The following is a 57,671-nucleotide window of genomic DNA, read 5'->3' on the forward strand; positions in this document are numbered from 1 at the left end:
AACGAGTTGAGTGCGCCATACTGGATCTTTAATACCATATGAGTACTTCTGAACCAATATAAAGTCACCAACCAATAGCGTTGGCATCATCGAACCTGATGGTATCTGAAACGGCTCAAAAATAAATGAACGAAAAATTGTAATTGCGGCGATCATCGGGAAGATTGATTTTGCCGTTTCAGTAATACTTGGTTCTGGCGCAATTAATGCGGCAGTTTCTTCGTCTAGCTTACCGCCCGACGCATTTTGAGCAAGGGCGATGCGTTGTTGACGCTTTGGTGCAAACATAAAATGGTCAATTAACCAGATTAGCCCTGAGCCAAGCGTTAACAACACTAAAAAAATCGAAAAATAACCCGCCATGCATTAATTCCTTTATTAACTTCTATTATTTACCAACTTTAAGGATAGCTAAGAACGCATCTTGCGGCACTTCGACGTTACCTAGTTGCTTCATTCGCTTTTTACCTTCTTTTTGCTTCTGTAGAAGCTTTTTCTTACGGCTTACGTCACCACCGTAACACTTTGCAATTACGTTTTTACGTAACTGTTTAACAGTCGTACGCGCAATAACATGCTGACCAATTGCCGCTTGAATTGCAATATCAAACTGTTGACGTGGAATCAGATCTTTCAGTGCCTCAGCTAATAGGCGACCACGTGATTGTGCGATATCACGGTGTACGATTATGGCTAATGCATCGACACGTTCACCATTAATTAGTACGTCCACACGTACCATGTCTGACGCTTGGAAGTGCTTAAAGTTATAATCAAGTGACGCAAAACCACGGCTTGTTGATTTTAACTTATCGAAGAAGTCCATGACTACTTCAGCCATTGGTAATTCGTACGTTACCGCCACTTGCTTACCATGGTAGTTCATTTTAGTTTGTACGCCGCGCTTTTCAACACAAAGCGTAATTACGTTACCTAAAAATTCTTGTGGAACTAATATGTTAGCTTCAACAATTGGCTCACGGATCTCAAGAATATTATTTACCGGAGGAAGATCCGATGGGTTATCAATCTGCTTAACGCCGTCTTTAGTTTCTACTTCGTAGATTACCGTAGGTGCCGTGGTAATAAGATCAATATCGTATTCACGTTCAAGGCGCTCTTGGATGATTTCCATGTGTAGCATACCTAAGAAGCCACAACGGAAACCAAAACCTAACGCTGTTGAGTTCTCTGGTTCAAAGAACAACGACGCATCGTTCAAGCTCAGTTTATCAAGCGCATCACGGAATGATTCATAGTCATCAGATGAAATTGGGAACATACCCGCATAAACCTGTGGTTTAATACGCTGGAAGCCTGGTAAGCGCTCTGGAGCAGAATTACGTTGTAAAGTAATGGTATCACCTACTGGTGCACCGTGGATTTCTTTAATACCCGCAATTACAAAGCCTACTTCACCGGTTTTTAAGATGCCCGTGTTAGTTTGCTTTGGTGTGAAAATACCCACTTTATCAGCAATGTGAACTTGGTCATTCGACATGATCTTAATTTTATCGCCTGCGCGCAGCTCACCGTGCTTAATACGTACTAATGATACAACGCCTTGGTATGGGTCAAACCATGAATCGATAATTAATGCTTGTAGAGGCTTGTCTTTGTCACCTTCTGGTGGCGGAATATCTTTAACGATAACCTCTAACACTTCTTCAATACCAATACCAGTTTTCGCACTACATTGCACAGCATCTAGGGCATCGATACCAATGATGTCTTCGATTTCTTCAGCAACGCGAAGTGGATCAGCTTGCGGTAAGTCGATTTTGTTTAGAACTGGAATAACTTCTAAGTCCATTTCGATTGCTGTGTAACAGTTAGCTAAGGTTTGTGCTTCTACACCTTGACCCGCATCAACAACTAAAAGTGCACCTTCACAGGCTGCAAGTGAACGCGATACTTCGTATGTGAAATCAACGTGTCCTGGCGTGTCGATAAAGTTTAACTGGTATGTTTCGCCATCTTTCGCTTTATAATTTAGCGTTACACTTTGCGCTTTGATGGTAATACCACGCTCACGCTCAATGTCCATTGAGTCTAACACCTGCTGCTGCATTTCACGGTCTGTTAAACCACCACAAACTTGGATAAGACGGTCAGAGAGAGTCGATTTACCATGGTCAATATGGGCGATGATCGAAAAATTACGGATATGCTTCATAAACTGGATTCTAAACTTCTATATAAAATGGACTAAGTGTATAAAGCGACAATTTTACATTTAATTGGCTTTAATCACCATCTATTTGAGTGAAAGGAATAGTAATTGGGTGAATTTTTATTACTTTTATATCATGTTTTAGGCTCTTAACCCTTGATTTAGCTATTGCATAGCCAATTAAGCCCCCCAACAAGGCCGCTAAAATTTGCCACCCTTCAGCAAGCGAAAATACTGCAAAAGCAGCTAAAGCGAACCCTAAACTAAGTAATAGTGGCAACATATACACAGCCATTGCATGTTTTACTAAATGACTATCATCCAATGCTAAGGTCACTTTTTGCCCTACTTTTAGCTCATTATCGAATGTATATGGGAATGTTTTTTTAGCGGTACCAAATAACTTGGCAAAGACTTGTGAGCCACAACGGCCATTGCACCCTGCACAGGCTTGTTTTTGCTCTGCTTCTAAATTTGCTGTCGTGCCTTTTACAGACACGACAGTGAGTGTTTGTTCAATCATGGTTTAAAGAGGTCGCGCTACCGACTCTGCAATGGCTTTGGCTGTCATAGCGGGAATATTACCAACAACTGACACATCAAAGCTACCACTGTTATGAACATAAACTGTAGTAGCACCCGATGAAAGCGCACCACTGGGGCGTTTACCTGGTAATGGTCTTTGAACAAATACAGAGACTTCAACAAAGCCATCTGAATACAAGTAATAATCTGTTAGCTCATTGTTTAAATCAAGCTTATGGCGATCAGATTTTAACAGTTTAAATCCATCAGGTAACCAGCCTATCTTCCAATTATTAACCGCCGTACCTGTGCTTTCATTGTCAATTTCACTCACTGGTAAGGGAGTTGGAAAGTCACGGTTTTGCATCTCAAGCAATAAGGGAGCTGGCTGCTCCGTCACACTGATATGAGTAAGCTGTAATTGTTCCAACATTTCGCCTTTGTGGTTAACGTAAGCAGATTTAAGTAATAATGATGACTCAGTATCAAGCCAAATCCAGTAATTAAACTTAAATTCGTCCTTTGATTCTATTCGAACCAATTGCGCTGAACGCCCAGCTATACGGCCTTTTCCGCCAAGAACGAAATCATAATGAGCACTTAAACGCTCAATATCTTTAAACAAAACCTCTGGAATAGGTCCTGCAATTGAGTCAGTTTTGACAGAGTAAGGCTCTGAGTGGGGCTCAAAATAAGTAACTTGATCGTTCACACGAGCCATCTCAAGACCAGCACCATTCAATAAACTTAAATGCTCAAGCTCAATATCACCTTGTTTTGCGTGTAACCAGCGATAAGGCTCCATTGCTTGACCTTTAACGACCACAAAGGATGCATCAAAGTTACGGGTATGAACGGCTTTAGCCATATCTAATAATAATGCTTTGGCGGGGTTTTCGTCGCTGGCAAAAGCGGATGCACTTATTACCAGCGATAAAATAAAAGTAATAACTTTCATTAAATTAGTGATTTTCCTCTTCGGCTTTGGCCTCAGTTTGCGACTTTTCTAATGAATAAGCAACACGTGCTTGTCTATGGTGCTCTAGAACAAGTGCACCAATTCGCTGCTGCTGTAACTCACGCAAACCTTGCTGTGCATTTTCAAGCGCTGGCTGTTCAGATGAGTAGCTCACCGGTGATGCCACGCCAGTCAATGGGGTTGTTTGTAGCAATGGAATGTCACTTTCAGGTGACTCACTGTTTTGCGGCAATGTTTGTACGCCCACTATCGCGAACATTGCAACGCTTGCTGCGATAGCAACTTGTGCAAATGGACGGCGCCAGTTAAATGCGACAACATTGTCAGTACCTGTTGCTGCCACGATTTCTTCGCTTTTTGGTGCATTTGTTTTATTCGCGAAATCGGCATAGACAGGTTCGTGTTCAAGTGCATCTGCAACGGCGTCGGCAATATCAAAGTTAAAAGCGCTGTTATTTGCCTCAGCACGCATTGCATCACCGATCATCGCATAACGACCAAATGTCGCGACATCGTCTTTTGTTATCGCTTCATCGGTTAGTTGCTGTTCGCCGTCAAGTAACGCGGATAGCTGCTCGTTATCCAACTTGTTAACGTCTGCTTTTGTCATACTAAGACTCACCTATTAATGGATTTAATTTATTATCAATCGCTTCGCGGGCACGGAATATACGTGAACGTACAGTTCCCACGGGGCAATCCATAACCACGGCTATTTCTTCATAGCTCATCCCTTCTATCTCTCGAAGGGTAATCGCAGTTTTCAGATCTTCAGGCAAACTATCAATTGTATTAAAAATTACAGCACGTACTTCGTCACTGAGTAACAGATTCTCTGGCGATGCGTTAGAACGCATTGCATCTGCACTGTCATAAAACTCAGCTTCTTCTGCATCAACATCGTTCGCTGGGGGCTTTCGGCCCTGAGCAACTAAGTAATTTTTAGCACAATTTACGGCGATACGGTATAACCAAGTATAAAAGGCGCTGTCCCCTCTAAAGTTAGGTAACGCACGATAAGCTTTAATAAAAGCTTCTTGAGCGACATCAGCAACATCACCTTGATTCGACACATAACGTGAGATCAAGCCTGCGATTTTATTCTGATATTTTCTAACTAATAGGTTGAAGGCGTTTTTATCTCCTTGCTGGACCCTTTTAACTAGCGCTAAATCCAAATCCTGCTCGCTCATTCGAGCCGGTACTCCTCTGTTTGATTCTTGCTTGCTATTCATATACTCGCCATTGTTTACACAAACTCTGACTGCACGATGAATATAAAAGTTCAGTTTAAAATGTTTTTTTTATAAGATAGCATGCAAATATATTGAGTTATACCGTTCTTATTTGCGTAAAACTTCAAAAATAGCTTTAAAATCAACAGCTATTCTACATTTGTGCAAAACAGTTGATAGTACACTGTTTATATGACAAAAAATCTAATAAGATTGGTATAACATTTAAAATAACTAATAGTGCTACAGCAAATATGGTACATATACATATATCATATCAAAATATTTTTGCTCAAACTTTTGCACTATCAGCTGAGCATTGTAACCGCTAAGACCACAGACATGAACCAAAATAAACATCACATTACTGATGTCGCTATCATTGGCAGCGGCGCCGCAGGCCTTTCCCTTGCCTTATCACTCGCTAATCACTGTAAAGTAACCGTATTAAGTAAAGGGGCACTTACAGAAGGCTCTACATTGTATGCACAAGGCGGTATTGCGGCGGTTTTTGATAAGAAAAATGACAGCATTGAATCTCATGTTGAGGATACACTTGATGCAGGTGGTGGCCTGTGTGACCGTGATGCGGTTCACTACACTGCAAGCAATGCTAAAAAGTGTTTAAAGTGGCTTATTGAGCAAGGTGTGCCTTTTGACATGGAATTTGACTCAAAGGGCAAAGAACGTTTTCACCTAACACGTGAAGGCGGCCATAGTCATCGCCGCATTCTGCACGCTGCTGATGCAACGGGTCGTGCTGTACAAACAACACTTATCAGCCAAGTACAAGCACACCCTAACATCACGTTATTAGAAAACTACAATGCGATTGATTTGATCAGCGATAAAAGCCTTGGCAAAAAAGGAAAGCATATCCATGGCTTATATGTCTGGAATTGTGAAGATAAAAAAGTAGAAACGATTGCTGCTAAGTTCGTCGCGCTTGCAACTGGCGGTGCAAGCAAGGTGTACTTATATACCTCTAACCCAGATGTATCGAGTGGTGATGGTATTGCGATGGCGTGGCGCTCTGGTTGTCGAGTGGCGAATATGGAATTTAACCAATTCCACCCGACGAGTTTATATCACCCAGAGCTGCAAAACTTTTTGATCACAGAAGCAATGCGCGGTGAAGGTGCGTATTTAAAACGCCCTGATGGCACACGCTTTATGAAAGATTTTGACGAGCGCGAAGAGCTTGCGCCTCGTGATATTGTCGCTCGCGCTATCGACTTTGAAATGAAACGCCTTGGTGCAAACTGTGTCTATTTAGATATCAGCCACAAAGATAAAGATTTTATTATTGAGCACTTCCCAACTATCTACGCAAAGTGCTTAAGTGTTGGCCTTGATATAACGAAAGAAGCGATTCCAGTCGTCCCTGCCGCGCATTATACGTGCGGTGGTGTCATGACTGACTTTAATGGTCGAACAGATCTCGATAATTTATATGCCGTGGGTGAAGTCGCTTATACAGGTCTTCACGGTGCAAACCGAATGGCGAGTAACTCATTACTTGAGTGTATTGTGTTTGCCCATGCTGCGGCAAAAGACATTTTAAGCAAAATTGACACCTCACCTGCGCCAGAACCATTACCTTTATGGGATGAAAGTCGTGTCACTAACTCAGATGAAGAAATCGTTATAACCCACAACTGGCATGAGCTAAGGTTATTTATGTGGGATTACGTGGGCATTGTGCGCTCAACCAAGCGCTTAGAACGCGCACTGCATCGCGTTGAATTACTGCAGCAAGAAATCCATGATTACTATGCAAACTTTAGGGTTACAAATAACTTACTAGAACTTCGTAACTTGGTACAAGTTGCGGAGCTGATTATTCGTAGTGCCCTTGAGCGTAAAGAAAGCCGCGGGCTTCATTATACAATCGACTACCCAAATCAAACTGAAAACCCCACACCGACTATATTAACACCTAAGCTGGTTGCTGCACTGCAATAACCGCTCGTCGCAAACGAGAAAAACTTAGCTCATCAACACTGGCTGACGAGATAATCAGCCAGTGTGATTGATAAAAGCCAATTAATCTTATAACTACATGATTTGCAAATACATAGCTCTTGGGACTTATTTTACCTTGCAGTTGTAATTGTTCATTAAAAAAACCTAACTGCGATTGCTGCAAAATAATAACTCCCTCACTGGGCTGTGCTTGTTTTACTTTTTTAAAACAAACAACACCAATCACAAGGCAAGCAAAACAGGCTAAAAGCTCTGATAAGATATGACTATAAGAAAAGTATAATAATAGGGCTAGAAAACAAAAGAAGACCACAAAAGGTTTGTGGTCTGGGAAGTTATTTTTGACGGTAAACCTATACACGAACTCGGTCTAAAATAAGCGTCACCATGCTCTTGAGCTCTGCATCTTTACATTCTTCGTGACCCATAAACCATGCAAATAAATCAGGATCATCGCACTCAAGTAGGCGTTGAAATACAGCTTGCTGCTCTGTAGATAGTGAGTCAAACGCTTGTTCAACGAATGGCATGAATAAAACATCAAGTTCGAGCATACCACGGCGGCACGCCCAACGAATGCGTTCTTTACTGTGAATTTCAGTCATTTTAAACCTCGTACTTATTTGTCTGCAGTTTAACAAATTGCAATCGAATAAACAGCTATTTAAATTGCCACCCTAACTAAGTTATCATTAGGGTTCACTTATATCGTAAAGAAGGTTTTTATGTCGACTGTTTACGCATGCCCATTATCTCATACGCTTATTAGCCTTTCAGGTAAAGATAAGCTGTCATACCTTCACGGGCAAGTTACTCAAGATATCAATAAGCTAAGTAACGATAACTTCTTATGGGCAGGACACTGTAATGCCAAAGGTAAACTTTGGGGTGTGTTCAAGCTATTTACATACCAAGATAGCTACTACCTAGTTGGCTCTAAACCTGAGGTAGCACAATCTTTGGTCGAATTAAAAAAGTATGCTGTATTCTCTCAAGTTGAGATTGAGCAATCTGATAAGCCGCTTATTGGCTTAACTGGTGAAGATCTTACCTCAACCCTCGCGTTGTTGAATATCCATTTTAATGATACTCAGACTGCTGTTGATTTTGCAGGAGGCAAAGCGCTAAAGCTTGCAGAAAACCGCGTATTATTGATGGTAAATAATGACTTTAGCTTACCTGACGATATCACCGCACTTGATAATGACAACATGTGGCAAGAAGCAGCAATCACTGCCGCTGAACCCTCTTTAAATGAAGATGCTATTGGCGAATATGTACCGCAAATGGTTAATTTACAGGCTATAGGCGGTATTAGCTTCAGAAAAGGCTGTTATACAGGGCAAGAAACCGTCGCCCGTATGAAGTATCTCGGAAAAAATAAACGCGCCATGTATATCGTCGCAGGTAAAGCCGATGGTTTACTCGATGAACTAGAGCTTGAAACACAAATGGGCGAAAACTGGCGCCGTGCAGGCAAGCTTATCAGCCAATGTTATAATCAACAAACGCACACTCTTGTGGGCCTTGTAGTCTTACCAAATGACAATGAAACAGGCCACGTATTACGTGCAAAACACCTCCCTCAGGTTGAGCTATCAATTCAAGCTCTACCTTACTCTCTCGAAGATGAATAAATAGGAATGACTATGATCGTAGCAGCAAACAAAGTGGTAAAAATGCATTATTCAGTATTGGATAATAACAAAAATACCATCGACAATTCTTTCGATGGTGAACCACTGGTGTTTATCGTGGGCACAGGATTTTTAATCCCTGGTCTTGAAAACGCGCTACTCGGTAAAGAAGCCGGTGATACATTCAGTGTGACTGTAGAGCCAGAACAAGGCTATGGTGAGCGTCACGACGACCTAATGCAAGCAGTGCCGAAGTCGATGTTCGAAGGCATGGAAATTGAAGTAGGTATGCAATTTAGAGCAACAACTGATGCAGGCGATCAATCAGTCATGATCATTGAAATCCAAGATGAAGACGTGATTGTCGATGGTAATCATCCTCTTTCAGGTATTACGCTTCACTTTGATGTTGAAGTACTCGAAGTACGCGATGCCACAGAAGAGGAGCTTGCACACGGTCATGTGCATGGCGAAGGTGGTTGTGGTCACAGCCACTAAACCTGACTATAAAAAAAGCGCCATTGGCGCTTTTTTTATATCTGCTGTGTGCTTATTCGACTACTTCTTCTGTATCCACAGAAGCGTCTGTCACAGGTTCTGCAACATGTTCTTTAAGCGCAGCCAGTAAACCTTCTTGGTCGTTGGTTCCTAAACGGTAGTGTGTACCATCTTTCATTGCCAGTTCGACTGCACTGAACCCTGAAACACTATAAACCCACCCATCATGCGTAATGCGCAGACCTACACCATGCCGAAATGAGTTACTTACCGCTCGAACAGACTCAATCTCATCAAAGCTAACGGTTTTACCAAACACACCTGGCCCAAATGCCCAACTTACCGTTTTATCACTTACTTTTATTGTTAAGCCATGGAACAAAAAGCCCACCAGCACTAGAATTGCGCTAAACACCATAAGAGGTATATCGGCGCCAATTAAATTCCAAGCTAAGGCAATAAAAGCGCCTATCCAGCCTAAAACAATAAAGATAAATAGTGCATATTGCTTATGTTGATACATAAAGAATTCTCTAATTAAAAGCTATAAACAAAGGTTGCACTGAGCTCTGAATCATACTTAAGCTTGTCTTCCTCTGGTTTTGAGTTATAACGGTACATATAGGTAAATTTAAGCGATACATCACCCATGATTTTGCTGATCAGCGAGGTTTCTGATTTTAGTCGCGAGTTTAACCCAGACATAGATTGCTCATAACTTACATCTTGGTTAAAACGTGTGCGTGCAGATACCGTGCGCTCCCACTGCAGAGCTAAGCGCAATAAGTAGCCGGTTTTAGTTTCATCCTCTTCGGTTGCCATATCTTCATCGGCAACTGAGCGGTAAAGGCCGGGCCCAACATCTATATCAACCTTGTTCTTGCTACCTTGGTATATGCGATTACCATAACCTGTAGCCACAGTGCTTTTAAACTCTAAGCCACTAAACTCATCTTCTTCATAATCAGCATAAATAAAGAAAGATTCATTTTTAACGTTTAGCTTGTAGTTACCCTGCCCTGATATAAAGATTCGATCAGCTGAAACTTCATCATCACCAGTTTCGTCATTACGGTCTCGTTTATATAGGGTGTCTATTTTGAATTGGTTACGCCATTTTTCAAAATCCTGATACAGGTTACCTTTATATTTAAAGCTGGTTGAATGTGTATTACCACTACTAATCATAAAGCCAAATTCCATATCCCCATAAAGCATCTCGCCCTTATGGATTTTATGGATTTCTTCTTCAGATAGCTGACCATACTCATGAAAATCTTCAAATGGATCAACAGCGGCAACCTGCCAGCTAGTCAGCATAAAAGCGACTAAAAGCACACGTTTTAGTGTATAAAAGCAACTCGGGATTAAATCAAACATCGGCGGAAAATTTATTCGCTATCTTTCCAAAGAATATGACAAAAAGGCGCATCTTTATCTCGGCTAATTAAAATTTTGGCAAACAGAATATCTTGATTATCAAACTCAAGTCCTACTAAGACTTGCACAAACAGCTCAGGTTCAATCTCTAATGCAACAAAATCTTGCCATTGATTATCCGGTTCACCTTCTTCAATAAAACCGAGCTCTTCGCGGTGTTCATTAAAGTCAGCAATATCTTGCTCGCTTAAGTTGTCAGGTGCTAATTCTAAAAATATATCATACGCCTGATGTGTTACTTCTTCTTCACTGTATAAGCGTGGACCAGCCATGACCAAAACCCTCTGATATTTGAATTAAGCTATGATAACAAACCTCTTTTGAGTTTTACCAAAAAAAAAGCCAGGTTACCCTGACTTTTTTATTTTTCGCTGAAGGCTATGAAGATGCTTGCCCTTTTATTTTTTCACGCATCCCCTGCACAAGGGTATAAAATAATGGCACCAACAATGTACCAAATATCGTAGCAGCTAACATACCGAACAGCACAGTTACACCCAGTGATATTCGACTTCCAGCGCCTGCACCGCTTGCAAATACTAAAGGTAATACGCCAAGCACAAACGAGAGGGCTGTCATTAGCACCGCTCTAAAACGCATTTTCGCCGCATTTAATGCTGCTTCGAGAATTCCTTTACCCGCTGAGCGTTCTTCCATAGCAAACTCAACGATCAGAATAGCAGTTTTAGTTGATAGGCCAATTAACAACACAAGGCCCACTTGTGCATAGATATTGTTTTCCATACCAATTACATATAACGCAAGCATTGCACCAAATAACGCCAGTGGTACGGCCGCAATGACCGAAAATGGAATCGTCCAACTTTCATATTGTGCGACTAAGAATAAATAAACAAAAACAACCGCTAAACCAAATAGAATCGGTGCAACATTACCTGCTTCTATTTCTTGTTTAGATTGCCCAGCCCATTCATAAACATAACCCGTGGGCAGCTGCTCAGCTAATTCTTGCATGACTTTTATCGCATCACCACTTGAGTAACCCGCTGCGGGCTGCCCGCTAATACTCGCACTGCGGTATAAATTAAAGTGCGTTAAGCTGGTTGGGCCAAGGATTGGCTCAAGCTTAGCAAGCGTGGTAAGCGGCACCATTGCACCTTCATCATTACGCACATAGTAATATTGTAAGTCGGCAGGGTTTTGACGAAAACGACTCTCCGCCTGCATGATCACTCTGTATGTGCGACTAAATTGATTAAAGTCATTAATATACAATGATCCTAATTGTGCCTGTAAAGTTAAGAAAATATCACTAAGTGCCACCCCTTGGGCCTTGGCCTTATTGCGGTCAATCTCTAAAAAGTATTGCGGCACATTTGCTCTAAATGTGCTGTAAACATTAGAAAGCTCTGGACGCTGATTTGCCTCATAAATAAGTCCATTTAATACCTGAGCAAGCTCAGCGGGCTCACGCCCTTCACTATCTTGCAACCTAAACTCAAAACCTGCACTGGTACCTAACCCTGGGATTGATGGTGGATTAAATGCCATAATCTGCGCATCTGGCATCGCCCAAAACTGCCCCATTAAACGTGTTAGTACCGCACGCAAACCAAGTTCAGAGCTAGTTCGCTCCTCCCAGTCTTTTAACACCACAATCCCTAATGCATTATTTGAACCTGCACCACCTAGTAACGAAAACCCAGACACGGCTATAAAATCAGTCGCTGCGGGTTCATTTTTTACAATATCCCCTAATTTATGCATCACCTCTTGAGTACGATTACTTGCTGCTGCGTCTGGCAACTGCACATCAACGAACAAAAAGCCTTGATCTTCTGCTGGTACAAAGCCTGTAGGAACCGTTTTTACAAGCCACCCTGCGGCAGCAAAAATCACCACAGCGAAAAGTGCCATTCGCGCAGAACGCTTTAAGATAAAATTAATTACTTTGCTATATCCGCTGGTTGAGCGTGTGATCACATTTTCGAAAGGAGCCAACCATTTTATTGGTTTCATGGCTTTTTCATTTAATAGCAAAGCACACAGCGCAGGACTTAAAGTAAGTGCATTAACAGATGAAATAAGTACAGCGAATGAAATCGTTACGGAGAATTGTTTATAAAGCTCTCCGGTGATCCCTGGCATAAATCCAACAGGCACAAATACCGCTAATAACACGAGGGTGGTTGCAACAATGGGGCCTGATACCTGCTCCATTGCTTTGGTAACGGCTTCTTTTATAGGTAGTTTTTCTTCTTTTAGGATCCGCTCAACATTTTCGATAACGATAATAGCATCATCAACCACAATCCCGATTGCCAGCACCAAACCAAAAAGCGTAATTAGGTTGATGGAATAACCCATCATCATCATAAATGCGAAGGTACCCACCAAAGACACCGGAATCGCAACGGTAGGAATCAGTGTTGCGCGCCAATTTTGTAAAAACAAAAACACCACTAAAATAACCAAACCAACGGCTTGTACAAGTGTTATTACCACTTCTTCAATTGAACGGTTAATAAATTCAGTTGTATCATAGGGAATTGAGTACTCAATACCATCAGGTAACTGCTTTGCTAGCTCCTCCATACGCGCTTTAACATCGGTAGCAACTTGTGTCGCATTCGCCTCAGTTAGCTGATAAATAACAATAAACGCAGTATCTTGCTGGTTTAATTTGGCGGTCGTACTGTAGCTCGCGGCTCCCATTTCAATGCGCGCGATATCATTTAAACGCACAAAATTACCATCTTTATTTGCGCGAATAATAGTTTGACCAAACTCTTCTGGTGTCTTTAAACGCCCCTTCGCCTGAATTGAGTATTCAAATTGCTGGCTAGGCCCTGTTGGTGCCGCACCCAACTTACCGGCCGCCACTATGGTGTTTTGCTCTTGTAACGCAGCTTGTACTTCCGCCACCGTTAACTCTAAAGAAGCCATTCTATCGGGACGCAGCCATAATCGCATCGAGTACGTCTGCTCCCCCATAACCTCTGCTGAGGCCACACCATTGATACGCCCTAAAGGCTCAGTTAAATAATTTGTCGCGTAGTTACTTAGAAAAATAGCATCAATATTATCTTTGCTTGAATAAAGGTTAATACCTAAAAGCATTGAGCTTGATTTTTTCTTAACCGACACCCCTTGACGCTTCACTTCTTCAGGCAAACCTGACTCAGCCAGTGCGACACGATTTTGCACATTAACCTGTGCTATGTCCGTATCAGTGCCGACTTTAAAGTAAACGGTTATATTCGCAGTACCGTTATTAGATGAAGTTGACTCGATATACATCATATCTTCAACCCCATTGACCTGTTCTTCAATAGGTCTAATAACGGACTCTTCGACTATTTGCGCACTCGCACCAGGATAACTGGCTGTAATTTGTACTTGTGGCGGGGTGATTTGCGGGTACATATTAACCGGCAATAAAGCCATCGATATTAAGCCCGCAATCGTAATAACAATAGATATAACCAGTGCAAACTTAGGGCGAGATATAAATGTTTTGCTAATCATCTCATACTCCTAAGAGTTTGCTTTATTAGAAATAGTGCCTGTTGTGGCATCTACTTTCTTTTCCACAGCCTTAACTTCTGCACCTTGCCGTACTTTTTGCAGGCCTTCAATAACCACCTTTTCCCCAGCTTCAAGACCTGATTCAACCACCCACATGGCATTGATACGGCGGCCAAGTTCAACAATACGCATGGCGACTTTATTATCATCACCAACAACCAGTACAAATTTACCCTGTTGATTTTCTTGCACGGCGACTTGTGGGATCAGTGCAAGTTCTTTTTTATTGGTACTCTCTACGATTAAAGTGACAAATAACCCTGGCATCACAATACCATCGGGATTATCAAACGAGGCTCTAAGTTCAACCGTACCAGTATTACGGTTAATTTTAGTATCAGCAAAATCTAATACACCCTTTGCAGGAAAGGTCGAATTATTCGGTAAGCGTAGTGTTAAATCTATTGGTACATCTCGCGGGTCGCGACCTGACGGTGTCTGGTGCTGTTGACGATAACTAATGTAATCTGCCTCTTCTACCTGAAAACTCACATAGATAGGGTTAACATCTGTCAGCTCTGCAAGTTCATTTGATGATGGCCCAACAATATTGCCAACATCATAATTTACTTTACCAATGCGCCCACTGAATGGCGCTTTAATTTCGGTATAGCTTAAATTTAACTTCGCTTTCTCAAGCTCTGCTTCTGCCGCTTTAACCGCCGCAGTTGCTTGCTCAAAATTGGTCGTTAATTTGTCGAGGTCAGATTGAGAAATAAACCCTTGTGACGCAACATCTTTGCCGCGCTTTAAATCTCGCTCAGCTGCACTGGCCGCTGCGATACGGCTTTTTAAATCAGCTTCAACTTCAGTGACCGTTGAACGATACTCTGAAGGGTCAATACGAAGTAATAACTGATCTTTTTCAACAGACGAACCTTCGTCAAAGTGACGCTCAATAAGCTCACCTTCAACTCGCGCTCTAATTTTAACCTCTTGAAATGCCTCTGTTCGTGCTACAAATTCGCGGTAGTTACCGACCTCTTGTGTATTCACATTGTATACAGAGACAGCAGGGGGTGGTGTTGCTTGCTGCTGAGACTTGTCATCTGAACAACCTGTAAGTACGACACTTAATGCCAATGCATATACTGTTGTTGTTATAGATTCAGTTGATAGCTTTTGCATGCGTTGTGTATTGCGCATCAGCATATTTTTACTCCTTGTAGCGCGACTTAAAGCTAAGTCTAGTCGTGTCATGGGATTTTGCGAAAATTTGAAGCAGTATCTTATTAATCGCAAAACCGAACTAGCTGTAAACCAGCATCTTTGTTTTAAAAATATACATCAATTTGTAACCAAATATATGACGAAGTTACTCTTTTTTAATAAATCACCTAATTCTTTGTCACACATCAGCATTTCTTTACATACATGTGATTAGTTCGTAAGCTCTAGCAAACAGGTCAGAGGAGTTACCATGATAAAACTAGAAATCAAACAACAGGTCGCTTGGGTTAGCCTTGCCCGTGCCGAGAAACAAAATGCACTCAGTTTTGCTATGTTTGTGGAGCTTTCAAACGTGATCAAAAAAATTAAAAACGATCGCAGTTTGCGTGCTGTGGTGATCTCTGGCGAAGGCGAGCACTTTTGCTCTGGGCTTGATGTTGCTGCGGTGATGAAAAAGCCGAGTAATATCATCAAACTATTATTCAAGTGGTTACCAGGAAACCAAAACCTCGCGCAAAAAGTGGTGTTAGGTTGGCAAGACTTAAGTATTCCGGTGATAGCTAAAATTACCGGGCATTGCTTTGGCGGCGGTATGCAAATCGCGCTCGGGGCTGATTACCGTATTGTCGATAAAAACGCAAAGTTAGCAATTATGGAGGCTCGCTGGGGTTTGTGTCCTGATATGGGGGCTAACGTTGTACTTGCAGGCTTAATGAAGCGTGACCAGGCACTTTGGCTTGCAAGCCATGCAGGGCCTGTTTCGGCTGAAGACGCTAAAGAATATGGCTTGGTTACGCAACTGACTGATGATGTCGATAAACAAACCGATGCTGTACTTGAAACATTGATGGCCCGCTCACCCGATACACTCGCTGCAATTAAACGCATTACTCAGCAAAGCTATCGCTCACAGCAACGTAAAATTCTTGCTAAAGAAACCTGGAGCCAAATTCGCTTACTAATGAATCCGAATACCAAAAAGGCGATTGCGAAAGCCAAAGGCGCTGAAGATGTTCAATTTAATAATGCTAAATCATGGTAAGCTAAAGTCGCATAGTACAGCTGACAAGGGTATGATGTAGTTGTACTTTATTCGCAATTATCCTGACTCATGAAATACCTAATCAGTAGCGCCATTATTCTTGCTTGTTTAGCCGTTGCTAAGTATTTAACGGCTTTGTTTGAAAGCAGTTTTCCAGCTCCATTACTCGGTATGGTCTTGTTACTCGTATTACTTTTAACAGGTATAGTAAAAGAGCACCATTTAAAGCCGACAGCCAGCCCTTTACTCAATTATATGCCATTGTTTTTTATTCCTGCGGGAGTCGGGATTATTGAACACTTAGGTTTAATCGCTGAGCACTGGCCTTTATTACTGACTATCTTTATTGTTGTGCCACTGACAAGCGTTGTATTGATTGGCTCTGCTATCGCTTACTTTAAGGGGCGTGAAAATGACAGCTAGCTTTTGGTGGTTAAGCGTTCCATTAGTTATTGCTCTTTTCCTAGCGCTGCGTTTTTTAAACGCTAAAACACACCATGCTATTGCAAAAGCACTTACCAACCCAGTTTGTTGGGCAATTGTGCTAATTGCAGCGTGTTTAATGATACTCAAACTCCCCTACGCTCCATTCGCTGAGCACACTAAAGTGCTAAGTTGGTTACTTGAACCGGCGATTGTAGCTTTAGCTCTACCGCTTTATCAGCAGTTTATACATGTTAAAAAGAATCTACTATTAATTCTGATAAGTTGCAGTTTAGGGGTAATCAATGCCACGCTGGTTGCATCGATTATTTGCACTTTGTTTTCCGCGCCCGCAGAACTTAGTGCATCCTTGGCTAGTTTGTCAGTAACCACACCTATCACTTTACTGGTTACCGATGCACTTGGCGGTATTCCTTCTTTAGCAGCGGCTATGGTGATTTTTATTGGTGTACTTGGGGCAATTTTCGGTAATTTAATTTTCTCGCTAATAAATATACATAATGCACAAGCTAAAGGTGTCGCAATTGGCACTGCTTGTCATGCTATTGGCACTGCTTCTCTTATAACAGAGCAACCGAAGGCAGGCGCTTTTGCATCTGTAGCTATGGCATTGAGTGCGCTATTAAGCGCTTTAATCGTCCCCTTACTCTACCCCGCCATTCAACATCTGATATAGTAATAACCAGCAGTAAACCTTGTTAGGAAAAGCCATGATTGACGCAGAATTACAACAAGTGGAAAAATACTATAACCTGATCACCGAATATTTAGTGACATACAGCATGCAAATAGTGGGTGCGATCTTAATTTTGGTATTTGGCTTGTGGATTTCACAAAAAGTATCAAATATGGTGGCAGCCTTAATGCAGCGCCATAATATAGATATCACCCTCACAAACTTTATCAGCAATGTTATAAAAGTCTTGCTGATCATCATGTTCCTCATTATTGCGCTGGGTAAAATAGGCATCAGTGTTACTCCTTTTGTGGCTGCTATAGGTGCCGCCTCATTAGGTGCGGGTTTAGCACTGCAAGGCATGCTTTCAAATTATGGTGCAGGGCTTGCGATTATTGCAACGCGGCCTTTTGTGGTAGGTGATACAATTGAAGTAAAAGGGGTGAGCGGGCAAGTTAAAACAATTGAGCTCGGCTACACTATTTTGATTAACGAAGAAAAAGTCGAAATCACCATTCCTAACAAACATATTGTTGGCGAAATTCTGCATAACTCGTTTAGCTATTCACTCGTAAAAGGCGAAATTGATATAGCTTATGATGCAAATGCTGACTTGGCTATTGAGCTGATCGAGACCGTTTTAAACGATCATGAGCTGGTTGCCGATACACCACACTCACAAGTCGGTATTGAGCGCTTTGCCGAAAGCGGTGTCACCTTGAGCTATCGTTTTTGGGTGCCAACCACCAAAATTATTGAGACCAAATTAGCGATAAATCGTAATGTATTTAAGGCAATCCAAGGGGCGGATATCGAAATACCTTTCCCACAACGGATTGTTACTCTCAATCAAACTAATGATAAAGGCGCTTAAGGCGCCTTTTTTGCAGCTTGTCGACAGAGATTGTGTTTGTTCAAAAGATTGTAGTACAATTTAAATGATAACAATTACTATCATCAATTAACGTCGGGCTATTTTTACCATGAGTAAACGTCTTTGGTTCCAACTGCATGGTTGGTTTTCGCTCCCAGTATGGGTGCTATTTTGCTTTATCTGTGTCACAGGCACTGTATCTGTAATAAGCCATGAACTTACTTGGCTTACTAACAGTGAAGCACGTGCAAACAACCCAAATGATTTACCAGCACTAGGTGTTGATCAAGTTATTAATAGCGTAGAAAAAGCTTACCCAACCGCCGATGTAATGAGTGTACTCACTTATGAGCCTTACCTTGTTAATGCTGTTATTTTCACAGATACCGACAAACCTTACGCTGTGGCTTACGTCAATCAATACACAGGCGAAGTACAAGCGGTTAATGACACTATCTCATTCATCGAATTTATGCGTACCCTACACGGCTGGCTATTCTTTCCTTGGCAAGAAGGCTACAGCATAGGTTACTACTTAGTCAGCGCCATGGCGTTTGTCATTTTAGGTGCACTAGTAACAGGCTTAGTGATTTATAAAAACTTTTGGCGTGCATTCAGTCAACCTAAGCTGCGTTTTAATCAAGGTAAAAAAACCTTTCTTAAAGATTTACATACCCTAAGTGGTGTGTGGTCAATTTGGTTTATGGCAGTAATGGCACTCACAGGCCTGTGGTATTTAGTACAAGCCATCATGTGGCATAACGAAATAGACATAGAAGAGCACGCGCCGCTAGTGGCGGTTTCAACTTTACCTGCGGACAAACAAACACCGCCTACCGATTTAAAAGCGGCACTGGCTATTACCAAAGAGAAATACCCAGATTTCAAACCTAGCTATGTGATGCTACCAGAGCATAACCGCGGTATGTTTAATATTATGGGCAGTGGCGATACTATCTTCTACGATAACTACGCTTACTCAACCTCAGTCAATCCTTGGACGGGTGAAATTGCAGCAAGTAAAAGTCCTGAAACAATGTCGGGGCTTCAAACCCTTTCGCATATTACTGATCCACTTCATTACGGTAATATTGGCGGCCTATGGACAAAGACTATTTGGTTTATCTTTGGTTTGATTTTAAGTGGTATGTCAATCACTGGTTTTATGATGTATGCCGCTAAATTAGTTAATAATAAACCTGTAAAAGCGCGCCAAGCTGCGCCAGTAAATAACGTTCAGGAGGCAAACTAATGGCTCGTTTACAAGCGACTTGGTGGCAACGTAAAAAGTATATTTTACATACTGTGGTACTGGCTTTGCCTGTGTGGTTTATTTATCAATCACTGAACCCTCAGTTTCCTGCTCTTTGGCAAGAGCAACAAGCGGGCGAATTTAAAATCGCGCCAATGCCACTGAATGAAGATGCCCCGTACTCACACCACAATGAGTATGTTAAAGATTTCTTTATCGCCTTTAATCAAGGTGACATAAGCAATGTTCGTCAGGCGTATTTAAATATTGGCCAAGCGCCTCTACCACTAACGGAGTTTACTAAAGATGAAGAAGGCATAATGCATGGCACCAGCCACGGTCAGCATGCCCACGCGATAGCTCCTAAAACCATCTCAGCAGATGATAAACTATGGATCACCATCCAAACTTGGCAAGGCAAACTGCATACCCTCAAATGGGATATTCCCAGCCAGTTTATTACTCAATAATATCTGAAAGGCCACTCACCGAGTGGCTTTTTTGTATCTCTGAAAAAACCTTTATCTCCTCCAAAATAATTAAAAGTAAAATTTTTGTTAATTATTTTCATTAAACACCTTTACAAAAGTAATAATATAATAAAGTATTATAAATAGTTTTCATTAACATCAATGCATTCAATTGATGTTGGTCAGAACTCATCCAAGGAGCTAAACACACAAGGAAAGCTCAATAACAATGATTTGGAGACACAATGATACTTTCAAGAAAAGCGCTTGCAGCGCTCAGCTTTGCAACAACACTCATACTTCCCTGTGCCTACGCGATTGATAATGGCGTATACACGATTAAATCAAAGTACAGCGCTAAGTTTGTAGAAGTAGCTAGCGCGCAAACCAATGATGGTGCAAATGTCAGCCAGTGGGCTGACACAAATCACGACACGCAGCGCTGGTTAATTACCAACATAGGTGGTAGCAACTATTCGGTTATTAACTTAAACAGTGGTAAAGCCCTCGAAGTGTTTGATTTTTCAACGGCCGATGGCGGTAATGTGGTGCAGTATGAATATGCAAACATTGCTAGCCAACACTGGCAAATTAATGACGAAGGCAGCGGTTATGTTAGCTTTATTAACTTAAACAGTGGTAAGGCTCTCGACTTATATGGATTCGATGGTAACGATGGCGCGAACATTAGTCAGTGGAGCTACAACGGCAGCGATGCGCAGCAATGGCAACTCACCAAACTTGCCAATGTTGAATCCACTCCCTTTGATCCATCGACCACCAATGGTGCTGCTGATCATTGGCCACTCACTGGCAATTTAGTTACCCACGATCCAACTATTGGCTACGAGAATGGCACTTGGTGGATATTTCAAACAGGCCCAGGTATTTACGGTAAATATTCAAGCAATGGCGTGGATTGGAATGATGCGCTGCCAATTTTTTCAAATGGTTTAAGTTGGTGGAGTAACTATGTGCCTGATCATGACGGAATTGATGTCTGGGCGCCTGAATTAAAAAGCTACAATGGCCGCAGCTGGCTTTATTATTCGATTTCGACCTTTGGTTCACGTGTCAGTGCTATTGGCCTTACCTCAGCAAACAGTGTTGCCACAGGTAATTGGCGTGATGATGGCTTAGTGATTAACACCACCAATAGCAATAATTACAACGCCATTGACCCAGATCTTGTGGTAGCAAAAGATGGTGCACCTTGGCTTGCATTTGGCTCATGGAATTCGGGTATTAAACTAACGCGTATTAACCCAATGACAATGAAACCATTTGGTCAAATCTACTCATTAGCAAGTCGCTCAGGTGGTATTGAAGCGCCGACCATAGTGTATCGCCAAGGCTACTACTATTTGTTTGTTTCAATTGGCAAATGCTGTGATGGCACAAATAGCACATACCGTATTGCTTACGGGCGCTCTACCGACATTCGAGGTCCGTATCTAGATAAAAATGGCACCGACATGTTAGCCAGCGGCGGTAGCATTCTTGATGCGGGTAATAGCCAATGGGTAGGGCCTGGTGGACAAGATATTTTAAATACCGATGTAATTGTTCGTCATGCTTATGATGCAGGTGATAATGGCACACCCAAATTGCTCATCAGCACCCTTAATTGGGATGCGAATGGCTGGCCTAAATACTAGTTCTCCCCACTAAGCGCGTGCAAACGCGCTTTTTAAAATCGTTCTAAAATACTGCGAATAAACTCAGAATTTAATATCTGTGTCACCACGCCACCGCACCACACATACGCACGATGCAAAGGGTAGCCTTTTAAAATCCAACGTTTACGCACATGATTAAAGTCATGCAAATAATCAGCCTTCGCCTGTGGTAATGAGTCACCTGCCAGTTTTTGCCACGCTTTATAAACCCCACTCATATCAGCACCACGCATAAAACGCTGTAACCAACGCGGAAAGCGTGAAAAACGAATCGCCGACTGAAAATCAATAATATAAGGCTTACCCTCTTTTGAACAAATCACATTACCCAGATTACGTAAATCAAGGTGTACCACGCCACGACGGTGCATTTTCGCTACCATACGTTCGAAGTCTTTGAAAAAACGAGCTGGCAAATGTGCTTGCTGTTGGGCAAGCTGCTTAAGTGGTGTGCCCTCAATAAAGTCATAAGCAATAGCAATTGGCGATAAACGGCAAAAATTATCTACTACTCCGTCTACATCTTGCAGGCGTGCGAGTCCCTTGTACTCTTGATTAATAAAAAGCGGCGCAATGGTTTTTCTTACCCACCAAGGACTATGCTGAAAGTCTTTGATAATGAAATCAAACTGCGAGTCTTTGTAACGATAAACTATGGCATTAGCGAACCGACCGGTATGAACAATAGACAAGCTTTCATGGCTAAATTGATGAGTAGGGAATTGAGCCTGAAGCTGCGCGAGCAAAGATGATTCGAACATAGCAACCTGTCACTTGTTAAAATTAAATGCCTAGGCAACTATATTATCAAAATGCGTCAGCGGCGACAATGTACCGCTTAGAGAAATTTATGCTTTTAAATTATGAATTGCTCTAAACAACAAGCTAGCAAGTTGATTTTGCTCTAGTTCAGAGAAGCCAGCGAGCGCTTTTCGATATATCTCATTAACTGCGGGTAAAATTTCAGGGTAAAGCTGTTGGCCTTTCTCTGTAAGACATAAAAGAGTTGAACGCCTATCTTCAACTGACTGTTTTTTAGCGACCAACCCTTTATCTTCTAGGCGAGTGATTAAACGACTCATGGCCCCACGGTCGTACACCATGTGCTCACATAGCTCAGCTAAAGTGTTTACTTTACCTCGTGCAAGTAATACCACCACAATATATTGAGCTGATGTTAGCTCTTTATCTTCAAGAGCGTTATCAAGATGCGTAACTAAGTTGGAGCGTAAATAAGACACTAAACGCCCTAAGTCTTGGACTGGGTCTAAATCTTCAGCGCGGCACTGTCCAATTGATGCAGATTCTTTCATATTTCCTCAACAAAGATTAATAGCTATTCATTGACAGTTAATACCTAAAATAATTCAATCTTAGTCATAATTGGTGTAGCGTGAGTCAGGTATTTAAACTTCGGGGGTAGTATGCTTAGTAAACAGCACATTATAAAGTATTTAGGTCTTTTTGTACTCTTGTTACTGTGCTGGTTAGAGCAGTTCCAACATTATATAATGAGTTTTATCGATAGCGCTTTAGTGCAGTCAACCGTGGTGTATGCCTCGTCTCGTACAGTTAACGCCGCTATTTCGTTATTACAATCTGCCGAAGTGGGCATTGGTATTGCGAGTATTCAGCCAGCACAACTACTTGATCCTGTTAATGATCTGGCTGAGTACATGTCAGATGCTATGCGCCTTGCAATAGGTTCACTATTTTTACAGCGAATTTTATACACGATCTCATCTGGTGTGATTTTTAATAGCGTATTTACTATTTCAGTCATTGCTTACCTTTTTTGTGAATGGCGCAATATCTATCCAAATCTCCGCCACAAACTTCTGGCAAGCCTTATTTTAATTCGCTTTCTCGTTCCCGCTATCGTCTTAAGCACAGGACTTATCAGCCAAGTTTTTTTAGATGAACAAATTAACTCACAAAGCCAACTGGTCAGTGAAAAAGTTGATACTGTCAGCGCTAATGCTACACAAACTTCTGCATTATCAGCACAACTCAAAGCTAAAGTTGATAGTCAAAAGCAAGCCGTGTTCGATAAACTCGATGTCTTGAATCAACAACAGATAACAAACCACCAGCAAGCGACTGAGTTAAAACTGCAACTGGCAGAACTGGATTCCCAGATTGACACTATTCAGTCAACACGCAGCCTTTCTGAGCGTTTAACGTTTACTGAACTTGAACAAGCTAAGCCGCTGCTCGCCAAAAAACAGCAAATAACAACTAAGCTACACGCTTTATCCGCTCAACAAGGGACACTTAATCAAGAAAAAGATGCGCTAAACCACCAACTCGTGGAAATAAATGAGCAACTCAACACAAATGATGCGAGTAAAGTGAGTAAAATTATCGACACCGTTACCACAGGGATAGGAAATATGGTTGCAGCCGTTGAAGATCTTTTTATCGACTTTCTTAACCTATTATCATTACTCATTCTCAAGTTATTGTTAATGCCACTCATCTTTTTGTATTTATTCAATAAAGCGTTTAAAGCAATTTGGCATCGCCATTTCATTGATGTATTAATTGAAACAAAAAATCGCGCTATTAATTGATTGTTTTTCGAGCTATGTTGATACTCACAATTATAAAGGAGCTAACAATGAGTAACCAACATAGTCGTCACATTCCTCAAGAAGCATTTGATTGGTACGATGAATACGCCCATGGCTTGATAGACCGCCGTACCTTTATGAAAAAACTAGGCGGCCTAGTTGCACTAGGTTATTCAATGGCTGTTCTCAGTAGTGCCTTGTTGCCAAACTATGCATTAGCTGAACAAGTCTCCTTTAATGATCCTGATATCAAAGCCAGTTATAAAACCTTCAATTCATTCAAAGGTCACGGTGAAGGTAAAGGCTATTTAGTTGAGCCCGCCAACTTATCTGACAAGCATCCTATCGTATTAGTGATCCATGAGAATAGAGGTTTAAACCCTTACATTAAAGATGTTGCACGCCGCCTTGCTAAAGCGGGTTTTATTGCCTTTGCCCCAGATGCATTGCACCCACTTGGCGGTTATCCAGGTAATGACGATGAAGGGCGTGCTATGCAGCGCTCAATGGACAGAGAAAAAATCCAACAAGATTTCGTGGCCGCCGCGAAGTACTTAAAAGAACATCCAAACAGTAATGGCAAACTAGGTGCGGTAGGCTTTTGCTTTGGCGGTTATATGGTTAACTACCTCGCTGCTGTTGAGAGCAAACTCATTAATGCTGGTGTCCCCTATTACGGCACCCCTGCTGTTAAAGAGCTTAGAGAAAACATAAAAGCACCATTACTTGTCCACTTAGCTGAATTCGATAAACGCGTGAATGATACTTGGCCAGAATATGAAAGTGACTTAAAAGCCCACCAAGTACCTTATACTATGCACATGTACGAAAAAGCGAATCATGGTTTTCATAATGACTCCACATCGCGTTACGATGAAAAACAAGCTGAGCTTTCATGGCAACGTACACTTGCATTCTTTAACGAGCAATTGATTTAATCGAGGCAATTTCATACACTCTCGGAAAAATTTGTAGGCTAGTAAAAAGATGGAATCGCAAATCAGTTACCGCTTTGACTCACAGCAAACCGCTAATCGGTTTTTAAACAAGCTTAAACACTGGTCAGTGGCTAAAGTCACCGCAAGTCTCTGCCAAGGTGGTTTCGGTGTAAAAATACGCTACGAAGTCGATAATAGCGGCTTTGACTACACCCTTGCTGAGCTTGATGATTTAGCGATGCAGCATGAAGGCGAAGAAATCTAGTTATCAAGTAGAAAAACGGCTAACCAAGGTTAGCCGTTTCGTTACTAAAGCTTTACTTATAAATCAAAGCTACGCGAGATAGACGCAACAATGCGCTCGTCTGCGGTATCCCAATCAAGGCTGGTATTTTCACCGGCAAGCTCAAAGTCAAAACCAGCAAAGCTTGTTTGATAAGCTATACGATAGTGGTTATATGACTTATCACTGCCATCCCATGTGTACTTATCACCATCAAGTGAATTTGAAATATCAAAGCTTGCACGGATTGCGTGATTTGGTGCAATTTCAAAGGTATGCGCAAGCATAGAAATTACATGCCCTGCGCCAGAACCAAAGTAATCCCAGCTATACCAAAAGTTAAGCTCAGTTTGTCCTAAGCTACTGGCATAACCAAATTTAGTATAAACCTCAGGGTAGTTACCATCGCTTGAATGACCTTCACCATGATATGAATAGTAGGCAATACCATAATCAACGCTCAATGCTTGATTAATCTGCGCGTAGTTACCAAAATACGCATCCCATTCGATATCTGTCCCCTCACCAAAATCCACATTTGAGGCCCACGTCCCCACATACATACCCGAGTCTGCAAACGCATAGTCTAGACTACCTTGAATAGCAGGATCATTTTGCGTTTGGCTCACGCCATTAAAAGTGTAATCTGATGCTAGTGTCACTGTAGTTGATAAATCAGCCATCGCTGATGTCGATAATAATGCCAATGGCAACGCTGTTGCGAGTAGTGTTTGTCTTGTTGTCATGTTGATTTCCCCTTAGCTAACTGTTTCTATTTTTGTGTAATCTAATTTGTTGTCTTTTGGTGAACCCTCGATATTTTTCACCGTTTTTAACTTGCTGTAGCCAATAAACACAGCGCAGCCAAAAAATAACGCAATCACTAACGCACCAACCCATTGGATTTGTAAAAAGTCGAACTTAAACAACAGGGTCAACAATGAAAGCGCCACCACATTTAAGGCAATATAATTAAACTTACCAAAACGTTTCACCGTTAAGTTTAGGTTATCTGTGTATAAACGGATCAAAGAATCAAGTGAGTTGATCACAAATACCACACCGACAAACACCATAGCGATGTTTTTCAGGCCTGCTGTAGCAATACCCGCTTCATGATATTGATATAAAACGCTAAACCAAATTGCGATTGGAATAGATGGGAAAATCAGCATGGCTGCCAGAACTTGGTAAGTCTTTAGGCCACCCACAAAACGCGAGGTAAATTGACCAATCATGATACTCCAAGCAAACCACCAAAATAGATAAAAGGCATGGTAATCATTCAGCGGTAATACAAATTCATCAATATTACCAAAATAACCACCAATCAACGCAAGGTTATCAACAAACGCTGATGTTTGTGCATCTGAGCCAGCAAAGGCACCAAACCACATAAAGGCAATTAAGGCGATAAACAACCAAGTAGTAGAAATACTTAAAAAGCGTACATACTTAATGTCAGTGCTCGAATACACAGCAAAGCAAATTGCTGCAAACACCATTAAGTAAAATGTCGGAATAATTGACTCACCATCACCAAGCGACGGTAAATACCAAGGTAAATTCGACAGCAGTAAAAATGCAGTAAATGCGCATGTACCAATAATAACGATGTTATTAATTAGTTTTACCCAAGCAATTTCGAAGAACTTTACTTTGGGTTCTATTACACAGAAATAAAAGCACGTAAGGAAATAAAATCCCCAGATCAAGAAGCCCCAAAAACCAAACTCAATGGCTAATGGATTGGCAAACGCATACTCTGGGCTTGCTTTTATGTCTGCATAACCTGCAAACTCTGTCAGTGGAAACATAATCAAGCCAACATCTAGGCCCGATGTAAATAAAATTGCAATGAACGTAAACGTTCTAACTGGTGTGACGCCAACACACCTTACCGTACCCCATTTAAATAAAATAACCGCAATTGCTAACAGGGTAAAAATGATGCCAGCACTAAGCCAAAAGGTCATAGTTACCCCCCCAAAATAAGTAATAATACTTCATTGTTTCTCCAGTTTTATTCCTCGCATTAACGCATCACAAACAACTCGTGATGCGCGCCACTGCAAGCCCCACAGCCGAAACTGCGGGTGGCCTTATTAGATCTCCGAACTACGCTGCGTTGATTGCCATTGTTTTTCCATAGCAACATCTGCAGTTGATGCCGATAACACAGGCTTACCTAAAATGTGGTCAGCCGCTTTTTCTGCCACCATAATGGTTGGCGCATTTAAATTACCGTTTGGAACGGTTGGGAAGATAGATGAATCCACAACCCGTAAACCTTCGATACCGTGTACTTGAGTTTGCGAGTTAACCACGGCCATCTCGTCTTCACCCATCTTGCACGAACAGGACGGATGGTAAGCACTCTCAACCGCTTGACGAACAAAAGCATCGATTTGTGCATCGCTTTGAACATCTTTACCTGGTTGAATTTCACCATCGCGATACTCATCAAACGCACTTTGTTCGATAATCTCACGAGTTAGACGTACGCAAGCTCTAAAGCCTTCAATGTCATCTTGATGCTGTAAGTAGTTAAATTGGATCTTTGGTGCGACCTGTGGATCCGCCGACTTAATCGTTACTGCACCACGGCTTTTTGGTTTGTTATGCCCAACATGCACTTGGAAACCATGCCCATCGAAGGCACTTTTACCGTCATAACGAATTGCAGCTGGTAAAAAGTGATACTGAATATCTGGCCATTCAACGCCCGGTTTTGAGCGAATGAATGCACATGATTCAAAGTGATTCGTTGCCCCTAAACCTGAGCGGTTTAATAACCAACGCGCACCTATGAGCCCTTTTGAAACAAGACCTAATTTGCCGTTTAAAGTAATTGGTTGCTTACACTTATATTGGAAGTAAAACTCCAAGTGATCTTGTAAGTTTTGGCCAACACCTGGTAAGTGATGTTTAACCTCAACACCCGCTTCACTCAGGATGTCTTTATCACCAATACCTGATAATTGCAGAATATGCGGTGAGCCAATTGGGCCCGCACTTAAAATAACGTCTTTTGCTGCAAATGCTTGCTGCTTAGAGCCAGATACTGAAAACTCAACACCAACGGCTTTTTTGCCTTCTAACAATACTTTTTCAGCTAAAGCACCAGTGACTAGCGTTAAGTTTTTACGTGACTTAACTGGGTCTAAATACTCACGGCTGGCAGAGCTTCTTACGCCATCTTTAACTGTCATATGCATTGGCCCAAAGCCTTCTTGCTGGGCTGCATTGTAGTCATCAGTCTGCGCATAACCTGCTTGCTGGCCCGCTTTGATAAAGGCTTTATAAAGCGGGTTAGCCATTTCATTACCGTTATTAACCCCTAATGGGCCATTTTCGCCACGGTAACTGTTACCACCTAAGTAGAATGATTCAGCACGTTTAAAATACGGTAAGCAAGCTTGGTAATCCCAGCCCTTAGCACCGTGTTGCTGCCACTCATCAAAATCTTTGGCATGGCCACGAACATACACCATGCCGTTAATCGATGACGAGCCACCTAACACCTTACCTCGTGGGCAGTGCATCTGGCGGTTATCTAAATACGGCTCTGGCTCAGTATGAAATTGCCATGCATATTTGTCGGTATTCATTGGGATTGATAGCGCGGTAGGCATCTTTATAAAAATGCTTTTATCGCTACCACCCGTTTCAAGTAGTAACACCTTATTAGAAGGGTCTGCTGATAGTCGGTTTGCCAACACGCAGCCTGCTGAGCCAGCACCGACTATGATGTAATCATAGTTCTGTGTACTCATTAAAATGGACTCTCTATATTGCTCATACCCACATAAATCGATTTAGTTTGGGTATAGTGATCCAAGGTTTCGATACCATTTTCACGGCCGATACCTGATTGCTTATAACCGCCTACTGGCATTTCTGCAGGTGAATTACCATAGCTGTTTATCCAACAAATACCGGCTTGTAATTGGTGGATCACGCGGTGTGCGCGCTGAATATCTTTAGTGAACACACCTGCGGCTAAGCCTAGGTGGGTATCGTTTGCACGCTGAATAACGTCATCTTCATCATCAAACACCAACACGCTCATTACTGGGCCAAAGATCTCTTCTTTCACTATGGTCATGTCGTCTTTACAGTCGACAAAAACAGTCGGTTCAACAAAGTAGCCACTAGGTGCTGATGCAGGTGACAGAGCCTTACCGCCGGTTAATAAGGTTGCACCTTCTTGAATACCTTTATCGATATAGCCAAGTACAAGCTCTTGGTGCTTTTTAGAGATAAGCGCCCCTAAATTCACCTCAGGATCCATTGGATCGCCAGCAATAATATTTTGCTCAGTGCGTGTTTTCAGCTCATCAATAAACTGCTGATAAACATTTTTGTGCACATAAATGCGCGTACAGTTAGTGCAGATTTCGCCTTGCGTATAAAAATTACCTAGCATTGCCGCACTAACAGCTTGTGATACATCAGCATCATCAAAAACTAATAACGGTGACTTACCGCCAAGCTCCATGGTCACATCTTTCAGTGAACCAGCAGCACTTGCCATTACTTTTTTGCCTGTGCCCACTTCACCAGTGAACGACACTTTTTCAATATTTGGGTTTGCTGTTAACCATTGCCCTACTTCAGCAGCACCTTGCACAACGTTGAATACGCCAGCAGGTACACCCGCTTCGATGAAAATCTCTGCAAGTTTAATTGCACCAAGTGGTGTTTCTTCAGAAGGTTTGAAAATAACCGCATTACCCGCAGCCAGTGCAGGGCCTGATTTCCAACACGCAATTTGCAGTGGGTAGTTCCATGCACCAATACCGGCACAAATACCTAAAGGCTCTTTACGTGTGTAGTAAAAATCATTGCCAACCATTTGCTGCTGACCCACTTGCGCAGGAGCAAGACCAGCAAAATATTCGATAACATCAGCACCTGTTTCAACATCGACACACTCAGCTTCTTGCCAAGGCTTACCCGTATCAAGTACTTCTACTTTTGCCAGTTCATCGTTACGTTCGCGTAAGATTGCCACGGCTTTTAATAAAATACGGCTACGCTCAATTGGCGTCATTGCAGACCATGCTGCAAACCCTTGTTTTGCGCTTTCGATTGCCGCGTTTTGAATAAACTCATCAGCGATTTCAACGTGATAAATCACTTCATCCGTTGCAGGATTCTTAACTGCAAAGGTATCGCCAGTTTGATTCTTTAGAAAATGGCCATTAATAAAATTTTCGTAAACAGGTGTGGTCATTTTAGGCTCCATACTGTTTTATCAGTGAACGAATGTAGTCTTTAGCTAATTGCTCACAATGTTCGAATTGATCTTGGTCTGACTTACTTAATACGGCTCTTAGCCATAAACCATCGATCATGGCTGCACTTAACTCAGCAGCTAAGTTGGCATCGCTATCGCTCATTAACTGTTTGAATGAACTTAATAAGTTACTAAATAAACGTTTACTATTTACGTTTTGTAAGCGATGCAACTGGGCGTCGTGCATTGAATGCGCCCAAAAGCTCAACCAGGTTTTGGTGTTATTGCTTTGCTGCTGAATGCGCGAAAAGTTTGCTTCAACGATAAACATTAATCGTTGCTCTGGGCTGGTCTGCGGCGTTACTTGATTCATCAGAGCTTGCTTTAAACTCGTCAATAAATAACGCACAGTGGCTTCAATTAAGCCCTGCTTACCACCAAAATAATGACTGATAATGCCAGACGACAAGCCTGCCTTTTTACTAATGCTATTTATGGTGGTGCCTTGCAAACCAAGCTCTGCAACCGACTCTATTGTGGCGTCAATTAACTGCTGACGACGAACAGGTTCCATTCCAACTTTCGGCATAACTTTTTATTGATTGAACGTTCAATTAAAATAAAGATTAAGGTAATCATCTTGGCAATTCAAGGTTGACAAATTGTAAACAACAACAAAACGGCATCACTCACTTCAGCTAAGCGATTGTTATTAGGCTTATTATTCGGGATATAAAAAAGTTCTAAATTTTTTCAAAATTAAGATTAAAAAGCATGAATTATGGCTAAATCATGTTAATAACGAGATTTTTATTCTTTTTCGCAGACACTATGAGATAGCACTTTGTATGTTGCTAAATTAGGCTAATTTGGTAAGTGTAGTTGCTGTGCCAGAGGTATGCACAATGCACTCAAAAAAGTACTCCATCGATGCGCTTTCGCTGTTATTAAACGAAAGCGCAACGACAAAGTACATGGGTAGATTAAAAACTTATGTTCTGGCCTCATTCATTACGGCCATGGTCCTGCTCGATTGCGATGCGTTTAACTGGTCTTTAAAGAACCACGGCGCAAATAAAGTAATAACAAACAGCGTGACTAAGCCACTAATGAGCAGCGATAAACCAACTAAGGCACCTAGGTCGATAAGGGCTTGATGCTGTGAAAATAATAACGCGATAAAGCCAATACTAAACACTAAGACATTTGCAATAATTGCGCGACCACTTACTCTCATTGCATTTACTAGTGCATGGTTAATTGTAAAACCATTCTTAATTTCATGCTGAATTCTTAATATATAGTGCACTGAATAATCAACAATCCCCAGTACTAAGAATGAAATAATGGCAGTACCAATATTTAGCTCAATATTTAACAGCGTCATAAGCGCAAAGTAGATCATCACTGTTGATAATAACGGTAGTGTTCCAGCTAAACCAAGACGTATCGATCTAAACCAAGCCATCATCACAAGTAAAACAGTTAATAATGCTATCGATGCACTGACCGTTTGACTCTTAACCAAGGCATCTAACACCGCGGTCCAAATAATAGGGGAGCCCGCGTGGGTAATGGTGACACCCTCTGGTTTATTTGCTTCGATCCACGGTAAGGTATGATCTAAAAATGCTTGATAATCATTAGCCACCGTGGTCCCTAGCGTATAGAGTAATACTGTTTTAGAGAAATCTTCACTTAATACATTCGTTACATCTGAACCACCACTATTTTCAAACATAAGAATAGACTGCCTAATAATGTCGCTCCCTGAAATGCTGATCTCATAGGGCTCTTGTGTGTCTTCATCAATCTCAATAAAGCGTTCAACATCTTCTGGTAGACGGTTATATTCAGGGTTAAAATCATTAAGCGTGTAGTTTATTCGTCTCACATAACGTGCCAGAGAATAACTATAGTTTACTGTTTCATGCTGATGGATATGCTGCTCTAAACGGTCAATGAAGTGACTGATTTCAACTGTTAAAGCGCCATTATCTTTGCCGGTATCTACTTCGATCCAACCTGGGCTCGTGCCTGCTATATGATTATTTATAAAATCATCTGAGATACGAAAATCACTTTGTTTTGGAAAATAACCAGAACCCATGTCGTCAACTCGAACCTTTGACGCTAAAAAGCCAGACCCAATAAATAAGCCAATGAAAATGACTGTAAACATTTTTCTATTTGCCATGACAGGCGTCAGTGCAGCGACTAATAATCGACTTATAAAGTACTTTTTACTAACGTCACTACTACTTTGCGCGTGCTGCTGTTTAAAAATGTCTTTTTTCGGAAAAAGAGCCAGTAATGCAGGGATTAATAAGAGTGAAATAATTAAGGCTACAAACATACCGAATGAAATGAATAACCCAAAGTTTCTGAGGCTCTCGATACTTGATGAGGTTGACACAATAAACGTTAAACACGTTGTAATTGTCGTTAAAACAACAGGAGAAGCCATGAGTATCATTGCACTGCGAATTGCAACTAAGCGTGATTTAACAATCTTTTTCTGATGATAATACTCAGCCATGACATGAATGGCATCCGATAAACAAATCGTGATTAGAAAAACAGGTAAAATAGCCGTAATTACATCCAATGGAGCGTTTACCACAGCCATCATACCCATGGTCCATATGGTACACATCACAACATTAATTAACGGGATAATAACCCCTAAAATAGTTCTGAAAAATACAGCTAAAATAACGGTTATCAACAGTAGAACAATGGGTAGCAAGGTCGCAAAATCATGGTCTATTACCTGCTTTTGAGCTGCAAAAAAGACTGGCACACCACTAATATAAATATCGTCTTTTAACTCTGGGTGAGCAATTTGATAATCTGCAACCAGTTGCTTGAATGCCTCATAGGCACGTACTTGCCCTGTTGCATCGTCTTCTAAAATACTTAACTCAACAACAATAAGCGCGACTTTGCCATCTGGAGAGATTGGGCCATATTCGATTAACTCATTATCTATGACTGCATTTTTTACGAACTCGATATCTTGATTTCGCTTATTCACCGTTTCTTGTGCGAACATAGTGCCGTATTCGTCTAAAAATACATTTTCAGTCGACGACAATCCTGCCATTTCTCTTACAGGGTCTACTCGCTCGACAAACACACTTAAGTTGCGTTGCTGTTTAGTTGTTAACTGCCACTCAACTGCGCGATTAAGCAATTCACGCGCAATCAAACCATCACTTGGGGTCATACCATCTGCAAGAATTTCATCAATACTTGCCACTAACTCGCTATTTTCAGGATGATCAGCTTTAAGATCTTGAAGCATTTGAGCATCTGTTTCATCAACATAGTTCATTCGCTCTGCGGCACGAGATAAGTCAAAAATAGCGTTAATTGATGCCTGATTAAACACAGTATCTTCGTTATGCAAAGCGATCATGACAGAGTCATATGTTCCGGTAAACTCATCGCGCAAATCAAAAATAGTACTGCGTGCAGGGTGATCTTTAGGTAAAAAGTAAGGGTTGTTATCCTCACTGAGATTAGCCGAAGCGATAAAAAAATAAACGGTAATAAGCGACAATATCGCCAGTATCGATTTTGGATATTTAAAAACAAAATCTAGGTATTTCTCTAACATTTCAGTGTCCTATTATAACTCAGAGATTTTAGTTAACTCTGCGACATCGCTGTCTTTTATGCCTCTTTTAAGCTTTGATTTTCTAAAAATTGCATCATCAACACCTTGGTTATAAAGGGTTTCATGAAATAGAAAAGTGCTCTTTTTATTCTCTACAAAGTTGCTCATCGTAGATGCCGTGATGGTCCATATGTCTTGTACTTTCTCAACCTTATCGATATCTAACTGCTTAAAAAGAATACCTTTTGCGTCATAGTACTGCTGTTTAAGAATTAACTTTCTTTGTTTATCAACCCACGTAACCAGTTTGTAATAACCTGACTTATTAATCACATCCTGAGACTTCGGCTCTCGCTCGATGACATAGGTTTCAACACCATCTAGCATGTCAGTTTTTATAACTTTTGAGTCAAAATCTGTTACGCGTAGCTTATCGAGGTCGTAATAAGAATATTCACTGCCCATAAATGCACCGCGTTTATCAGTAGCAGATATACGCCTTACTTTTCTAAATGCAGGCAAGTACATCCACTGCTCGTCTTCTTGAGCTGTTCCTTCTTCGAAGCTACGCATCAAAAAGCTAATATCTCTCACATCCGCAGGAGCTTTTATGGCGAGCACCATTACTTCGTCTTTTTCGATATCCTTTTGCAACATGTAAAACTGACGCTGATTAAGCACGCTATCTTCACTTAGAGTGCGAAGCGTCACTGTTGATAAATAGTCTTTGCCATCATTACGATCACGCACTTGTTGTAAGATTTTATCTGCATCCTCAGCATACGTTGCTGCACTAAATACAATACTCATTGAGGCTAAAAAGCATGTTAGTTTCATTTTCTCTCCTTAAAAATAATAAGTTGCAGCTAACCAAATACGATCACGCTGCTGCTGGGCACCTAAGTAGTTTTCTTGATCACCTTCAATAAGATCGAGATTTAGCTTTAAAACCCACTGTTGATTAGGTTTATAAGTTAACTTAAGTTGAGATAGGGCTCCGCCACCCTGATTGTCGAGGTAACTGACTGCTGCGCGAATATAGAGCTGATTGGCAAAGAAACCTCTCTCTGCGGAAGCAGTGTAAATGGGTGCAGATTTTGGAATAAGATAAGAGGGCTGCCATCCATTGAGGATGCGGTCAGTAAACTGTACCGTAGTCGTCCAGTCTTTATAGCGGTAATCAAGCCCTATTAAGGCTTCTAGCTTGTTAACGTTTTTAAAAGATAAGTCACTGTCATTCACTGTGTAATTATCAAAATAAGCAAACTCAGTCCGCAGCACAAATGCATCTATGGGTTTGCTTAAACTCGTACCAAGCATAGAGAACTTTTCATATGAATAAAGCGTGCGCTCGCTTGGCGACAAAGTGACGACAGGATCATCTTGATACCCGTGAAAAGCATAAAGGCTAACATCTGTGGCTAACGCGAATGTACTGTAACGTAAGCCTAATTCATATTTACCCCACTGTGTCTGCTCACTATTGGGGTAATAATTATTACCGAACTCGGCTCTGGATGCAGGATACTCATTACTCAGCTGTTGAAGCGTGGTGATAACGTTTAGCGTGTCACCATTTTCATACTCATAATCAAGCTTGAACATTGGCACAGCTAAACGATAATCATCTATATCGAAAAAGATAAAGTCTTTATAATCTAACGGGTTAATAACATCGACAACTCGTAAGTCATCCGCTTCACCCCATACAACTTTCTGATAACCAAACGACCAAAAGCGATTACTTATTTCACCGGAAATATACGCTTCTTCGATAATTGCTCGCGATTCATATTGGTCTTGAGCTTCAATACTGAAGCGATCATTGTTGTTATACACAAAGTCATGCTCGACTCTTCCGTCAAAAGTGAAATCTATATTTTCTGTGCTAAATTCCAGCTTTGTTGCTAACTCGACTCTTTGCTCAGTTGCATAATGTTCTGAGACGTTATAGCCAAAGCTGGTGGTTAAATTAGGTTGAATATATAAGTTTGCATAACTACTCGCGCTAGCACTGCCCATTACGATTAATGCTAACCACCGCATGAACTGCCTCCATCAATAATCAGAGATTGCGCAGTGATCATGCGCGCCTGCTGCGAACATAAAAAGTAAGTACTGTCGGCAATATCGCTACTTTGCACATAGGCACGCATCGGTATACGTTTTTTTGCTTTTCGCATTACCTGGTCTAAGGTCGAGCCAACCATATCAGCCTGCTTTTGCAGCTCACTTCTTAAAAGCGGTGTATCAACATAGCAAGGTAAAATAGCGTTGACACGAATACCATGCCTTGCCCAGTCCATTGCCAAACCTTTCATCATCCCTAACTGCGCATGCTTTGAACTGCAATAAGCTGTGTTTCGAAGGTTGCCCATTTTTCCTAGGATTGAAGAGATGAATAAAACCGCGCTTCCCTTTGCTAGCTTATTTTCACATTGAGCAATAATTGACTGACAACTAGTGACATTGACATCCATTACACGGGCAAAAATATCCCGTTCAGAAATTTCGTTCTCATCGGCAATACCATGGCTCAATACAATGGCTTCTAACTGACTCAGAGGTTGCAGCGCATCAGTTAGCTGCGAGTAATAGTCTTGGCTTGTTAAATCGGCAATGATTGCAATAAAAATAATGTCTTTATCACGGTATTTATGTCGCATTTCATGTAACTTCACTTCATCTTTATCAAGTGCAATAACATAGCGACATCCCTGTTCTATAAACTTATCTACACACGCTGCGCCAATACCGTTAGCAGCTCCTGTTACAAGTACTGAATTAATTACGTTTTCCATTTCTTACCTTAACAACATCCCGCCATTAACATTAAATACTTCCCCCGAAATAAACTCAGCCTGTTGGCTTGCCAAATAGGCAACCAACGCACTGATATCTCGGGGCTTCCCAAGTCGCTTACTTAACAGTTTCGACTTTGCTTGCTGCTCATTTCCTTTTAGTAAATCAGACACCATATCTGTTTCAATGATGCCAGGAGCAATACAGTTGACCCGTATATTTTTTCGGGCAACTTCCACCGCTAGGGCTCGTGTAAAGCCCTCAATACCCGCTTTACTTGCAGCGTAATTTGTTTGCCCTGGGTTGGGTTTAGTTGCTGAAATCGATGACATGTTAATAATGCAACCTTGCTTTTGTGGCAGCATTATCTTGAGCGCCGCTTGCGCACATAAAATAGGCGCAATAAGGTTCACGTGAATAACCTGTTCAAGCTCTTCTTGGCTCATCATTGCAAGGAGATTATCTTTCGTAATACCGGCATTATTCACAAGTAAATCCAAACCAAACTGTGCTGTGCTTAAGCTATCAAAAAAGCTGTTTATGCTTTTAGCATCAAACAAATTTAACGGTTGGCAAAAGACCTTAGCGCCCAAAGCAACAAGCTCTTCATGTAAATTACTCGCGTGAATTTCATCCCGAAAGCCAAATGCAATGTCATACCCTTGCGCTGCTAGATGTAGGGCTATGTCACGACCAATGCCACGAGTTGCTCCTGTAACACAGGCTACAGGGCGCGCTTTAAAATTATCTAAGTGCTGAGTCATTACATTGACCCCTCATTTTTACTTCCGGCTAGGGTAAATCCGTGACGTGAAGCCATCGCTAAAATTTCATCGACTTGCGATTTGCATAAATCACCATAAGAGTAATGTTGCTGGACACCTTCTAAACCTAGAATCACAGACTCAGCCATACATGCATATATTTGCCCTTGGCTAAGATAAGCACGTGCTCTGCCATCAAGAGACTCTCCATTTGGCGTACCAACAATTCCACCGCGAATACAGGTTATATCTGGGCGTAGCGCCAAATCATTCTCACTTAAGTTATGTGGAATAGAGACATCACAGATAAGGGCATTTTTGGGGAGCTTTTGCACATCTAAAATAGCTTCAGATGCATTAGTGGCACACATAATAAGTGAGCAGTCATAGGCCTCACTGATGTCATCGGCAATAACAACAAGCCCTTCTTTACTTTGACTAAATAATTCAAATAACGCAGCGGGTAAATCTACAGGTGCCGCTGCTTCATCAGCCAACCATTGTTGGCATTTGGGGTGTTCAGCAACCACTTTAACGATTCCTGTAAGCGGAGCTTGTGATTTCACCATCTGCCAAATATCGCTGTAGATTTTATATGCCGCTTTTAGTAGGCGCTTTTTCGACCCCATTCGAGCGCTTCCAATCAACACTAACTGCTGGCAGTGCTCAGTCATAATTGTGGCGTAAACTGAGCCAATATTTCCTGCTGAGCCTATCACCGCGACTTTATCAATCTGCATATCGTGGCTTTCAATATGCTCTAGTACTGCGAGTTTCGTCATCCCCACCGTCAGTGCATTACCCGACGTTAAGGCTATATCTGTTGCGCGGATAGACTTACAATTATTGGTCACAACAGACGTAAACATGCCAAAACCTGCCACACTACAGCCATCTTGTTGTGCTGTTTGCGCGCGCTCACTCACTGCACGTCGAATAGCATCAAGCTCATTATTTTCTAACATGACACTAATTTGTTCTGACGTGACTGATAAGGGATACAGGATAAAATCCACCGTTTTACCCGTTACCGAAGTCATTCTCATAGGCGGGAACGGCACGACTCGCCAGTCAAAACCTAAACGCTCAATAAGTAGCTTTGCCTCAACATCAGGCACCCCTTCCATTGCAGGGTCGACTTGCCAAATCCAATCGGCAGAAATTAGGTGGTTTACAAAAGCCACTTTAACGTCAGCGGGTGTGTGGGTTTGAGCTAAATTGGCATAAAATGCTCGGTAATCAGCAAGCTCTGTACGCGAAGAACGCACCTCTGCCGAGGTCGTTAGATGCTTTAAGAAGTGATAGCTATCTTGGTTTTTTAATACCTCACATACATCATGCAGGCCAGCAATAAGCTGACTCAGTTCTTGTTCTGTTATATGGATTGTTGGTTCTAGTCGTAAAACATTTGGCGCACTAGAAGATGGCGCTACACGGATATTATAATTATTAAATAAATACCCAGTAATCATGTAGCCCATGAAACCCTGATACACGATTGATTTTAACCAAATTGAATCAAGCGGCATGTCGGCATTAAACTCAATACCGATGAGTAAGCCCCTACCGCGTATGTCTTTAATAATATCAGGATAAATATTTTGTAGTTCACCAAGGCGCGCTTTAATTGCCTCACCTTGCTGCTTAATGGCTGCCAATAAATTTAAGTTTGGATCATAAAGCTCGTCTAAAAATGCAAGCGCGATGTTGGCACTGTGGTCATCTTCGCCAAATGTTGAACTTTGGATGATATCAAAACCTGCTTGATACTTACTTTTGCATATCGCAACAAGGCCTATTTTAGCAACCCCGCCCGCAAGCGCTTTTGAAAGCACAATATAATCCGCTTTCAAATCAATCTGACTACCTGCAGTTAATGCCCCACAGCGACCTGAACCTGACTGAATTTCATCACTTATAATAGGACAACCAAGTGTTTGGCTAAGTTTTTTTAAACACTGACTATGTTCTGATGTTAAGCAATGAATCCCCCCCTCACCTTGTACGGGTTCGACAAGCAGTGCAGTAGCCAGTCGCAATGGTTCAATGCTAACTTTTACTGTGTGACCTTTGATTTTAGGCAGTAATAAAGTGGCATTATGCTTGTCGTTAAGCATAGCTGCTGCATAATCAAGTTCGTTTAACGGTAAAAACTCTGCTTGCACACCAAGGTGTGCAAATGGTGCCCGATACATCTCCCCATGAGTAAGTTGTATCGACGTCATCAATTTACCGTGAAATGCATTTTTAAGAACAATAAAATAAGGCTGAATATTTAACTGTTGCTCATTAAATTCTCCCACAGCAGTGACAAAATCACTCAATGTTGCCTCTTCGCTCAAATTTAACAGCTCTCGCTGCGCCACACTGAGTTCTAACTTACCTTCTGTTGGCAACCGTTTTATTTGTGACAGAGCAAATTGCATTTCTTCTATTAATTGCTGCGTTTCACTACGGCGTGCCATTTCAGCATGCTTAATGGCAACCTCTATCGATTCAGCCCCAGTACTTGTAAAAGAGAAATAAAAATCTTCCTGTTGATTATTTTCTTCTTTTAAAAGTGCATTTAATCGTTCAGCGAGTTTGCTCGCGGCATCGCGAACAGAAAACTGGTTGTGGAATGCAACTTGGTGCTGAAAGTTTTTCATCGCAGCATCTATCATACGAGGATGATTATGGCCAATTAACGCAGCACCATAACCACCAAGAAAATCAATAATAGCTTGCTCATTTCCTTGCTCATCTAAATAGAATAAGGTGCCTTTTTCTGCACGATGAAAAACTCTATCCAACCCCATCGCATAAATGCCATGGTTTAGTGATGGCTTACAATATTGACTATAACGATTCATTTTCAATCCTAACAAATGAGTAAAAACCAGCTTGGTCGTAATTCACACACACGCCTGTAGAGTGATTTTGTTTGCGAAGTGTTGATAAATTGCAGGCTACTGAGGTAACAATCCCTGGGCATATGTCCGAGCCGCTGTAACTATTAAGGTGATGGTTTGCGACATTACAAGAGGCTAATGCATCAGCTAAAAGACGATTTTTACCTTTAGCCGACTCAATGTAATAACTTAAAAAATGGCTTGGTTTAACGTATTCAGCTATGAGCGTGTTTAATTGCTCAGTATTTAAATGATAACCACTTGCTAAAATGCTTAGCCTTGCTATGGCTTTGTGACCTGTTTTTGAAAGCCACTCTTCGCTTGCCAAAATTAACGTAGTAGCGCCATTTGTGACCTCTTCTGCCACTTCAGACTCAGTGTCTTGTAACCACTTTGCCAATGGGTCATTGCTATTTCCTGCAACTGCAACAATAGCGAGCTGACATTCACCAGCTTCAATGGCGACTATCGCTTCTTGTAATGCGCCAAATGCACCAAGTTGATCTCGAATAAACGCACATGCATCTCCATTTAATTGCCAGTTCAACCCCGAAATACCCAACAAGTTATTGTTCAGGGCATTGGTAATTAAAAATGGATTAACTCGCTCACTAGACCATAATGCTTTAAAGGTCTGGGCGGCTGAATCCGCGCTCTCGGGTAATGCCGCACTAAACTCTGAATAAAATGGGCTACCATAACCCGTTTGAGACGTGTATATACCAACCTCTGTAGCACGCTCAGCCAAACTGATATGTGCCAAAGCCTGTGAAGTGGCTGTTAATGAATTAATTGCAGCAGGTGCCATATAACGCTTAAGCTTACGAGGCACGGCAATGTGTTCTGGTTGGTTATCAAACAGTAAAGAAAATTCACTGTCAGCAAAACTACTCGCTACCCCAACCAGTGCAACAGAACTTAAATGACTATCCATAGTACCTCGCAATAGCTAACGACGCGTTTATTCCACCAAACCCGAATGAATTTGATAGCGCATGGTCAATGCTGGCCTCTCGCCCTTTCCCCATCACATAATCTAAATCGAGTCCCTCATCGGGTTGTGTTAGGTTAATGGTGGCTGGCATGAACTGATCACGAATGGCAAGGACTGTTGCAATTGCTTCTGGCGCACCAGCGGCCGCAATCCAGTGACCTATCATTGATTTTGTAGACGATACACTTAATGACGTTGCATGCTGACCGAAAACCGATTTAATTGCTTTTGTTTCAATGACATCATTTAAAGGAGTGGATGTACCATGAGCATTTATATACTGTACATTTTGAGCACCAATACCGGCACTTTGTAACGCCCCCTCCATTGCACTTATCGCCCCTAATCCTTCAGGGTGGGGAGCGGTGACTTTGTAAGCATCTAAAGAGCTACCGTAACCGGTAATTTCAGCATAAATATGGGCACCACGGGCCTTTGCATGCTGCTCACTTTCAAGTACCAACATGGCACCGCCTTCACCCGCTACTAGTCCTGCACGATCTTGATCGAACGGCCGACAAAGTTGATTCGCAAAACGCTGTGTTTCTGCTGTGGCACCTAATAGATGTAATGCAGATAGAGTACGAATGCTCAATACAGAATCAGCACCTCCGCATAACATGACCGATGCTTCACCTCGCTTGATTGCACGATATGCAAGACCTATAGCTTGAGTTGCCCCTGCACAGGCGCCACTCACATTGCAAATAAATCCTGACGTATTCAATTGTTCAGCCAAGGTGGTTGCCAATACATCATTGCTGCATCTAATACCTGAAAAACGCTTTATTGCCTGCTCTCGCTCAGCCAATGCATAGTTCATGATATCTGCTTTTGGCTGCTCAGCGAGGGCCAGTAATGATGCGTCATCAAGCTCAGGTACCCCACTACACACAGCAATCCCTGCTTGACTCAACTCATTTTCAAGACGTGCGTCGTTAATTGCTTCTTTAGCGGCAATAAGTGCATAAATTGCACGTCTTTCGATGTGTTTTGGTAACTCAAAATCAACCAATTCCTCTGCCACCAACGCTTGTGTATCTTGCTTAATTGTTGCACCGTGCTGAACAGGAAAGCCTTCAGCTCCAGGAGGATGCCAAGCATCAACAGCATTTTCACCTGCCTTTACAGCAGACCAAAATGAATCAACGCCAACACCAAATGGGCTAAGCACTCCCAGTCCAGTGACCACTACTCGATTAGTCATTGTTAGCCTCTATCAAAAACATTCCAAATTCAGCATGATCACCAAACGCAATCACGATAACGAAGCCCTGTTCGGCGTCTTGCAAATAGCTCAATGCACTATTGCACGCTATTGCTGTAGCTGCAGCCATGGTGTTGCCAACGTAACTATCCAATACAACCGCCCTGCTTTTAAGCTCATCACCTAATGCATGTAACGTAATATCTTGTTGCTCAAGGTTTGCTCCAACAAGGATAACTTTTACAACGTGCTGATTTTCTATTAAAGGTGAACCCGTTATGCGATTAACCTGTTCGGTGAGTGCATGTGCATTATTTTGTAGGCGAGCTCGATATGCTTGACGCATAACACCTATCGCAGCGTGCTGATTTAAACGGGGTTCATCGCTGGCAATAAAAAAACTTGCCGCTTCACTTAGCCAGTAATTGTCTTGATTAGCCCAGATTGACTCATAGGCAAGTAAAGACCAAGGCGTTATCTTTTGACTCCCGCCACCACATAAAGCATGTTTCAAACGCCCTTCAGCAATCGCAAAGTAGCCCTCACATAGGGCATTTAAGCCCGCGCTCAGTAATGGCGAAAAACTCATATTTTCACCAGTAATACCAGCCAATTGTGCAATATGGCTGGTAGCACTAGAGTTGAGTAACGCTAAACAAACAAGCGGCCGCCTCTCTTCTAACATTGCGGTAGCTAAGCACTCAGCAGTCGGTTCTTGAACGAGCTCAGGATTGTCCTCTTCATCGCAGTCAACGGTTCCTAAACCGATAAATAATCCCGCTTTATTCTGTGGCTCATTAAAATAAATTCGCCACGTTCTTACGCCACTTGCAATAAGCCAACGAGCTTGACGCTCACTGGTTTTACGTACCATGCGCTCAGCGCCAACATCCTTGAGATTTTCGTCTGCTAGCGTAGAAATAAAAATGGAGTGATTAATTAAATCAGCACTTTCAAAAGGCGTACTCATTAATCTGCCTTTATGAGTGAGTAGTGATTCTAATGATGTATTCTGCGCCAGCAGTGTCTCACCTTGAAATAAGTACACAGGCTTTAACATGCGCTATCCCTCGCTAAAACAATGCTTGTATTTACTCCTCCAAAACCAAACGAGTTACTAAGCAAATAATTGATTGCTTTAGGTGTCGCACTCTTCACAACACTCACCTTTGCATCATCATCGCCAAGGGATTCAAAGTTTAAGGTCGGCAGCATGACTTGGTTTTTTATACTCAATGCAGATAAAACCACTTCAATTGCACCACTCCCTGCCAATGAATGCCCTAACGCTGACTTTGTTGAAGTAACAGGCGTATGGCTGCCAAAGACCTGTTCAATAGCACGACTTTCAGCACTGTCATTACTCTTGGTTGAGGTACCGTGTGCGCTAATATGGTCAATGTCCTCAGCACTGACACAGCTATTTTCAAGGGCTGCTTGCATGCACTGTGCATAAAACTTACCGCTGGGTTCAGTCGAGGTCATTTTATAAGATTCGGTACATCGATGAGCGCCGCAAACATATGCATAAATAGACGCACCTCTTTGCTTTGCCGACGCTTCACTCTCGAGTACAACAAAGGCTGCTCCATCAGCAAGCACGACTCCTGCACGATTGCTATCAAAAGGTCTTGATACTTCACTCGCACAATTAAATAATTGCGCTTGATTGAGCGCGCCTATATTTTTGAAGAGCAACTGCATGACGGGTTGTGTTCCAAAATCGGCTGCACCACATAATGCGATATCTAAAGCACCACGTGAGACTTGCCTAAAACCAGAGATCAAACTTGATGCACCTGCCGCACAAGCATCGGCACAAGATGTCACTGGCCCACCAATTTCGAAGTGTTCAACCATATCCGCGACAACCGTTTGCGGATTGTAATAATCCACACTCTCTGGCGATTGATAGGGTAATTTTTCGCTTGCCGCTTTTTGTTGAGCAAGCTGATGTACTAGATCAACTGTTGGCAGTATTTTGTTAGTACCAAAATAAAGACCAGCTTGACGAAGTTGGTCTGGGTTTAAATCAGCATCTTTTACTGATTTAGTTAACGCATCAAATCCCGCAAATCCAGATGGTGCTACCCTAGTTTGATCAAGTGATGTGTACCGACTTTGCAGCTGAGTAACTTCTTCATCGCTAATACGACTACTGGCGACGCCCTCGATCCCCATTCCTTTTAAAATATGGTCATCTGTAATAAGAGACTGACCAGACTCTAAAGTTGCAAACAACGTATGAGGGTCTTGGTGATTTTTAACAGTTACGCCAATCCCTGTAATAACAACCTTGTGCATGAGTTTTCCCTAACAAATTATGCTGGTACGTTTATCAGCTCAATATCTCTAGATACACAGAATTGTTCGACATACTCTTGCAGTAACACATCACCATTTTGGCTAGCATGTCCACACACATCTTTAGCTAAATAGAACCAGTGCAGAACGGTTGTCAAACTAAGTAAATCACTGACAGCCATGCCCACATCAATTTCACTTTGTGAATAATGACTTGGACTATTTATCAATAAATCAACGCCTGCAGAAGTAAGCTTGCCACCTTGTATAAAGGCCTTTTCATCTGCACAAAGCTCACTGGCAATAATTAATGTTGTTTTAGTTGGCATTTTAATTTTCAGCTTTTTTCCTAAAGAAAAAGAAATATCAACTAAATCTAAAGAATCCGCTCCCAGATCATCTACGATAGAGCTGTCTAAAGCGACTTCATCTTTATCAAGCTCTAATACCTCTGCAATAACATCAACAACAACATCTTTTGTAATTTCCACTGTAATTTTCCCTATGTAAGAAACAAAAATAAAAGCACGCACACACTAGGTCAACTGACCAATATTGTCAATAGGATGATAATTGAAACATTTTAAAGTTAACAAAAATTTAATACTCAGGGTTTTGCCAGAGAATAATTTATTGCTTCCTTAAAGCCTCTACGAGATAGGTTATGAACATAAATAGTTGCGGTATGACAAAAAAATAATATTCTTTGCTAGAATGGTCGGAATATGAAATTCAACAACTGTGTGGTGAAAATGGAATCAAATAAAGAGATTATCATTCAAACAGCAACTAAAATGCTCAGTGAAAATGGCAATCAAGGACTCACTCTCAGAAAAGTTGCTGAGAAAAGTGGTGTGACTCTCAGTAATGTACAATATCATTTTGGAGACAGAGACGGATTAATTGTTCAAGTAATTGATTCATATTTAGAAGTTTGCCTTGATCATATCCGTAGTTCGATGAGTGATATTGAACTAAAAAATAACCCTCAAGCCATTAAGAACTACATCAGTAACCTACTTGCCCTTGACGATATCCAAGATTGGTGTGAAGTTTTTCGAGAAATTTGGGCTATTTCATGCCGTTCAGAAAAAGTACTCACCAGTTTAGAAAACTACTATAAAAAATGTGGTACGGAGCTTGAGTTACTGCTGATCTCGCTAGGCTTCAGCGAACAAAAAAGTAAGGTTGTCGTGTCATTACTTATTCCATTTATTGAAGGTTTTTCCATTACATCAAATGCACTACCGCTGCCAAAAACAGAGGTTATTAGCTTAATCATTAATTTGCTTGTTGATGAGATAAAATAATTGTGAAGCCATTTGCAACTTATTTTTACCCAGCTCACCACCAACCTTTGACTAAAAGTGTGCAAAGGTTGGTACAGCTAACTTTCGGCGTTGTTATTTTTCTAGCTTCAGCTCTAAAACAGCTTCACGCTTATCTAAATAACCACTGTATCGTGTTGCAATTAACGCCGCTAAACTGATGATAGCGCCAATCCAAGCAGTGTCTTGCAATGAGTAGTTTTCAACCACAACGCCACCTAACACTGAGCCCAGCGCAATACCGATATTAAACGCTGCAATGTTTAACCCTGATGCCACATCGACGGCATTGGGTGCGAACTTTTCAGCAAGTTTAACCACATAAACTTGCAGCCCAGGCACATTACCAAATGCAAATGCACCCCAGACAAGTATGGTCAGTACCGCAGCGACTTTAGATTGCATGGTAAAGGTCAGCACCAACAGCACAATACTCAAAGCACTAAAGATAATAGTAAGCGCACTTATCGGGCCTTTTTTATCGGCTAACTTACCGCCGTAGATGTTACCAACAGCAACCGATACCCCGTAAACCAGCATGATTAAGCTAATAGTGGCTGATGCAAAACCCGTTTGCTGCTCTAAAATGGGCGCTAAATATGTGAAGGCCGTAAATGTACCGCCATAACCAAGTATGGTCATCAAGTACACCAGTAAAAGCCTAGGTTGCACCATTACTTTTAGTTGCTCACCTAAAGTGGCAGGTTTACTTTGCTTTAAGTTACTCGGAATTAAAAACGCGCTGCCAACCAGTGCAATTAAGCCCAGTAAAGACACCACTAAAAAGGTTGCTCGCCAACCAAAGTGCTGACCAATCCAAGTCCCTAATGGCACACCAGTTACTAATGCAACCGTTAACCCCGTAAACATAATCGCGATAGCACTGGCTTCTTTATCTTTACTAACAAGCCCTGTTGCGATGGTTGAACCAATCGAGAAAAACACCCCGTGGGCAAGGCCTGTTAGAACCCTTGCTGTGATCAAACTGCCATAACTAGGTGCTTGCCAAGCCAGTAAATTACCAATTACAAATAGGCTCATTAAGCTAAGTAATACATGTTTTCGATTCCAGCGTCCGGTAAGCGCAGTTAGCACTGGCGCCCCCACTGCAACACCTAATGCATACAAGCTAACAAGTAGCCCGGCACTCGGTAACGAAACCGCTAAATCATCAGCGATAGTTGGCACTAAGCCGACAATCACAAACTCAGTGGTGCCTATGGCAAACGCACTGAGAGTCAACGCAAGTAATGCGATTGGCATCACATATCCTCTATTTAATTTTGAAAGTGCGGCTATTGTGGCTAAAATTAAATTTGCAAAAAATAGCAGTAGTGACAAAATACTTTTGTCAAAAATGAAAAGGTATTGCCATGAGCGTGATCTCCAACACCCAAGATTTAGAAGCATTTATCAGCGTGGTTGATACCGGCGGATTCTCAAGTGCAGCTAATGCCTTAGATGAGCAAGTAGCAAAAATATCACGGGCGGTAACTCGGCTCGAAAAATCTTTAAACGTTACCTTATTCAACCGCACCACAAGGCGCATTGAGCTGACCGAAGAAGGTGAGTTATTTTTAGGCTATGCTAGAGAAGCACTCAGCCAGCTTGCACAAGGCGAAGAAGCCCTAAAACTTCTTCACTGTGCGCCATCAGGAAAATTAAGAGTTGATGCCGCAAGCCCCTTTGTGTTTCATCAATTAGCGCCACATTTAAAGGCCTTTAACCAAGCGTATCCTGATATAAAACTCGAGATCACCAGCCACGACAGTATTATCGATTTGCTTGAACATAAAACCGATATTGCTATTCGTATTGGCGAACTCGCTGACTCAAACTTGCATGCGCGCACTTTGGGAGTTAGTAAACTACAGCTCGTTGCCAGCCCTGATTATTTAAAAACTTCACCACCTTTAAATGAGCTAACCGACTTAGCCTCGCAACAACTTATTGGTTTTACCGATGCGCCGCATTTAAACCACTGGCCGTTAACCACGCCTTTAGATCTTAGATTTTCAATCAGTGCATCAAGCGGTGAAACGGTACGCCAGCTTTGTATTCAAGGTCATGGCATTACCTTATTGTCGGAATTTATGATCAACGAAGATTTAAAAGCAGGCCGTTTAGTAAAAGTGCTCGAAGGCGAAGTATTGAGCCCTAATCGTCGTGAAAAAGTGCATGCGGTGTATTATCAAAATAGCGGTGTATCATCACGAGTATTAGCGTTCTTAGACTTTATAGCACCCAAGTTAACGCTGTAGTTTTTTGCATTTTTAACAAAAGTGTTTTGTGATTACTGACATTAATTTCATAAATAATTTTCGTTATGCTGAAAGCATAGTCGCTTTCAAGGAGCCGTAATGAACAAATTATTCGATACCGTACAACTTGCCGGTCACACACTAAAAAACCGTATTGTCATGCCACCAATGACTCGCTCTCGCTCATCACAACCAGGGGATATCGCCAATGAGTTAATGGCCGACTACTATGCCCAGCGTGCCAGCGCCGGCTTAATTATCAGCGAAGGCACACAAATATCAGCCCTAGGTAAGGGTTATGCTTGGACACCGGGTATTTACACTGCCGAGCAAATTGCAGGTTGGAAGAAAGTAACCGACAAAGTTCATCAAGCTGGTGGCATTATGTTTGCTCAGCTTTGGCATGTTGGCCGCGTATCTCACCCAAGTAACACAGGTGGCGAGCAACCAATTGCGCCATCAGCTATTGCAGCTAAAGACGTAAAAGTATTTATTGATGAAGATGATAAACCCGATTTTGTTGCCACTGCCCTGCCCCGCGCAATGAGCCATGACGACATCAAACTCGTTATAAACGAATACCGCCAAGCGGCTCGCAACGCAGTTGATGCAGGGTTTGATGGTATTGAACTGCATGCTGCTAATGGTTACTTAATTAATCAATTTATAGATTCAGAATCAAACCAACGCACTGATGAATACGGCGGCAATTTAGAAAACCGCTTACGCTTTTTACAACAAGTGACACAAGCGGTATGTGATGAAATTGGCGCTGACCGTGTAGGCGTACGCCTTGCTCCACTCACAACACTCAATGGGACGGTCGATGATAACCCGTTTGAAACCTATATTGGCGCAGCGAAGGTACTTAATGACCTAAACGTTGCTTACCTGCATATTGCCGAAGCTGACTGGGACGATGCGCCATTAATGGAGCAAAATTTTAAACAAGCGCTACGTGAAAATTTTTCTGGGTTAATGATTTATGCAGGCAAGTACACTGGCGAGAAAGCAGAGCAAGCATTAGCCGCAGGCTGGGCTGATTTAATTGGCTTTGGTCGTCCGTTTGTTGCAAACCCAGATCTGCCTGAGCGTATTGAAAAAGGGATTGCACTTGCACAACACGACCCTGATACCTTATTTGGTGGCGGTGCAAAAGGCTATACCGACTATCCTTTAGCAACGCACTAAAACAAAAAGCTCGCCAACTTATTTTGGCGAGCTCCTTATTGTGTTACCTGACTAATAAATAAATCAGCTGGATCACCATCGAGATCATTACTAACGGCCATATATACTTAGCATATTTGGTTGCACCATCTAGTCCCATTTTTGAATGATACTTTTCAAGTAGTGGTATAAGAATAGCCAGTGCGATAAACAGGCATAATAAAATAACAAATACATTCATTGTGGCTTCCTTACACAATAGATAAGTTTAAGCCCTAGTCTATAGGCAAAAAAAAGCGCAGTAAAATACTGCGCCAGTCGGTTGGAAGTAAACGACTTAGCCAACAATCGCTAACAAAATACCTGCAGCTACGGCACTTCCTAATACACCAGCTACATTCGGACCCATTGCATGCATTAACAAGAAGTTATGTGGATTACTTTCAAGACCTACCTTATTTACCACCCGCGCAGCCATTGGCACTGCCGATACACCCGCAGCCCCCACTAGAGGGTTAATCGGCGATTTAGAAAACTTATTCAGACCTTTTGCCATAAACACGCCTGATGCTGTACCAATTGCAAAAGCCAAAGCACCTAATACCAAGATACCAATAGTTTCTACCGTTAAGAACTTATCTGCTGCAAGTTTAGAACCAACAGCAAGACCTAAGAAAATCGTAGTGATATTAATGATCTCGTTTTGTGCACTATTACTTAAACGATCGACCACACCTGATTCTCGCATTAAATTACCTAAACAAAACATACCAACAAGTGGCGTCGCTGCAGGTAAAAATAAAATCGTCAGGCTGAGTACCATCAATGGAAAAATGATTTTTTCTTTTTTTGATACTGCACGTAGCTGCGGCATTTGAATTTCACGCTCTTCTTTTGTTGTTAGCGCGCGCATAATTGGCGGTTGGATAATAGGCACCAATGCCATATATGAATACGCAGCAACAGCAATTGCCCCCAGTAAATCAGGCGCAAGTTTCGAGGCTAAGAAAATAGCGGTTGGTCCATCAGCACCACCAATAATGGCAATCGCCGATGCATCTTGCAGTGAAAATTCAAAGCCTGGAATAAAGTTAAGTAAAATGGCGCCAAATAACGTCGCAAAAATACCAAATTGTGCCGCAGCTCCCAGTAACAACATACGTGGATTTGCAATAAGCGCGCTAAAATCCGTTAATGCACCCACCCCCATAAAAATCAGCAATGGGAACACGCCAGAATCAATACCTATATGATACACGTAGTACAATAAGCCACCTGGGTCTGATAAACCAGCCACTGGAATGTTTGTTAAAATAGCGCCGAAGCCAATGGGCAGTAATAGCAATGGCTCAAAACTACGAGCAATCGCTAAATACAGAAGCAAGCAGCCAACTGCAATCATGATCAGTGCAGGAAAAGTAAAGTTTGCAATCCCCGTTGCATGCCAGAGGTTTAATAATCCATCCATCCCAAGCCTCCTAAGCGAGTGCAATCATGGCGTCGCCGGTGGCAACTGAGTCACCTTCCGCAACTAAAATATCAGCCACAGTACCGTCATGAGCAGCACGTACTTCGGTTTCCATTTTCATTGCTTCCATAATGATAACGACATCACCTTGATTTACAGTTTGCCCAGGTTTTACTTTGATTTTAAAAATATTACCTGCCAGTGGCGCATTGAGTGTTTCGCCAGCTGACGCTGATGCAGATTGTGGTATTAACTCACTGTCTTTGAGTGCAACCTCTTTAAGCTCGCCACCTTTAGCAACAACAACATCGTAAACTTTACCATCAACTTTCACACTGTATTGCTCAGCTTGAACCTCACCATTTGAAGAAGGTTTCGTTGATTGATCAGATTTAGCTTTTTCACCTGTTGGCACAGGTTCGAAAGCATCAGGATTATGACGATTTTTAAGAAATTTCAAGCCTATTTGTGGGAATAAAGCATAGGTAAGCACGTCATCAATCACGTCATCAGCCAGCTCTAAACCCTGCTCTTTAGCTTCTTTTAATAATTCAGCTTCAAGTTTTTCGAGTTCGGGTTCAAGTTTATCAGCTGGACGACACGTTATTGCTTCGCTTCCGTCTAAAACACGTTCTTGAAGTTCTTTATTCATCGGCGCTGGGGTTGCACCATACTCACCTTTAAGTACACCTGCGGTTTCTTTAGTAATCGTTTTATAACGCTCACCCGTTAATACATTTAGAACGGCTTGCGTACCAACAATTTGTGAGGTTGGTGTTACCAGTGGAATATACCCTAAATCTTCACGTACACGTGGGATCTCTAAAAGCACTTGATCGAGTTTATCCGCAGCCCCCTGTTCTTTCAGCTGGTTTTCCATGTTAGTTAACATGCCGCCTGGTACTTGTGCTAATAAGATACGACCATCAACCCCTTTTAGGCTACCTTCGAAAACGGCATACTTTTTACGCACATCACGAAAATAAGCGGCAATTTCTTCTAACTGATTAAGGTTAAGACCTGTGTCGCGCTCTGTTCCTTCAACAATCGATACTATTGTTTCTGTTGCACTGTGGCCATAAGTCATACTCATTGATGAAATAGCCGTATCTAACATATCGATGCCTGCATCAATCGCTTTTTGATAGGTTGCAGTACTTAAACCTGTTGTAGCATGACATTGCATCGCGATAGGAATTGACACCGTTTCTTTTAAGCCTTTGATCAGTTGCTCACAGTCATAAGGTTTTAATAAACCAGCCATATCTTTAATACAAATAGAATGACAGCCCAGCTCTTCTAGCTGTTTAGCAAGCTTAAGCCACATATCAAGAGTATGCACAGGGCTTACTGTGTATGAAATTGTTCCCTGTGCATGTGCACCCACTTTAACAGCGGCTTTAATCGCGGTTTCAAGATTACGTACGTCATTCATTGCATCAAAAATACGAAATACATCAACACCATTTTTATGTGCACGCTCGACAAACTTTTCCACTACATCATCAGCATAGTGGCGATAACCCAGTAAGTTTTGTCCACGCAGTAGCATTTGCTGTTTGGTATTTGGCATCGCCGCTTTAAGTTCACGAATACGCTGCCAAGGATCTTCGCCTAAGTAGCGAATACAAGAATCAAATGTTGCGCCCCCCCATGATTCAATTGACCAATAACCCGCATTATCAAGTTTCTCGGCCATAGGTAACATGTCATCTAAGCGCATACGTGTTGCCAACAGTGATTGATGTGCATCACGTAAAACTAGTTCGGTTAATTTTAATTTAGCCATTTTCAGCTGCCCCATTATTTTTGTTTATTTCTGAATTGAGCGATTGCAGCGCTAATAGCTGCAATGTGAGCTTGCGGCACACCCTGCTGTGATTGTATTTTTGCAGCTCGTACAGGCTCATCGACTGGTTCATCAAAACGATTCATCAACCTAGACATTAAGATCACGGCTGAAATCAAAATAGTTAAAAATATAAATACACCAATCATGCCCGTAATCATCAAGCTGGCCGCGGTTGAGAGTAACCCACTTATGTCCATACTGCCCCTCGCACTGTTACAAATAAAAAGTCGATATAGTTAAATAATTATTCAACATGATAACAAACACTCTTGATTTGTATACCACCTTGTAAATTGGTAAAACCAATTTAACTCAAAATAACACGTAAAACATAAAATTAACAACCGTGAAATAAGCGTATTAATAGCCCTATATAGATGATAAAAATAGTCGATATAGTCATAAGTTATAAAGGTGACATTGCCTGTTTTTACATAACATACTCAAAACCCTCGCCAACACAGGCCATTGAGAATATAAAAACACCACAAAGATAAATTGGTCTTACCAAAATAAGAATAGTAAAGGGTGCGATTTTACTCATTTAAGTTGAAAAATAATCACTATGAATAAGTTACATGCTAATTCGTAAAAGTTACCAAATAAGAAAATTTAAAAACCCCTGAAAAAATCACAACCAATTGAAAATAAAGAACATTTAACAATGGCATAGAACTGGCTTCAACTATTTCAACCGAAACGAAATATTATTAGCCAAGGAGAATCACTATGTTACGCTGGACAATTACTTTTCTAGTTATTGCGTTAATCGCTGCAGTGTTAGGTTTTGGCGGTATCGCAGGAGCCGCAGCAGGTATCGCTAAAATTATCTTTTTTATATTTCTAGTTTTACTTGTTATTTCACTGGTATCAGGTGCACTTAGAGGCAACGTACCCAAGTAACACAGTAATAACAGACACTTAGAAACTACATTTTTAAATATTACAAGGAATTTGATTATGAAAAATTCAACTTTAAAAGCCGCTACTATCGCCCTATTTTCAGGTCTATTCATTATGGGTTGTGAAGATAACACAGCTGAAGATGCAGGTGAGCGCATTGACGAAGCAATTACTGATACACAAAATGCTGTAGAAGATGCATGTGAAGATGTTAAAGAAGGTGTAAACGCAAAAGAAACTAACTGCTAATCCTTCTATACAAAATACCAACCAGAAAAGCGGCCTCAAAGCCGCTTTTTTTTATGATTGTCATTCTCTCCAACTCAGCATAAAACATTAAAATTTCAATATTTATACATTTTCTTATCAAAAACTACACATTTACCTAGGTTGTGTACTAATCTAAACATGCTAAGAATGGATATCGAGTAGTAATCCATTGTTTTCTAGCCAACTATAATTAAATATTGGGAGATAACAATGTTAAAAAACAAACTATCAAATGCTGTAAAGCTGGCGATTAGTACAGGGGTTGTTTCTACAGCTCTTATATACGCACCAATGAGTGCAGCAGAAGAGACAAGCGACGCAAAAAAAGATCTTGAAGTAATTTCAATCACAGGTAGTCGTATTAGACAACCGGGCGCTGTTTCTGCAAGTCCAATTGTATCAATCGGAGAAAAAGAATTAGGTTATCAACAAGAGCCTGAAGTAGAACAAATACTAAGAACTTTACCTTCAACAATACCTGGCGATGGTAGTAACGTAAATAATGGCTCTGGCGGTGCAGCCACTATTAACTTAAGAGGTTTAGGATCGCAACGTTCACTTGTTCTAATGAATGGACGTAGGATGATCCCATACAACTATAATGGCTCAGTTGACAGTTCAACAATTCCAACAGCACTAATTGAACGAATTGATATTATCACTGGTGGTGCGTCAGCTGTATATGGTTCTGATGCGATTGCAGGTGCGGTGAATGTTGTATTAAAAGAAGACTTTCAAGGTGTTGATTTAGATCTTAAACACTCTCAAACCGGTGACAATGACGGTGACAAAAACAGTATAGCCTTAACAATAGGTTCTAACCTAGAAGACGATAAAGGTAACGTTGTACTATCTCTTGGCTGGAGCCAGCGTGATCAAGTACTACTAGGTGATCGTCCTTTAGGTTTACTTGGTATTGAAACGGCTACCGGTGCTAACTATGAGCAATTTTTAAACGGCGAGCCACCAATCCCTGCGCCAGCAGATTGTAGTGGTCCTAACTCGGTTGAAAGTGGCGGCTCAACAACTGCATTCCCAACACGATTTGCAATTGTTGGTGCAGGCACAACTGGCTCAGGGCAATTTAGAAACGATGGTACATTGCAACCAGATACATGTAGTGTATTTAACTTCAATCCATATAACTTCTATCAAACACCTTCAGAGCGTTATTCAGCAACCGCAATCGCTAAATATAACCTCACTGATGAGCATAAAGTTTATTCAAGCTTTAACTACACTAACACCAGTGTTGATACGCAAGTAGCACCATCTGGTACGTTTGGTTCAAGTTTTGATTTACCTTTAGCGAACCCGTTAATTGGCGATCAAGCTCGACAATTTATGATTGATGGCGCTTCTGCTGCTTTGGCGGCTGGTAGCTTAAATGACAGTAACTGGCAAGATGTTAACGGTAACGGCATTGTTGATAGTGAAGACTATCTAAAAGTGCAGTTACGTCGTAGAACATTAGAGTTAGGTGCTCGTACAGAACGATTTGACAGTACTCAGTTCCAAATCGTGACTGGTGTAACAGGTTTCTTCCTAGATGACTGGGAATATGATGTCAGCTATCAATATGGTGAATCTAACCGTACAACTGTACGTGGTGGTTATACAAACTTAACCAACATTCAAAATGCATTAGATACAACCGATGGTGTAACCTGTAAAAATGGTGATTCAAGCTGTGTGCCAATTAATCTATTTGGTGGCTTTGGTACCATCACGGATGAAATGGCAGGCTATGCACAAGCAATTGCCCTTCAACAACAAAAGTACAGCCAAGAAATTTTCACCGCAACCGTTAATGGTGCAATCGAGTTTATCGAAATCCCAGGTGCTGGTGCACCACTTTCGATGAGTTTTGGTTATGAAAATCGTCGCGAAAAAGGCTTATTTGAGCCTGATGAATGTTTAAAACTTGCCCCTGCTAGTTGTCAAGGTGGTGCAGGTGGTAACCAACTGCCTATTACAGGTGGCTTTAAAGTCGATGAGTTCTTCTTAGAAGGTTACTTACCTGTGTTAGATGGCTTGCCGGGTGCTGAAACTCTTGATGTAGAGTTTGGTTTCCGCTGGGCTGACTACGATACAGTAGGTAGCAACGAAACGTGGAAACTTGGCTTCAACTGGCGTCCTGTTAGCGATGTACTTATTCGTGTTATGCAACAACAAGCAACGCGCGCACCTAACGTAGGCGAAATTGCTTCACCTGTTGTAACAGGCTTAGACAACGCGCTACAAGATCCATGTTCAGTTGCTAACGCAGCTAACATTGATGATGCACTTAGACAACTTTGTATCTCAACAGGCATGACAGATGCTCAAGTTGGTAACGTACAAGATGTAATCTCTGGTCAAGTACAAGTCATTAGTGGTAGTGATCCTGCTAACCCACCAGGTGCTGAAGAAGCAGAAACATTCACTGCAGGTATTGTTTGGACACCTGAATTCAGTGTTGTTGAAAACTTCACGATTACGCTTGACTACTATGATATTGATATCGATGACATCATTGGTGAGTTCTCAGCTCAAGAAATTCTTGATGCCTGTTACGTACTAGGTGATGCAAACGAGTGTGCGAAGATTAATCGTATCGGTGGTGACTTAACTATCGCGGGTGCGGGTATTGAGCAATTTACTACCAACTTAAAAAATCAACGTGCCGAAGGTATCGAACTTGGTTTCAATTTTGGTATCTTGCTTGATGACATGGGAGAGTTACAATTCTCAGGTAATATCAATAAATACCTAACCCAAGAGTCACAAAGCTCTGATACTGCACGTATTATTGACTGTAAAGGTTTTTACAGCACAAGTTGCGACCCTGTCTCTGAATTACGCTGGGTACAACGTACTAGCTGGATTTGGGAAGATCTAACCGTGTCACTACAATGGCGTCACATTGATGGTGTAGATATCGAGCCAATCGAAGCGCCAAATGTTTTTGAAGAATTCAGAAGCATCGAAAGCTATGATTATTTTGACTTATTCGCCAGCTACCATGTTACTGACTACATGAATGTTACATTCGGTATTGATAACATGTTTGAAAAAGAGCCACCTGTGGTTGGTAATGAAGCAGGTGATACTAGTTCAAACTCTGGTAACACATTCCCAAGTAACTATGACGTACTTGGTCGTCAATTTAAAATGGGTATTAAACTCAA

At 41.6% G+C, this 57,671-nt stretch carries 55 protein-coding genes (2 of these 55 cut by a window edge); 19 read left to right on the plus strand and 36 right to left on the minus strand.

Translation table 11 applies throughout. The features are described from left to right. The 6 genes from lepB to rpoE all read right to left on the minus strand — a co-directional run. Window positions 1–363, minus strand: partial view of a signal peptidase I gene (lepB, locus tag LY624_RS12570; protein ID WP_341803112.1) — the beginning only. It extends 573 nt beyond the left edge of the window; only the first 363 of its 936 coding nucleotides appear in the window; its start codon is at window positions 361–363; its stop codon lies off the left edge, out of view. 25 nt (window positions 364–388) lie between these two features. After that, a complete protein-coding gene (gene lepA / locus LY624_RS12575) occupies window positions 389–2,176 on the minus strand; it encodes a translation elongation factor 4 (RefSeq protein ID WP_130150423.1) in 1,788 nt (595 codons plus the stop codon). 70 nt (window positions 2,177–2,246) lie between these two features. Next, window positions 2,247–2,696, minus strand: coding sequence for a SoxR reducing system RseC family protein (locus LY624_RS12580; RefSeq protein ID WP_130150422.1), 450 nt, complete (start codon window positions 2,694–2,696; stop codon window positions 2,247–2,249). A gap of 3 nt (window positions 2,697–2,699) precedes the next feature. Then, complete coding sequence (locus LY624_RS12585; protein WP_130150421.1) at window positions 2,700–3,656, minus strand: MucB/RseB C-terminal domain-containing protein; 957 nt, start codon at window positions 3,654–3,656, stop codon at window positions 2,700–2,702. 4 nt (window positions 3,657–3,660) lie between these two features. Continuing rightward, complete coding sequence (locus LY624_RS12590) at window positions 3,661–4,287, minus strand: sigma-E factor negative regulatory protein (RefSeq protein WP_062569655.1); 627 nt, start codon at window positions 4,285–4,287, stop codon at window positions 3,661–3,663. 1 nt (window position 4,288) lies between these two features. Continuing rightward, on the minus strand, window positions 4,289–4,870 hold the full coding sequence (gene rpoE / locus LY624_RS12595) for an RNA polymerase sigma factor RpoE (protein WP_036969086.1): 582 nt from the start codon (window positions 4,868–4,870) through the stop codon (window positions 4,289–4,291). Between the two features lie 384 nt (window positions 4,871–5,254). Between rpoE and nadB the strand changes: the two genes are divergently transcribed. Then, entirely contained in the window at window positions 5,255–6,877 is a 1,623-nt protein-coding gene (gene nadB / locus LY624_RS12600) for an L-aspartate oxidase (protein WP_237118101.1), read from the plus strand. Here nadB and LY624_RS12605 read toward each other — a convergent pair. Both LY624_RS12605 and LY624_RS12610 read right to left on the minus strand, forming a co-directional pair. After that, window positions 6,852–7,259, minus strand: a complete 408-nt coding sequence (locus LY624_RS12605) for a hypothetical protein (RefSeq protein ID WP_341803113.1) — start codon at window positions 7,257–7,259, stop codon at window positions 6,852–6,854. The two genes, nadB and LY624_RS12605, sit on opposite strands and share 26 nt — an antisense overlap. Then, window positions 7,252–7,503 (minus strand): FAD assembly factor SdhE, encoded by a 252-nt coding sequence (locus LY624_RS12610; RefSeq protein ID WP_237118100.1) that lies wholly within the window; start codon window positions 7,501–7,503, stop codon window positions 7,252–7,254. The genes LY624_RS12605 and LY624_RS12610 overlap by 8 nt, the downstream gene beginning before the upstream one ends. Window positions 7,504–7,623: 120 nt before the next feature. Here LY624_RS12610 and ygfZ point away from each other — a divergent pair, with 120 nt between their 5' ends. Continuing rightward, window positions 7,624–8,535 carry a tRNA-modifying protein YgfZ gene (gene ygfZ / locus LY624_RS12615; RefSeq protein ID WP_341803114.1) on the plus strand — a complete coding sequence of 304 codons (912 nt, stop codon included), beginning with the start codon at window positions 7,624–7,626 and terminating at the stop codon, window positions 8,533–8,535. Between the two features lie 12 nt (window positions 8,536–8,547). Then, window positions 8,548–9,033, plus strand: a complete 486-nt coding sequence (locus tag LY624_RS12620; protein ID WP_054554327.1) for an FKBP-type peptidyl-prolyl cis-trans isomerase — start codon at window positions 8,548–8,550, stop codon at window positions 9,031–9,033. A gap of 52 nt (window positions 9,034–9,085) precedes the next feature. On the opposite strand, the gene LY624_RS12625 is transcribed toward LY624_RS12620, so the two are convergent. The 5 genes from LY624_RS12625 to LY624_RS12645 form a co-directional block, all read right to left on the minus strand. Continuing rightward, the gene (locus LY624_RS12625) at window positions 9,086–9,556 is read right to left on the minus strand and encodes a hypothetical protein (RefSeq protein ID WP_341803115.1); all 471 of its coding nucleotides are present in this window, start codon (window positions 9,554–9,556) and stop codon (window positions 9,086–9,088) included. 14 nt (window positions 9,557–9,570) lie between these two features. Beyond that, window positions 9,571–10,353 carry a DUF481 domain-containing protein gene (locus LY624_RS12630; protein WP_237118744.1) on the minus strand — a complete coding sequence of 261 codons (783 nt, stop codon included), beginning with the start codon at window positions 10,351–10,353 and terminating at the stop codon, window positions 9,571–9,573. A gap of 71 nt (window positions 10,354–10,424) precedes the next feature. Continuing rightward, on the minus strand, window positions 10,425–10,745 hold the full coding sequence (locus LY624_RS12635; protein ID WP_130150414.1) for an HI1450 family dsDNA-mimic protein: 321 nt from the start codon (window positions 10,743–10,745) through the stop codon (window positions 10,425–10,427). 106 nt (window positions 10,746–10,851) lie between these two features. Further along, a complete protein-coding gene (locus LY624_RS12640; RefSeq protein ID WP_341803118.1) occupies window positions 10,852–13,962 on the minus strand; it encodes an efflux RND transporter permease subunit in 3,111 nt (1,036 codons plus the stop codon). A 9-nt stretch (window positions 13,963–13,971) separates the two neighbouring features. Then, window positions 13,972–15,174 carry an efflux RND transporter periplasmic adaptor subunit gene (locus LY624_RS12645; protein ID WP_341803119.1) on the minus strand — a complete coding sequence of 401 codons (1,203 nt, stop codon included), beginning with the start codon at window positions 15,172–15,174 and terminating at the stop codon, window positions 13,972–13,974. Between the two features lie 268 nt (window positions 15,175–15,442). On the opposite strand from LY624_RS12645, the gene LY624_RS12650 reads away from it, so the two are divergent. The 7 genes from LY624_RS12650 to LY624_RS12680 all read left to right on the plus strand — a co-directional run bounded on the left by LY624_RS12650 (window position 15,443) and on the right by LY624_RS12680 (window position 21,608). Continuing rightward, on the plus strand, window positions 15,443–16,234 hold the full coding sequence (locus LY624_RS12650) for a crotonase/enoyl-CoA hydratase family protein (protein ID WP_130150412.1): 792 nt from the start codon (window positions 15,443–15,445) through the stop codon (window positions 16,232–16,234). 69 nt (window positions 16,235–16,303) lie between these two features. Next, complete coding sequence (locus tag LY624_RS12655; RefSeq protein WP_341803120.1) at window positions 16,304–16,657, plus strand: CidA/LrgA family protein; 354 nt, start codon at window positions 16,304–16,306, stop codon at window positions 16,655–16,657. After that, a complete protein-coding gene (locus tag LY624_RS12660; RefSeq protein WP_341803121.1) occupies window positions 16,647–17,354 on the plus strand; it encodes an LrgB family protein in 708 nt (235 codons plus the stop codon). The genes LY624_RS12655 and LY624_RS12660 overlap by 11 nt, the downstream gene beginning before the upstream one ends. A 34-nt stretch (window positions 17,355–17,388) precedes the next feature. Then, window positions 17,389–18,228: a mechanosensitive ion channel family protein gene (locus LY624_RS12665; protein WP_237118094.1), complete on the plus strand. Its 840-nt coding sequence runs from the start codon at window positions 17,389–17,391 to the stop codon at window positions 18,226–18,228. A gap of 100 nt (window positions 18,229–18,328) precedes the next feature. Continuing rightward, window positions 18,329–19,480 (plus strand): PepSY-associated TM helix domain-containing protein, encoded by a 1,152-nt coding sequence (locus LY624_RS12670; RefSeq protein ID WP_341804409.1) that lies wholly within the window; start codon window positions 18,329–18,331, stop codon window positions 19,478–19,480. After that, entirely contained in the window at window positions 19,480–19,950 is a 471-nt protein-coding gene (locus tag LY624_RS12675; protein ID WP_341803122.1) for a hypothetical protein, read from the plus strand. Before LY624_RS12670 ends, LY624_RS12675 begins: the two co-directional genes overlap by 1 nt. 245 nt (window positions 19,951–20,195) lie before the next feature. After that, complete coding sequence (locus LY624_RS12680; protein ID WP_341803123.1) at window positions 20,196–21,608, plus strand: family 43 glycosylhydrolase; 1,413 nt, start codon at window positions 20,196–20,198, stop codon at window positions 21,606–21,608. Between the two features lie 32 nt (window positions 21,609–21,640). Here LY624_RS12680 and LY624_RS12685 read toward each other — a convergent pair whose 3' ends face one another. After that, window positions 21,641–22,390 (minus strand): RIO1 family regulatory kinase/ATPase domain-containing protein, encoded by a 750-nt coding sequence (locus LY624_RS12685; protein WP_341803124.1) that lies wholly within the window; start codon window positions 22,388–22,390, stop codon window positions 21,641–21,643. Window positions 22,391–22,477: 87 nt separating this feature from the next. Beyond that, window positions 22,478–22,942 (minus strand): MarR family winged helix-turn-helix transcriptional regulator, encoded by a 465-nt coding sequence (locus LY624_RS12690; protein WP_130150404.1) that lies wholly within the window; start codon window positions 22,940–22,942, stop codon window positions 22,478–22,480. Between the two features lie 111 nt (window positions 22,943–23,053). On the opposite strand from LY624_RS12690, the gene LY624_RS12695 reads away from it, so the two are divergent. Genes LY624_RS12695 through LY624_RS12705 form a run of 3 tightly spaced genes read left to right on the plus strand, consistent with a single transcriptional unit; the run spans window position 23,054 to window position 25,405 of the window. Continuing rightward, window positions 23,054–24,202 (plus strand): hypothetical protein, encoded by a 1,149-nt coding sequence (locus tag LY624_RS12695; RefSeq protein ID WP_341803125.1) that lies wholly within the window; start codon window positions 23,054–23,056, stop codon window positions 24,200–24,202. A gap of 47 nt (window positions 24,203–24,249) precedes the next feature. Beyond that, window positions 24,250–25,140, plus strand: coding sequence for a dienelactone hydrolase family protein (locus LY624_RS12700; protein ID WP_237118090.1), 891 nt, complete (start codon window positions 24,250–24,252; stop codon window positions 25,138–25,140). Window positions 25,141–25,189: 49 nt separating this feature from the next. Further along, window positions 25,190–25,405 carry a hypothetical protein gene (locus tag LY624_RS12705; RefSeq protein ID WP_237118089.1) on the plus strand — a complete coding sequence of 72 codons (216 nt, stop codon included), beginning with the start codon at window positions 25,190–25,192 and terminating at the stop codon, window positions 25,403–25,405. A gap of 56 nt (window positions 25,406–25,461) precedes the next feature. Here the strand turns inward: LY624_RS12705 and LY624_RS12710 are convergent, their stop codons facing one another. The 16 genes from LY624_RS12710 to LY624_RS12785 all read right to left on the minus strand — a co-directional run bounded on the left by LY624_RS12710 (window position 25,462) and on the right by LY624_RS12785 (window position 45,740). Then, on the minus strand, window positions 25,462–26,169 hold the full coding sequence (locus tag LY624_RS12710; RefSeq protein ID WP_237118088.1) for a TorF family putative porin: 708 nt from the start codon (window positions 26,167–26,169) through the stop codon (window positions 25,462–25,464). A 12-nt stretch (window positions 26,170–26,181) separates the two neighbouring features. After that, window positions 26,182–27,399, minus strand: coding sequence for a BCCT family transporter (locus LY624_RS12715; RefSeq protein ID WP_341803126.1), 1,218 nt, complete (start codon window positions 27,397–27,399; stop codon window positions 26,182–26,184). A gap of 129 nt (window positions 27,400–27,528) precedes the next feature. Continuing rightward, window positions 27,529–29,199, minus strand: coding sequence for a choline dehydrogenase (gene betA / locus LY624_RS12720; RefSeq protein WP_341803127.1), 1,671 nt, complete (start codon window positions 29,197–29,199; stop codon window positions 27,529–27,531). Next, entirely contained in the window at window positions 29,199–30,662 is a 1,464-nt protein-coding gene (betB, locus tag LY624_RS12725; RefSeq protein ID WP_341803128.1) for a betaine-aldehyde dehydrogenase, read from the minus strand. Before betB ends, betA begins: the two co-directional genes overlap by 1 nt. Window position 30,663: 1 nt before the next feature. Continuing rightward, window positions 30,664–31,254, minus strand: coding sequence for a transcriptional regulator BetI (gene betI, locus LY624_RS12730; RefSeq protein WP_054554307.1), 591 nt, complete (start codon window positions 31,252–31,254; stop codon window positions 30,664–30,666). 402 nt (window positions 31,255–31,656) lie between these two features. Then, window positions 31,657–34,287: an efflux RND transporter permease subunit gene (locus LY624_RS12735; RefSeq protein WP_341803129.1), complete on the minus strand. Its 2,631-nt coding sequence runs from the start codon at window positions 34,285–34,287 to the stop codon at window positions 31,657–31,659. 12 nt (window positions 34,288–34,299) lie between these two features. Beyond that, on the minus strand, window positions 34,300–35,124 hold the full coding sequence (locus LY624_RS12740; protein WP_062569627.1) for an outer membrane lipoprotein-sorting protein: 825 nt from the start codon (window positions 35,122–35,124) through the stop codon (window positions 34,300–34,302). A 9-nt stretch (window positions 35,125–35,133) separates the two neighbouring features. Further along, window positions 35,134–36,333, minus strand: coding sequence for a DUF1302 family protein (locus LY624_RS12745; RefSeq protein ID WP_130150396.1), 1,200 nt, complete (start codon window positions 36,331–36,333; stop codon window positions 35,134–35,136). Then, complete coding sequence (locus LY624_RS12750) at window positions 36,321–37,088, minus strand: SDR family NAD(P)-dependent oxidoreductase (protein WP_341803130.1); 768 nt, start codon at window positions 37,086–37,088, stop codon at window positions 36,321–36,323. Before LY624_RS12750 ends, LY624_RS12745 begins: the two co-directional genes overlap by 13 nt. Before the next feature lie 3 nt (window positions 37,089–37,091). Then, window positions 37,092–37,853 (minus strand): 3-oxoacyl-ACP reductase FabG, encoded by a 762-nt coding sequence (gene fabG, locus LY624_RS12755; RefSeq protein ID WP_130150394.1) that lies wholly within the window; start codon window positions 37,851–37,853, stop codon window positions 37,092–37,094. Continuing rightward, window positions 37,853–40,705 carry an aminotransferase class III-fold pyridoxal phosphate-dependent enzyme gene (locus LY624_RS12760; protein ID WP_341803131.1) on the minus strand — a complete coding sequence of 951 codons (2,853 nt, stop codon included), beginning with the start codon at window positions 40,703–40,705 and terminating at the stop codon, window positions 37,853–37,855. Before LY624_RS12760 ends, fabG begins: the two co-directional genes overlap by 1 nt. Next, on the minus strand, window positions 40,692–41,678 hold the full coding sequence (locus LY624_RS12765) for a hypothetical protein (protein WP_341803132.1): 987 nt from the start codon (window positions 41,676–41,678) through the stop codon (window positions 40,692–40,694). Before LY624_RS12765 ends, LY624_RS12760 begins: the two co-directional genes overlap by 14 nt. Beyond that, window positions 41,671–42,945, minus strand: a complete 1,275-nt coding sequence (locus LY624_RS12770; RefSeq protein ID WP_341803133.1) for a beta-ketoacyl-[acyl-carrier-protein] synthase family protein — start codon at window positions 42,943–42,945, stop codon at window positions 41,671–41,673. Before LY624_RS12770 ends, LY624_RS12765 begins: the two co-directional genes overlap by 8 nt. Then, window positions 42,938–44,005 carry a beta-ketoacyl synthase N-terminal-like domain-containing protein gene (locus LY624_RS12775; protein WP_341803134.1) on the minus strand — a complete coding sequence of 356 codons (1,068 nt, stop codon included), beginning with the start codon at window positions 44,003–44,005 and terminating at the stop codon, window positions 42,938–42,940. The genes LY624_RS12770 and LY624_RS12775 overlap by 8 nt, the downstream gene beginning before the upstream one ends. After that, window positions 43,999–45,249: a beta-ketoacyl-[acyl-carrier-protein] synthase family protein gene (locus LY624_RS12780; protein WP_237118076.1), complete on the minus strand. Its 1,251-nt coding sequence runs from the start codon at window positions 45,247–45,249 to the stop codon at window positions 43,999–44,001. Before LY624_RS12780 ends, LY624_RS12775 begins: the two co-directional genes overlap by 7 nt. Window positions 45,250–45,266: 17 nt before the next feature. Continuing rightward, on the minus strand, window positions 45,267–45,740 hold the full coding sequence (locus tag LY624_RS12785; RefSeq protein ID WP_165381470.1) for a phosphopantetheine-binding protein: 474 nt from the start codon (window positions 45,738–45,740) through the stop codon (window positions 45,267–45,269). A gap of 234 nt (window positions 45,741–45,974) precedes the next feature. Between LY624_RS12785 and LY624_RS12790 the strand changes: the two genes are divergently transcribed. Then, window positions 45,975–46,559 (plus strand): TetR/AcrR family transcriptional regulator, encoded by a 585-nt coding sequence (locus LY624_RS12790; protein WP_341803135.1) that lies wholly within the window; start codon window positions 45,975–45,977, stop codon window positions 46,557–46,559. Between the two features lie 93 nt (window positions 46,560–46,652). Here LY624_RS12790 and LY624_RS12795 read toward each other — a convergent pair whose 3' ends face one another. After that, complete coding sequence (locus LY624_RS12795) at window positions 46,653–47,840, minus strand: MFS transporter (protein ID WP_341803136.1); 1,188 nt, start codon at window positions 47,838–47,840, stop codon at window positions 46,653–46,655. A gap of 110 nt (window positions 47,841–47,950) precedes the next feature. Between LY624_RS12795 and LY624_RS12800 the strand changes: the two genes are divergently transcribed. Both LY624_RS12800 and LY624_RS12805 read left to right on the plus strand, forming a co-directional pair. After that, complete coding sequence (locus LY624_RS12800) at window positions 47,951–48,838, plus strand: LysR family transcriptional regulator (protein ID WP_341803137.1); 888 nt, start codon at window positions 47,951–47,953, stop codon at window positions 48,836–48,838. A gap of 99 nt (window positions 48,839–48,937) precedes the next feature. Continuing rightward, a complete protein-coding gene (locus LY624_RS12805) occupies window positions 48,938–50,029 on the plus strand; it encodes an alkene reductase (RefSeq protein WP_237118071.1) in 1,092 nt (363 codons plus the stop codon). A gap of 43 nt (window positions 50,030–50,072) precedes the next feature. On the opposite strand, the gene LY624_RS12810 is transcribed toward LY624_RS12805, so the two are convergent. The 4 genes from LY624_RS12810 to LY624_RS12825 all read right to left on the minus strand — a co-directional run bounded on the left by LY624_RS12810 (window position 50,073) and on the right by LY624_RS12825 (window position 53,525). Continuing rightward, window positions 50,073–50,249 (minus strand): hypothetical protein, encoded by a 177-nt coding sequence (locus LY624_RS12810; RefSeq protein WP_165381469.1) that lies wholly within the window; start codon window positions 50,247–50,249, stop codon window positions 50,073–50,075. A gap of 96 nt (window positions 50,250–50,345) precedes the next feature. Further along, window positions 50,346–51,476: a sodium ion-translocating decarboxylase subunit beta gene (locus LY624_RS12815; RefSeq protein ID WP_062569613.1), complete on the minus strand. Its 1,131-nt coding sequence runs from the start codon at window positions 51,474–51,476 to the stop codon at window positions 50,346–50,348. Window positions 51,477–51,486: 10 nt separating this feature from the next. Beyond that, entirely contained in the window at window positions 51,487–53,265 is a 1,779-nt protein-coding gene (gene oadA / locus LY624_RS12820) for a sodium-extruding oxaloacetate decarboxylase subunit alpha (RefSeq protein WP_341803138.1), read from the minus strand. Window positions 53,266–53,279: 14 nt separating this feature from the next. Beyond that, entirely contained in the window at window positions 53,280–53,525 is a 246-nt protein-coding gene (locus tag LY624_RS12825; protein ID WP_341803139.1) for an OadG family transporter subunit, read from the minus strand. Between the two features lie 532 nt (window positions 53,526–54,057). Here LY624_RS12825 and LY624_RS12830 point away from each other — a divergent pair. The 3 genes from LY624_RS12830 to LY624_RS12840 form a co-directional block, all read left to right on the plus strand. Continuing rightward, a complete protein-coding gene (locus LY624_RS12830) occupies window positions 54,058–54,231 on the plus strand; it encodes a DUF1328 domain-containing protein (RefSeq protein WP_064485886.1) in 174 nt (57 codons plus the stop codon). Window positions 54,232–54,288: 57 nt separating this feature from the next. Then, a complete protein-coding gene (locus LY624_RS12835; RefSeq protein WP_130150381.1) occupies window positions 54,289–54,480 on the plus strand; it encodes a hypothetical protein in 192 nt (63 codons plus the stop codon). A gap of 231 nt (window positions 54,481–54,711) precedes the next feature. Next, window positions 54,712–57,671, plus strand: the 5' portion of a protein-coding gene (locus LY624_RS12840; RefSeq protein WP_341803140.1) for a TonB-dependent receptor domain-containing protein. It continues 7 nt past the right edge of the window; 2,960 of the gene's 2,967 nt are visible here — the first part of the coding sequence; it begins with the start codon at window positions 54,712–54,714; the stop codon falls past the right edge of the window.

The sequence above is a fragment of the Pseudoalteromonas sp. N1230-9 genome (assembly GCF_032716425.1).
Classification (GTDB): domain Bacteria; phylum Pseudomonadota; class Gammaproteobacteria; order Enterobacterales; family Alteromonadaceae; genus Pseudoalteromonas.

Excerpts from the sequence above, each read along its gene's own strand:
- LY624_RS12830 (WP_064485886.1), top strand. The coding sequence starts at position 54,058 with ATGTTACGCTGGACAATTACTTTTCTAGTTATTGCGTTAATCGCTGCA.
- LY624_RS12645 (WP_341803119.1), bottom strand. The coding sequence starts at position 15,174 with ATGCTGATGCGCAATACACAACGCATGCAAAAGCTATCAACTGAATCT.
- LY624_RS12705 (WP_237118089.1), top strand. The coding sequence starts at position 25,190 with ATGGAATCGCAAATCAGTTACCGCTTTGACTCACAGCAAACCGCTAAT.
- LY624_RS12580 (WP_130150422.1), bottom strand. The coding sequence starts at position 2,696 with ATGATTGAACAAACACTCACTGTCGTGTCTGTAAAAGGCACGACAGCA.
- LY624_RS12710 (WP_237118088.1), bottom strand. The coding sequence starts at position 26,169 with ATGACAACAAGACAAACACTACTCGCAACAGCGTTGCCATTGGCATTA.
- betA (WP_341803127.1), bottom strand. The coding sequence starts at position 29,199 with ATGAGTACACAGAACTATGATTACATCATAGTCGGTGCTGGCTCAGCA.
- LY624_RS12655 (WP_341803120.1), top strand. The coding sequence starts at position 16,304 with ATGAAATACCTAATCAGTAGCGCCATTATTCTTGCTTGTTTAGCCGTT.
- LY624_RS12745 (WP_130150396.1), bottom strand. The coding sequence starts at position 36,333 with ATGCGGTGGTTAGCATTAATCGTAATGGGCAGTGCTAGCGCGAGTAGT.
- LY624_RS12765 (WP_341803132.1), bottom strand. The coding sequence starts at position 41,678 with ATGGATAGTCATTTAAGTTCTGTTGCACTGGTTGGGGTAGCGAGTAGT.
- LY624_RS12835 (WP_130150381.1), top strand. The coding sequence starts at position 54,289 with ATGAAAAATTCAACTTTAAAAGCCGCTACTATCGCCCTATTTTCAGGT.
- ygfZ (WP_341803114.1), top strand. The coding sequence starts at position 7,624 with ATGTCGACTGTTTACGCATGCCCATTATCTCATACGCTTATTAGCCTT.
- LY624_RS12815 (WP_062569613.1), bottom strand. The coding sequence starts at position 51,476 with ATGGATGGATTATTAAACCTCTGGCATGCAACGGGGATTGCAAACTTT.
- LY624_RS12665 (WP_237118094.1), top strand. The coding sequence starts at position 17,389 with ATGATTGACGCAGAATTACAACAAGTGGAAAAATACTATAACCTGATC.
- LY624_RS12780 (WP_237118076.1), bottom strand. The coding sequence starts at position 45,249 with ATGCACAAGGTTGTTATTACAGGGATTGGCGTAACTGTTAAAAATCAC.
- LY624_RS12675 (WP_341803122.1), top strand. The coding sequence starts at position 19,480 with ATGGCTCGTTTACAAGCGACTTGGTGGCAACGTAAAAAGTATATTTTA.
- LY624_RS12680 (WP_341803123.1), top strand. The coding sequence starts at position 20,196 with ATGATACTTTCAAGAAAAGCGCTTGCAGCGCTCAGCTTTGCAACAACA.
- LY624_RS12805 (WP_237118071.1), top strand. The coding sequence starts at position 48,938 with ATGAACAAATTATTCGATACCGTACAACTTGCCGGTCACACACTAAAA.
- LY624_RS12750 (WP_341803130.1), bottom strand. The coding sequence starts at position 37,088 with ATGGAAAACGTAATTAATTCAGTACTTGTAACAGGAGCTGCTAACGGT.
- LY624_RS12635 (WP_130150414.1), bottom strand. The coding sequence starts at position 10,745 with ATGGCTGGTCCACGCTTATACAGTGAAGAAGAAGTAACACATCAGGCG.
- LY624_RS12740 (WP_062569627.1), bottom strand. The coding sequence starts at position 35,124 with ATGAAACTAACATGCTTTTTAGCCTCAATGAGTATTGTATTTAGTGCA.
- LY624_RS12775 (WP_341803134.1), bottom strand. The coding sequence starts at position 44,005 with ATGTTAAAGCCTGTGTACTTATTTCAAGGTGAGACACTGCTGGCGCAG.
- oadA (WP_341803138.1), bottom strand. The coding sequence starts at position 53,265 with ATGGCTAAATTAAAATTAACCGAACTAGTTTTACGTGATGCACATCAA.
- LY624_RS12660 (WP_341803121.1), top strand. The coding sequence starts at position 16,647 with ATGACAGCTAGCTTTTGGTGGTTAAGCGTTCCATTAGTTATTGCTCTT.
- LY624_RS12695 (WP_341803125.1), top strand. The coding sequence starts at position 23,054 with ATGCTTAGTAAACAGCACATTATAAAGTATTTAGGTCTTTTTGTACTC.
- LY624_RS12590 (WP_062569655.1), bottom strand. The coding sequence starts at position 4,287 with ATGACAAAAGCAGACGTTAACAAGTTGGATAACGAGCAGCTATCCGCG.
- LY624_RS12715 (WP_341803126.1), bottom strand. The coding sequence starts at position 27,399 with ATGACCTTTTGGCTTAGTGCTGGCATCATTTTTACCCTGTTAGCAATT.
- LY624_RS12825 (WP_341803139.1), bottom strand. The coding sequence starts at position 53,525 with ATGGACATAAGTGGGTTACTCTCAACCGCGGCCAGCTTGATGATTACG.
- LY624_RS12735 (WP_341803129.1), bottom strand. The coding sequence starts at position 34,287 with ATGTTAGAGAAATACCTAGATTTTGTTTTTAAATATCCAAAATCGATA.
- nadB (WP_237118101.1), top strand. The coding sequence starts at position 5,255 with ATGAACCAAAATAAACATCACATTACTGATGTCGCTATCATTGGCAGC.
- LY624_RS12625 (WP_341803115.1), bottom strand. The coding sequence starts at position 9,556 with ATGTATCAACATAAGCAATATGCACTATTTATCTTTATTGTTTTAGGC.
- LY624_RS12770 (WP_341803133.1), bottom strand. The coding sequence starts at position 42,945 with ATGACTAATCGAGTAGTGGTCACTGGACTGGGAGTGCTTAGCCCATTT.
- LY624_RS12640 (WP_341803118.1), bottom strand. The coding sequence starts at position 13,962 with ATGATTAGCAAAACATTTATATCTCGCCCTAAGTTTGCACTGGTTATA.
- LY624_RS12690 (WP_130150404.1), bottom strand. The coding sequence starts at position 22,942 with ATGAAAGAATCTGCATCAATTGGACAGTGCCGCGCTGAAGATTTAGAC.
- LY624_RS12795 (WP_341803136.1), bottom strand. The coding sequence starts at position 47,840 with ATGCCAATCGCATTACTTGCGTTGACTCTCAGTGCGTTTGCCATAGGC.
- LY624_RS12650 (WP_130150412.1), top strand. The coding sequence starts at position 15,443 with ATGATAAAACTAGAAATCAAACAACAGGTCGCTTGGGTTAGCCTTGCC.
- LY624_RS12760 (WP_341803131.1), bottom strand. The coding sequence starts at position 40,705 with ATGAATCGTTATAGTCAATATTGTAAGCCATCACTAAACCATGGCATT.
- LY624_RS12790 (WP_341803135.1), top strand. The coding sequence starts at position 45,975 with ATGAAATTCAACAACTGTGTGGTGAAAATGGAATCAAATAAAGAGATT.
- lepA (WP_130150423.1), bottom strand. The coding sequence starts at position 2,176 with ATGAAGCATATCCGTAATTTTTCGATCATCGCCCATATTGACCATGGT.
- betI (WP_054554307.1), bottom strand. The coding sequence starts at position 31,254 with ATGCCGAAAGTTGGAATGGAACCTGTTCGTCGTCAGCAGTTAATTGAC.
- fabG (WP_130150394.1), bottom strand. The coding sequence starts at position 37,853 with ATGACTCAGCACTTAGATAATTTTAAAGCGCGCCCTGTAGCCTGTGTT.
- LY624_RS12700 (WP_237118090.1), top strand. The coding sequence starts at position 24,250 with ATGAGTAACCAACATAGTCGTCACATTCCTCAAGAAGCATTTGATTGG.
- rpoE (WP_036969086.1), bottom strand. The coding sequence starts at position 4,870 with ATGAGCGAGCAGGATTTGGATTTAGCGCTAGTTAAAAGGGTCCAGCAA.
- LY624_RS12810 (WP_165381469.1), bottom strand. The coding sequence starts at position 50,249 with ATGAATGTATTTGTTATTTTATTATGCCTGTTTATCGCACTGGCTATT.
- betB (WP_341803128.1), bottom strand. The coding sequence starts at position 30,662 with ATGACCACACCTGTTTACGAAAATTTTATTAATGGCCATTTTCTAAAG.
- LY624_RS12685 (WP_341803124.1), bottom strand. The coding sequence starts at position 22,390 with ATGTTCGAATCATCTTTGCTCGCGCAGCTTCAGGCTCAATTCCCTACT.
- LY624_RS12630 (WP_237118744.1), bottom strand. The coding sequence starts at position 10,353 with ATGCTGACTAGCTGGCAGGTTGCCGCTGTTGATCCATTTGAAGATTTT.
- LY624_RS12585 (WP_130150421.1), bottom strand. The coding sequence starts at position 3,656 with ATGAAAGTTATTACTTTTATTTTATCGCTGGTAATAAGTGCATCCGCT.
- LY624_RS12800 (WP_341803137.1), top strand. The coding sequence starts at position 47,951 with ATGAGCGTGATCTCCAACACCCAAGATTTAGAAGCATTTATCAGCGTG.
- LY624_RS12620 (WP_054554327.1), top strand. The coding sequence starts at position 8,548 with ATGATCGTAGCAGCAAACAAAGTGGTAAAAATGCATTATTCAGTATTG.
- LY624_RS12610 (WP_237118100.1), bottom strand. The coding sequence starts at position 7,503 with ATGACTGAAATTCACAGTAAAGAACGCATTCGTTGGGCGTGCCGCCGT.